Genomic DNA, 55047 nt, shown 5'->3' on the forward strand with positions numbered 1-55047 from the left:
CTGGCGGTGGTCGGCTCGGCCGCCGCCAACGGGTCCGGTGGCGGCGGCGTCACACACAACACGTGGCAGATCTACCCGTCCACTGCCCAGTTCGGGCCCCGCGAGCTGGACCTGGTGATGGCGCAGCACGAGGCCCGGCAGCGCGTCGGTCGCCCCCGATAGGAGGACGCTGTGCCCATCCTCGCCCCATCGCAGCCACCGCCGCCGCCTCCTCGCCCGCCGAGGGTCGAGGAGCGGCTGGCGGTCACCTGGTACGCCCCGGACGGTCGCGAATGGCCGCTGGTCGTACCGCGCGGAGCGATCCGGGCCCTGGCCACCAACGCGCTGTCGTCGGCGGTGCCGATCGAGGTGACGCGCGACGCGAATCCCCGCGGCGGCGTGGACATCCGGCACACGCACGAGCTGGAGCGGTACCTGCTGCTGCCGACGATCGTGCAGGGCGCCAACCACATGGACATGATCACCCGCTGGCGGGACCTGGGCGACGCGATCACCCAAACAACGGAGCTCGGGCCGGGTGTGCTGCGGGTGACCCAACCTGACGGGTCGTGGCGGGACATTGAGGCCGTGTACATGGGCGGGTGGGAGGGCCTGGCCGAGCAGGGCTGGGACTGGGACATCGCGTCGGCGTTGACGCTGCTCGCGCCGAGGCCGTGGTGGCGGGGGCCGAGCATCCCGCCGATTCGCCGCGAGGTCGGCACCCAGCGCCCGTTCCTCAACCCGTTCATGACCGTGTCGTCGAGCCGGGTGCTGGGTGACACGGAGATCGTCAATCCGGGTGAGTCGACGGCCTGGCCGAGTTGGACGATCACCGGGCCGATGGACAGGCTGACCGCCATCAACCACCGCACCGGCCAGCAGTGGATCCTGGACCCGGATTGGGCCGGTGGTGGTCCGCTCGGCGCCGGCGCCGAGGTGACGATCCAGACCGATCCGACGCGGATCCGTGGACCACTGGGCGAGGTGTGGACCGGTGCGGTCACCGGCGAGCTGTGGGGCCTGGCACGCGGCCGCAACCGGATCACCTTCACCGCCGATGCTGCGGCGGGTGCCGCGGCGGTGGAGCTCACCTACCGTCCCCTCTACCAGACGGCCTGATCATGCTGCCTACGCTGTATTTGACGGATCGGGATCTGCGGCCGACCACGGACCCGATCCCGTGGACATCGCTCGATGCGGTGGCCCGCCACCTGGAGCCGGGTCACGGGCAGGCCACCTGCCCGGCGCTGCCGCAGCTGATGGGCGAGCTCGCGTTGCCGGGCCGGCGTGCGGTGCTCATCCATGACGGGCGGACGTTCCTTGCCGGGCCGGTGGAGCGGCCGCATGGCGCGTACCAGTGGTCCATGGACGGGCCCGGCACGGTCACCTTCCACTGGTCCGATGACCTGGCGCTGGCGGTGGGCAGGCGGGTCTACGCCGACCCGGCTCGGACCTGGGCTAACCAGCACCTGGCCAGCAGCACCCACTACGTGGCCACCGGACAGGCGTCCACGGTCATCCGGGCGCTGGTCAACGTCAACGCCGGCCCCGGTGCGATCGCTTCGCGGCGGGTGCCGCATCTGGTGATGGCCGCCGACCCGGCGGTCGGTCCGACCATCCGGGTCGAGTCGCGATTCCAGCCGCTCGGCGACGAGCTGCGCGCCGCGGTGATCGCCGCCGGCGAGACAGTCGGATATCGAACGGTCGCGTCGCCGGCGGCGATCACGTTCGAGGTGTACGCGACCCGGGACCTGTCCGGGCAGGTCCGATTCTCACGCGGGCTCGGCAATCTCCGATCGGTCACCTACGAGACGGAGATCCCCCGAGTCACAGCGGCCCTCGTCGCCGCGCAGGGCGAAGGATTGGCCCGCAGGCTGATCGAGCGGCGCGACGCTGCCGCCGAGGCCGCGGGCTGGCGCATCGAGGACCTCGTCGACAGGCGCGACAGCGATGACGACGACACGCTGCGGCAGGCCGGCGACGAACGGCTGACTGAGGGGGCAGCCGGCGCACGGCTGGCCACGGTCACGGTCGACACCCCCGATCAGCGGTACGGGCAGCACTACCAGCTCGGCGACCGGGCCGGCGTCGAGCCCTTCCCCGGGCTGCTGCTGACGGAAACGGTGCGAGCCGCGCACCTCCAGGCGACACCGAGATCGGGTGCGGTGCTGACCGCGATGATCGGCACCCAATCCCTGGCCCGCGACCCGGGCTGGCTGCGCACGTCCCGCGATCTGGCCCGGCAGCTGGCCCGACTCGAAGCGATCTAAGGAGGCGCGTGGTGGCGGAACTGTGGTATCCGAGCGGCGAGCACAACGACGGCGCGGTCACCGACGCCGAGTACGCGGCGGGCATCGGCTGGTACGGGCCGTCCGGTGTGTCTGGACAGCCGACCGACCCGGCGCCGGTGTACCGGTCGGGCGGGCAGCTGCTGCTACGCGAGGGCACCAAGATCCGGCTCCTCGGCGGCCACTACGAGGTGACCGACGAGGACGCGGTGATCAGTGGCGTCGGCAGCAACGACTCTGGGGCGACGCGCCACGACCATGCCGTGCTGCGGCTGACGTGGTCATCCATGGAGGCCGCTCTCGCGGTCAGGGAGGGTGTGCCCGGGTCGGGGCTGCCGCCGGCGGTACGGCAGCGCGGGACGGGCGTGTTCGAGCTGCCCCTGTCTCAGGTGTCGGTGCCGCCGGGCGGAACGATCGCCACAGCAACGATCACCCCCACCTGCTGGTACGTCGGTGACAGCGGGCAGATCGTATGCACGCGGACGACCAGGCCGCCGCACGAGCGCGGACTGCAAATCTGGGAGGTCGACGGCGCTGTCGGCCGGAGCTGGATCTCGACCGGGACGACGTGGGTACGGGCGGCAGAGGACTCGGGGCGGTCCGCTATGGACGTCTCCACCTTCGGGGCAGGCGGCGTCTCGTGGACGCCTAGCCACAACGCGCTGTACCTGCGCAACGGATGGGTGTTCTTCCAGCTGACGGTCCGCCGCAGCGCGATCATGTCGGCGTCGACGGCGTACAACGTCGGCTCGATCCCCCCAGGGTTTCGGCCGCCTTTCCTCATCCAGAGTGCGGCCATCGAGCGCGACGGTGCGGCGACGGTCGCCGTGGCCACCGACGGCTCGGTGGTCATCAATCCCGGCGTGAACTCGATTCCCGCCAACACGTCCGTCGTGTTCGCGACGATGACCTGGCCTGTCGCATAAGGGAGCGGTCGTGGAGTGGTATTGGTACGGCGGCGGGATCGCCGACTGGGTGTTCAGCACAGCCACCGCCGACGAGGTCGAGTTCCTGGCGCAACTGCGACGCGGCGCCACCGTCAACTTCTGGCGGGAACGCGTGGAGGGTACGCAGGTCACTGAGCTGCGGGATGCGGGCGGAGTGCCGGTCACCTCCCTCCGGTCGTCGGACGGCACCGACGACCGGGCGCCGGGGCAGGTCGACCAGTTCCAGAGCCGCGAGACGCAGCTGTGGGCGTCGGCTGACGGCGGGCCGCGGGTGCTGGTGACGCCGACGGACACCGCGGCGCGGCTGGCCGCGCACATCGCCGATGAGGCCGCGCACGGCGGCGGCCCGGACACTCCGGCAGTTGGCGGTCCCGGCGTGGTGTACGTCGCCGCGTCCGGTGCGTCGCCGACGGAGAAAGCGCGGGCCAACTGGGTCTGCACCGGAGTGGACGACCAGGTGCAGCTCCAGGCGGCCGTCGACTCCGGCGTGGAGGTGCTGCTCTCCCGAGGCCAGTTCATCTGCTCGGCGCCGGTCATCGTGCCGGCGGCCGTGACGATCCGCGGGCTCGGCCGCGAAACGGTCATCCAGGCGGCACCTGGCCTGGATGACTATGTGATCCGGTTCGTGACGGAGTCGCCGGACGGGATCATCGCCGCCCGGATATCCGATCTGACGGTAGACGGCCGGTGTGATCAGCAGACCGCTGGCGGCTGCATCCTCGCCGCCGGCGCGGTCCAGTGCAGTTTCGAACGGCTACGCCTGGTCAACCCCTATGACTGGGGGCTAGTTCTGGGCAACATCACCGTCAACGACACCTACGGGCACCACAACCGGGTCGTCGACTGCGAGATCACGCAGACGCTGCAATCGCCCGGTAAGGGCGGCGCAGTGCTCATCGACGGCTCGGACGAAAACTGGCTCTCCCGGTCGAGCATCGAATACATGGGCGGCCTTACTCCCCCGATCGGCGGCTCCGACCCGTTCGCCGTGCTGATCCTTTCGGGCCTGAACATGATCAGCGAGTGCACGTTTGTGAATGCGCATCCGCTGACGCGAACTGGCGGGCATCTGCGCATCCAGGACTGCAACAACGTCACCGTGCAGGCGTGTGTGTTCGACGGGTCCCCGGGGCATTCGGTGTTCGCGACCGGGTCGGGGCACAGCATCGTCGGAAACACGGTGACGGCGGTCGGCATCGACGGTGAGGTGGATGGCGGCGCGATCGGAATCCACCTCGAGTTCGGTACGCGGGAGAACATCGTCGCGAACAACCGGGTGACCAGCTCGCCGAACGCCGATGAGACCCGGGCGCTGATTCGGCTCACGGGCGACGGGGACGCCGGCTACAACCTCGTGCTGGGCAACAGCCTGCGGGTGGACGCTGACCTGACGCAGGCACCGATCGAGGTGTCCGGCACCGAGCAGGTGATCGAGCACAACGTGATCTACCCACCGGAGGCGTAATGCGTCTGGTGTGGCTGCCCGAGGTGCTGCGCGCCGCCGGCTGACCACTGCCGGGCGCCCCTCTCTTCCACCACTCACCAGCCGACACCTGCAGCGTGGCTCGGCCGACCTCGCATGGGAGCAGCATGGACATCATCAGTCGCGCCAAGGCGGGTCTACCCTCGGTCCCGGCCAGCATCAGCCACCGCAGCATCGATTCATGGACCGGCATCACCGGCCACCACACCGGCGGCAATTTCTCCTCCTGGGCGGCCATCCACCACTGGCAGACCAAGGGGCGCCCGCCTGGTAGCCGGCTGGCCGACATCGGCTACTCGTTCGGGATCGCGGGCGGCCGAGTCACCGAGCTGCGCGGCTGGACCCGCCACCCGGCCGGCGACCACGACAACAGCAGGTTGCAGGTCGTGTTCGGCGGCGACTACAACGACGCCCTGCCGGCGCGCGAGGACCTCGACGCATTCGTGGCGTTTGTGATCGAGGCCCGGCGGCGTACCGGCAAGACCCTGGCGGTCATCCCGCACCGCGGCGTGTGGCCGGCCGGGCACAAGTACGCGACGTCGTGCCCCGGCGACCGGCTGGCCAAATGGATGCGCCAGGAGCTCCCCGACCTGCTCGCCGGCCCGAAGCCGACACCCACCACCCCCAAGGAGGACAGCATGAAGCTCACCGACAAGGTCACGCTCCGCACCGACGGCGAGGTCAAGTACAGCGCGAAGACCACCACCGTCGAGGGCGTCCTGACCTCCACCAACTACTACGTGCTCCAGTCCCGCAATCGGATGCTCGCTGAGCTGGCCGACGCGAAACTGCGGGATGAGGCGATCCTGCGGGCGGTGACCGGCGGCAGCCAGGAGCAGGTGCTCGCGACGATCCGGGAGCAGGGCGAGCGGACCCGCGCCGAGCTGGCCGCTGTCGCCGCTGCCGAGGTGCAGCGCGACGCCGAGCTGGCCGAGCTGGTCCGGCAGGGCAACTCGGGCGAGCTGGACGCCGCCGAGGTCGTCCGGCTGATCGGTGAGCGGCTCGCCGCACCGCAGGCGTAGGCGGCGGTGCTGGATGCGCCTCTCGCGGCTCTCGTAGCCCAGGGCGGCCCAGTCGGCCTGCTGTCCCTGGTCGTGGTGCTGATCCTGCTGGGCCGGCTGCTCCCGCGATCGGCGCACGAGGACCGCGTCGGTGACCTGAAAGAGCGCATTGCCGCGCTGGAGGCGACGCTCAGGACTCGCGACGACGAGCTGCGGGTACGGAGTGCTCAGGTGAGCCGGCTGCTCGGTCAGGGCGACATGTCGGTGCAGGTGCTCCAGTCCCTGGCGAGGGAGGCGGGCGGCGATGCCGTGGTGGAGTAGACGACGGCGGCGGCCGTCACCGGAAACCCTCGCCGCACGCCGCCGGCTGGAGCAGGCACGGGAATCCCTGGCGGCCGCGCACGCGGACACCGAGACGGTGGAGAACGTCGCGAGCCGCGTCGACGAGTTGCGGAGAGAGAACCACTTCGGCCCGACGATCATGCGAGCACTACGGGGGTCGAGATGATGAGACACGCGGCGACGGTGCTGGCCAGCCTGGGAGGGTTGGCCTGCTTGTACTTCGTGGTCGCCTACCAGTGGCTGACGGCCGGAGACTGGCGCCGCAACGCCGTCGGGCGGCACCTGATGGAGTTCACGGCCAACTTGGGCGCGTTGTTCGCGCTGATCGTGGCGGCTCGGCTGTTTCCTGACTATCCGGGCCGGGACGTCATCACTCTGCTGCTGCTGGCATGGCTGGTCGGGCAGGTGATCTGGCGGTGTGTGCTGCTGCACCGCGCTCAAGACCAGGAGCCGGCGGGCCGGCGGTAGCCGCTACGCGCACTGGTGCTGGTGCTGGGTGGTCTTGCCGCAGCCGGCGGTCTGGCAGCGCCACTGTCGGCCCGGTGCGCCGCATCGTGTGCACTGCCCCCAGGCGGGGGTGGTGGTGTCGTGTCCGTCTGGGCATGGCTCGGGGACCTCGGCGATGCCGTCGGGGGTCCACCTGTACCGCTGCATACCGAGACCGTACCCAGGGAGGTACTGCCATGTTCACCAGCAAGTTCTGGAAGGCCACCGCCGAGCGCGCGGTCAAGTCGTCGGCGCAGGCGTTGCTGCTCTACTGGGGCGGAGACGTCGTCTTTTCCGCCTGGCAGGCGGACTGGGTGGCGGCCGGTGGCGTGGCGGCCGGCGCTGCGGTGCTGTCGGTGCTGACGTCGCTCGTGTCCGTTGGTGCCGGCGAGTCGGGTACGCCGAGTCTGGTCGGTGGCGCCAAGTAGGATCGTCGGCGCGGTGCCGGTGGATCGCGACCATCGGGACCGACCAGGCTCCCATTTAGGGGCGACGCGCAGGAGTGGGTAGACCGGCCCCGGCCACGCGGCCGTAGTGCCGGCGGGTTCCAGCAGACCTAGGAGCTGGCCCTGTCGCCCCGCCACGATGAGAAACGCCCCACCCGGCTTCGGGTGGGGCGTTTCGTCGTCTCAGTCGAGCAGCTGGATCCGGTCCGCGAGGCGTTCCATCCGCTCTGCGTCCGTGGTCGGGTCGGTGGCGGTGACCATCTCCGGGGTCATCCCGGACTCGATCAGCGGTGCCGCCTCGGCGGGCAGCATCCCGATGCTGGCCCAGGCGGCGGCCTGCTCGGCGTGCTGCTCCAGCTCGTCCCGGGTGGCCGTCCGGAAGTCGATGCTCTCCATCCACTCCCGGGCGATGCGGGAGGTGGCCAGCTGGGTGGCCTTGGCGAGGTAGACGGTGCTGTAGATCCGGAGTGCGGTCAGCTTGTCCATCGGTCTCAGCCAGCGAGGATCGACTCGACAACGGCGATCAGGCGCAGGGCCGCGGCGCGACGCGTCAGGGTGAGGACTGCCGCGCCGAGGGCCACATGGTCGTGCACGTCGATGGTGGGGGGCTGCTCGGTCTGGTGGCGTAGCACGCCGACGTGGAAGCGGGCCGTCGCGATGATGTGCTCCGCCTCGTCGGCAGTGAGATCGGTTGGCGGGTTCGCGACGTCGTCGGCGGTGAGGTCGAGGCGGCCGGCGAGGTCGGCCCAGACGCGCGTCTCGGCGGCGCGGACAGCGGCTGCGTGGTAGGTCGCCTCGGTGATGCTGCCCTGGCGGGCGAGGCTGCTGGCGGTGTCGACGGTGCGCGAGGACATGTCCATCATCTGCTGGACCTCGCTGAGGGTCAGCTTGATGATTTCGCCGGCCTGCTGGGCCTGGCTGGTGGCGGGTGCGGTCACGGTGTCCTCCATGCGGGTCAGGCGGGCGGCGGGCTTGCCGTTTCGGGTGATGATGATGTCGGGCCCCTGCTGGACGCCGGTGACCATTTCGCCGAGCCTCTTCCGGGCCTCTTCGATTCCAACCTCTTTGCTGCTCACACCCGAAACCTTAAGGTTTTGCCAGCGGCGCGTCAAGGATGAACCTTAAGGTTTCGGGTGGAGGCGCCCCCGCCGGCCTGAGCCGGCGGGGGCGTCGTCGTCTCCGGACCTACCCGACCCGGGCCGCCCGGGCGGCTCGGATCGCCCGCTTCGCCGTGGCCTCCGACACCCGCCAGCCGTCCATCAGCCGCCGCACGATCTCCATGTACGCGACGCCGGCCGCCTCCAGCATGGCCGCCTCCTCCTCGATCGTCAGCTCCTCCTCGTCGACGTCCAGGCCCTCGTCCTCGACGGCGTCGACCGGCGGGCCAGCGACCCGCACCCGGCGTCCGCCGATCACCCGAATGCTTCCCCACCACGGGGTGTCATCGCCGGTGTCATCGGTGTCAGACACCGCCGTGACCTGCGATTTGACACCACCATCGGGGTGGGCATCCCCCTCGGGGGAGGGGCTCTTCCGGCCGGGCAGGTTCTCGATCACCCCGACGATCACAACGAACACCACGATCGCGACGAGCATCCCAATCGGTCCGCCCCAACCCCGGGACGACTCAGCAGCAGCAACGATCAACATCAGACAGCTCCGAACAGCCAGGCCGGCAGCGGAGCCACCAGCGCGGTCACAACATCGAGAAGGGTCCGGGTGACGGTGCCGACCACACCGTCGGGCAGATCGGACATCAGGCCCAGCGGCACCGCGGCCGCCCACAGCGGAGCGTTGAGCCGGTGCAGGCCAGACGTCGGAAAAGACAGGGTCGCGAACCGGCCCAACCGCTTGCCGAACTTCACCGGCAAGATGCAGCCGATCACGTAGATCCACAGCAGGCCCACCAGCGCCCCGATGATCAGGTTGATGCTCGCCCCGGCGATGTACGCGCCGCCGGTGGCGTCGAGTAGCTGCTGGATGATGCTGCGGAGCTGCTCGACGGTCCACTCGTCGAGCGGACTCTCGTCGAAGCCCTCGCGGATCGCGGTGACGGCCATGAAGAACGCCAGCCGGTCGCGCAGGCTGTTGGGGCCGACGGACATGTAGTCGACGACCAGGGCGAGGAGCAGCAGCACCGCGACGCCGGTCGGGGACAGCGCGGCGTCGGCGGCCGCCGCAGCCGCTTCCGTAGCGGCCGGCGCCGGCGACGGGCTCGGGGACGGAGCGAGCAGGTACACGGTCACGCTCCCGACCGGTTGACGAGCAGCTCGCCGGTGTCGGCGCAGCGGACCTCCAGGCGCGGGCTGTCCATCGGCTCATTCGCGGCGCGGGCCGCCCGGGTGAGCTGCTGGAGGTACTGGTCGAGCGTGATGTCGATCCCGGGCGCGTCGAGGTCGAGGGTGACGAGGTGGCGCTCACGGTGCAGCACCTCGTACTGGCCGTCGAAGATGTGGAGCCGGCAGCGGCGTGCCGGGCTCTGGGCGTGGGGCATCATGGTGAGTCCTGCCTTTCGGAGGTGGGATCCCGGGGCGCGGCCGGCTGCCAGGCGTGAGCCGCGCCCCGGGGCTATCTACTTCTGAGCCGGATCCGAGCCCGGGTCCTGAGCCTGAGGCCGGTGGATCCGCATCCAACGGTTCGCGGTGGCTTTGCTGCATCCGGCGCGGGCGCCGAGTACCTCGCCCTTCGGCCGTGGCTTGCCGCCCCGGGTCAGCTCTTCGTACGCCTCTTCGAGTCGCCGCACGTCGGTCCGGCTGAGCAGACCCTCGGGCTCCGGCTCTGGACCCGACTTGGTCTCTGACTCGGGATCAGGATCCGACTCATCGTCGTCCTGACCAGCGTCGGCGTCGGCGGCCGGGTCCTCGTCGCGCTGGGCCTTGCGGGGCCACAGGCCGAGCCCGAGCCAGCTGGTGCGGCCCAGGATCCGCCGCCGGGCGGTGGCCATCTGCTCCCGCGTCTCGGCGCACTGCTGGATCTCGGGGTCGTCCGGGCTCACGGCCTGAGTCGGCTCACCGGTGCGTCCGCGCAGAGCCGCCCACGCGGCCCGGATCCGGCCGTGCGGCGCGGCGGCGCGCTGCGCCTCCCGGTGAGCCCGGTACCCCTCCCACGCCTCCTTCGGATCCCGGACGTTGTGGTCGATGCTCCAGCGGCGAGCCGCCCACGAACGGATCGGGAACGCGCGCCGGCGCGCCGGGCCGAACTGTGCGCCGGGCTCGTCAACGAGGTTCTCGGCGCGCAGCTGCACGTGCTGAGCCCGCCGGGTGTGCAGACCCCAGAGCCACGGGGACAGGCTGGACAGGACGCCGAGGATCACCGCGAGCGCGGTCGGCTCCAAGCCGTCGCCGGCGAAGTGCGAGTAGTTCACCGCGGCCATCACCGCAGCGATCCCGTACGACGCGCGCCGTAGCCGCGCCGCCGTGGTGTACGCCTGCTGGAGCAGGGCGTCGTGGGCGTGCCAGCCCACGTACAGCGCCACCGACTCGGCGGCGGTGGCCACCCCGACGGCGATCGCGATCCGCGCCGGCACGCCCCAGCTGGCCGGGGTCTCGTCGTACACGTAGGCGAGCTGCCCGCCGACGGTGACCGCGTTGACGACGAGCAGCGGGCCGACGGTGCGGGCCTGCTCGGCGATGCGGTGCAGCTGGGCGCGGCGGCGCGCCCGGGCCTTCGTCTTGGCCTTGCGGCGGCGTTCCTCCTCGCGGGCCCGGTCGCGGGCTGCGCGGCGCTGCTCGGCCCGGTCGGCGGCCTCCTGCTCGCGGCGCAGCTGGTCGACCTGGCGCTCGTGCTCGATCTGGGCGGCGAGTTCGATGCGGCGCAGCTCGGCGGCCTCGGCCGGGGTGAGCTTCGGGGTGCGGTTCAGCAGCCTCATCGCACACCTCCCGCGAGGGACTCCGACCGGCACGGGATGCACCCGACCACGGGCTGGCCGACGTGTCCCGGCTTCGCGCAGCGGTCCACGCCGGGCGGGGGCGGCAGGGCCGCGCCGCGCCGCTCGGGGTACGGCGGCCGGGCCTTGGTCTTCGGGATGAAGCGACGCCAGTCCCGCGCGCTTGCGCGCGGCTTCTCCTTCAAACTCTCTTCACCACTTCGGGTGTCACCCTGGCTGTCACCCCCAGCGGCCTGATGTGGCACCCCGGAGCTTCCGTTTGTCACCCCCGGGCCCGTGGACGTCACCCCCTCGACGGCTGCGCTGACGAGCCGGTAGACGCGGGTGGCGATGCCGGAGACGTGCCGCCAGACGATGCGGCCGAGGTTGATCAGCTTGGCGATGGCCCGTTGGACGGTGCGCTCGGAGCAGTCGGCGTACTCGGCGATGGTGGCCACGCTGGGCCAGGCGTCGCCGGCCTTGTTCATGTGGGCGGCGATCGCCACGGCGACGGCGCGTTCGTTCTTCCCGAGGCCTTTGGTCGCGAGCAGGGCGGCTTTCACGTACTGGCTCACAGGGCACCACCGACGGTGGGCCGGGCCTGGGTGGCGGCGGCGAGCGCGGCGCGGAGGCCAGCGACGGTGCCGACGTAGCTGGCGATGAGGCGCCGGGTCGGGGCGGTGCGCGCAGCAGGGCGCGCGTGCGCGATGATGTGCACGGGTCAGGACCTCGCTCCTGATCAAGGGCTCGGCCGGTGGGTAGGATCACCGCGTCCGGGCCCGACTTCGTGAAGGGTGTTGCTCCTAGCTTGGGAGCAACTTGGTAGCTAGCTGGGTTGTCTAGGTCTGCGGCCGGGGCGACCGGGGCGGCCGGTCCGGCGGTTGTGGGCAGTGATGCGCTGACCGACCCAGCCCGGGCTCAGCCCGAGCCTGCTGGCGGTCTGTTCGCGGCCGATCTCGCCGACGGAGGCGACGACCGCTTCGTCGATTCCGGCGGACAGCGCCTCGGTGATCTCGGCCTGGAGGTCGAGCATGGCCCTGGCCCGGCCGGTGTGGCTGGTGAGGTGGGTGACGGCGGTGAGCCGTGCGCCCAGGTCCGCCAGGCTTGTGGGGGTGGTCATCTCGGCTCCTTCCTGCCGACGGCCGAAACGCTACAACACGTGGCGAATGAAATCAACACGAGGTTTGGCGGTTTGGTGTCGACCGCCCAACAACGACGCCCCCCACCCGGGCAACCAGCCGGGTGGGGGGCGTTTCGTCGTCCCGGACTACGCGGGACCCGGGCCACCTTCAAACCGCGCCGCGCACGCCGCCACCACCCGCATCCGCGCCGCCGCCACCACCACGTTCGCGCTCATGCCCGGGTCGTGCATCATCCAGTCCGCCGCGTCCACCAGGCGCTGACCGGCGGCAGCAATGCCCGGGTCGGCGGCGGTCGCCGCCTGGATGCCAGCCCCGCGAATCGTCGGCGGGTCCGCGAAGTCGTTGAGGCGCTGGACGGCCTGGCATGCCGGCCGGTCATCGGCGGCCGGGGCCAGCGCCGGCCTCGGTGCGGGCGGGCCGGCGGGGCCGATCGCGTACGCGCCCACAGCGACCACGGCCACCATGGCCCGCCACCTGACGCTGCGCCGACCCGCCATCACCGCTGCCCCGAGCCCGCAGCCCGCCGGCCGCCGCGGCGACGCCGGCCGCCCACCCGCCACCCCGCCCGCGACTCCCGCACCAACCGATCCACCGTCGCCGCATCCGCCCCGTACAGCTCCGCGAGCTGCCGCATATCGGATTCGCGGATGCCCGCCGACCCCTGCTCGATCCGCCAGATCTTCGACGCGCACCAGCCCAGCTCAGCGGCCACCTGCCGCGCCGTCATCGTCTGCTCGATCCGCATCCGCCGCAGCTCGTGACGGTATGCCCGCAGCTCCTGGCCCCGCACCGCACGCGGAATCCGCTGGGCCCGCTCGACCAGCGCCCGGACCCTGGCATGCAGCTCGTCGTCGGCCTCGCCCGGTGACGCGACGAGCGACACCAGCTCCCGCACGACGTCGTCGACCGACCTCAGCTCGCCGAGCTTCATCCTGTCCTCCTGCTCTCCCTGTCGCCGGCCACGTCCACACCGATCGACTCGGCCAACTGCACCAACAGCGGGTCGGGCCGCTGCGAGCGGCGGATCACCGTCCGCAGCGCCTCCCGGGCGACGGGCCGCATCCGTACCTCCGCCGGCGCGATCGACGCCGCCTCCAGCAGCCAGTGCCCGGCGGCCGTCACGTCGCCGGCGTGTGCGTAGCCGCGTGCTGCGGTGACCAGGTGGTGCGCTCGGCACGCCGGCGGCATCCGCTGGTAGCCGGGCCGCGCCGTCGCGTCGACGTGCGCGGCGACCGCCGCGGCTGCCTCGCCGAGCTCGACGGCAGTGGCGACCCGGGCCGTAGCGACAGCCGCCGGCCCGAACTGCGTCCAAAGGTGATTCCCGTCGACGTGCTTGGCGGCCTCGGCGGCCTCGTCGACCAGCTCGGCCGCCGTCGCTTCGTCGCCGATCTGCGCGGCCGCCAGCGCGGCCTCGATGAGCAGGGCGCCGTATACCGACAGCTGCTCGGCGCAGCTGAAGGACCTGTCCGGGGCCTGGTGCGCGACGACCAGGCACAGCTCGACCGCGCGGCGCCGCTGACCGAGGTCACGAACGACCGCGGCGAGCGGCACGACGGCGCGGGTGGCCAGCAGCGGATCACCGGCGGCCTCGCTGAGCGTCATGGCCCGGTCGGCGGCCACCCACGCCAACTGCGCCTCCCCGATCTTCCGCAGGAGAGCGGCGGTGATCTGGTACGTCTGGCCGAGCAGGCCGGAGATCTGGCCGTCGCTGTGGTCGCGGCGGCGCCGCTCACCCTCGGCGATGAGGCGCGGCAGGGCGGCCAGCAGCTGCTCGTACCGGCCGTACTCCAGGGTGAGCCAGGCGTGCCGGATGTTCTTCGCCAGCTGATCCGGTGACAGGTCGGGTAGCCGGTCGCTGGAGGTGATGACCGTGTCGTAGCGAGCCAGAGCGGCTTCCAGCTCGGTGATCTCAGCCCTCACCGTCACGTCGGTCGGCTCGTCATCGACTGCGACGCTGCCGGTGAGCTGCGCGACGTCGATGTGGAGCACGTCAGCGATCGCGCGGAGGACGGAGACCTTGTCGAGCCGACGCACGCCACGTTCGATCTTGTCTACCCAGCTCTTCGACTTGCCGAGCCGGTCGGCGAACACCTGCTGCGACATGTGCCGCCGGGTCCGCCAGTAGGCGACCCGCCGGCCTGGCGGGCTGTCAGGACTGGTCACGGCGGCGCCGCCGGTCAGGGACGACCCGGGTGGTGTCGTCGAGCGGTGTGCGCTCGGCCTCCGCCTGGGCCAGGATGCGCTGCTTGGCGGCCTCGTGCTCGGCGGCCTGGATGGCCGGCCCGACCTTCGGCGCGTCGTCCCGATCCCGCTTGCTCACCGCACCGTCCACCCGTCGTAGCGCCACCCGCCGGCGCGGTGGTGGGCGTCGGCCAAGTGCCGGTGCCGGGTGAGTGCCTGGCGGCTGGGGGTGGGCTGCGCGGCGCGGCCCGGGGCCGTCGTGGTGGGTTGTCGGCGGATCCAGCGCCGAGCCCATCGAACGAGCATCATCGGTGCCTCCTCGCGTATGTGGCAGCGGCGGCGATGCTGATGGCGCGTGACCGAAAGGCGCATCGCCGCCGCCGGGGTCGCACCAGGACGGGGGACCTGACCGCCGCGACCCTTGCCCCAGAGCATCGGCCTGCTTACGGTCGGTGGGGAGACATGGCGCGGATACATCCGTATACAGATGGGCGTCGAGATGGCCGACGAGTTCGGACAGGTGCTGCAATCACTGAGGACAGCCGCGGGGATCAGCCTCGCGGCGCTCGCCGAGCGCACCCACTACAGCAAGGCTCTGCTATGCCATATCGAGACGGGCCGCCGCCGCGCCACTCCGGAGCTGGCCACCGCCGCAGATGAGGCGCTCGGCACTACCCCGCTGCTGGCCACCGTGCTCGATCTCGATGGAGAGGACCCTCCCATGCGACGACGTGCTCTACTCACCACCGTCACCGCGGCCACGGGCGTCGCCGGCCTCGCCGGCGCCGCTGCGGTGGCCGACCTGATCCGCACCGGCTTGCTGGAGGCGGTCGACGAGCCGGAAGACTGGGATGCGGTGGTGGCCGACTACTCCCGGCAGCTGGCGTCGAATCCGACCCCGGAGGTGGGGTCGGCGTTGCTGGTGCAGCTGGCGCGGGTCCGTCATCGGCTGGTGGCGGTCGGCGCGACGCCGGATCGTCTGCGGGCCGCCGCCCAGCTCGGGCAGCTCTATGGACTGTGGCGCGGAAACCAAGCTGATCTGCCCACCGCGCACGGCTGGTACCGCACGTCGGCCCTGCTGGCTCAGCGCTCTGGCGACGTGGCGGTGGAGGCGTACGTGCGGGCCCGGACCGCCTCGCGGGCCCTGTTCGAGGGGTACACCGTCCGGGAGGTGACCGGCGAGGCCGAGCATGCGCTGGCGCTGACGTCGAAGCCCACCCCGGGCACGCTGGAGGCACACTCGGCGCTGCTGCACATCCACGCGCTCACCGGCGACCTGACCGCCGGCCGGCGATCCCTGGGCCGGATGTGGGACGTCGTCGACCGCCTGCCCGCCGGCGGCGACGCCGCGGCGGTGCGAACCGCAGCGTTCGGCAACTACCTGGAGTGCCGCATCGGACCGGCGGACGCTGCGGACCGGGCGTGGCAGCAGGCCGAGCCGGCGCTCAGGGCGACGCCATCCTGGTGGAGGGAGGCACAGGTCTACTACGCGACGTCCCTGGTGCGGCGCGGTGATGTGACCGACGGCGTGACGCACGCCTTGGAGGCGGTGCGGGCGCTGCCGACGCCGGTGCACACGGTCAGCCTGGCGGTGTCGGATCTGCTGCGGGTGGTACCCGGCGGGTACGCGTCGTCCGAGTTGGACGAGCTGCGCGGGTACGCGTCGAGCACTCCGGGGCCGTGGGTGGCGCTGGGCGTGTGACCTCGCTACCCGAGGACGAAGCGGTCAGCTCCGTAGCACCGGGGGCTGGGTGCAGGATTGGGCTACCAAGCTAGCTCACCTGTCACGTGTGATGTGACACCTAGCCTGCGTGCGTGATCTACCCCGGACAGGACGCGGTCGGCTACGCAGAGCTGGCCGAGATCCTGCGTGCCCAGATCACGTCCGGGCAGCTCGGCCCGGGTGCGCGGCTGCCGTCCGAGGCGACGCTGGCGCAAACTTATGGCGTGGCGAGCAAGACGGCTCGGGCTGCGCTGATGCAGTTACGGCAGGAGGGTCTGGCCATCGCGGTCCGGGGCTACGGAGTGGTGGTGCGCGAGCACGTAGAACCGGAGCTGGTCGAGGTGGACGCGACGGATCAGATGGCGGCGCGGCAGCCGACGCCGGCGGAGCGCGACACGTACCAGGTGCCTGAGGGGGTGCCGTTGCTGGTGGTGATCCATGCGGACGGTTTGCAGGATCTGTATCCGGCGCACCGGTATCGGGTCGTCTATCGGCGGGCGTGAGGTCGGCCGTTCGTCGAAGTTCGACACTGGATCGTCGGACTTCGACACTGGACGGTGAACGCCGTGTTAACTGCTGATCGCGCAAAGTTCACCATGTGCAATTAACGACCCGTTGCCGTTGCGTCACCTACCGCTCCGTAGGTGAAACTGCGTCGATGGAAAGCTCGTGGGGAAAAGACCAGGCCAGGCCGTCTGGCAGCACGGAGCTCGTGTGCTTCACCACCGCGGCCGCCACCGTCAGCATGATCGCCACCATCGGCGCGTTCGAGCACCGCTCGCACGCCATCAACATCTCGGCCGGCGTCTACGCGCTCCTCGCGGCGGTGGCGACCGTCAGCGGAGTCAGCTGGGCCGTGACCTACTTCGTGCACCGCGCCGAGCGGCGAGTGCGCGAGCACCTCAGCGCGCAGATGCAGGGGCTACGCGCCGAGTTGCTCGCCGCGCTTCGTTGCGAGTTGGCGGCAGCGCCGCCCGGTGCCGTCGAGCGTAGGAGCGGGTGCTTGCCGCCGTGTCGCTCGGCCGGCAGCACGTATGTCGCCGCCGGGGTGGCCAAGGTGGACGGTGTCACCGACCCGGGCGTCCGACTCGCCCGCGAGGCCGGCATTGAGGAGGGCTTCGAAATCGGTCTGCGGGCGAAGCTGGCTGACCTCGGGGTGCCGACGTTGCCGACCGCTCGTCGAGGCTCACGACTCACAGCTGACTCATGATCTTTGCCGACGGGCAGCGATGAGGCCGGACGGGACACCCCGTCCGGCCTCTGAGCTGCTGCGATGTGGTGGGCGATACTGGGATCGAACCAGTGACCTCTTCGGTGTGAACGAAGCGCTCTCCCGCTGAGCTAATCGCCCTCAGCGCGGACGACTCTACCCGATCGAGCGTCCGGACCGCGAACCCGGGGTCAGTGCGTCGCGAGGTAGCGCAGGACGCTGGCGATCACGTCGATGCCGAGGCTGTACTTGATCGAGAACAGGGCCACCGCGCCGACGAAGACGATGCCGACCGAGCCGAGCAGGAACCTCACCGCGAGTGATTGTCTCTTCACCCAGTTGGCCCAGCCGTAGACGTGGCGGCGGGTGAAGCCGAGCAGCCGCTTGGCCCAGTGGAACTCCACCGCCCAGATGCCGAGGCCGGCGATCACGATCAGCCAGCCGGGGCCGGGTAGCGGGATGAGCACGATGCCGACGCAGACCACGATGGCGCCCAGCACCCCTATTATGATCTTGAGGGCGACCCGGCCGGTGGGGTTGGCCCGGATCAGTGCGAGGGTGGTGGATATCCGCTGCCGCCAGCGGGCCGGGTCTCGGCGCTCGGACACGGCGACACCACCCCCCTCGCGCTCGCGCTCCGCACTGCCATTCACCTTGACTGCCCCACCGTCGTTCGCCTCGATCGGACCCGTTCGCCTCACCGAGGATTTACCCCGTCCGGCGGGACCATTCCCCCTGGCGTGACCACGTCCGGTTCGACCGGACCGACCGGCACCGGACGGGCCGCGTTCGGCCACGGACCGACCACGCCGGTCCCCCTGCTCCTCTGGCACCCCGTACCCCCGCTGTTCGGCTGTGCGGACCGCCACGTTCGACGAAATTGGCATCGCCAGGAGGTCCACTGAGGATCGCTTACCGAGCATTTCATCCCCAGTGTGACGCGAGCCCGTCACTGCAACGGCCGACTGGACGTTACCGGAGTAAGTCGACGACTGAGCCACCCGATGCCGGGCGGGATCTACGCACTGGGCAGAACCGGAAATCCTACATGAATCTTCACATTCACGCGGCCTTTCCGACCCCCTTCCCACCACTGGGTGAAGTCAGCGTATGGCGGAGCGTAGCCAGGACTAGCGGCTGAGTATGGGAAAAGCGGGACGGCGCGTTCCGCAGCGGTGCCGGGGGGAGAACGTACATGAGTGTCATCCGACCGACGACCGTAGAGGTCGAGACGTCACTAAGGCTCGTCGCACCTGACGCAACCGCCTTGCCGGTGCGCGCCAGTCTGCGATACGACCCTGCTGATCCGTATGCGGTCCATGTCCTGTTCCATGCCGAATCGGCTGGCGGCGAGGCGGTGAGTTGGTCCTTCGCCCGCGAGTTGCTGGTCACCGGGCTCGACGAACCGGCCGGCATTGGTGACGTGCGGGTCTGGCCCTGGGCTACCCCGCGCGGGGACTTCGTCGCCCTGGCGCTGTCGTCGCCCGACGGCAACGCCCTGTTCGAGGTGCCGCGCAGCGTGCTGGTGCGCTTCCTGCGCCGAACCTACGTCGTCGTCCCGCGCGGCCGGGAGGCCGAGCACCTGGACGTCGACACGGCGGTGAACCGGCTGCTCGCCGGCCGCTGACCGCGACGGAACGAGGCCGCGCGAAGCTCCCCGCTCCGCGCGGCCCAGCCCGCCACCGCCACCCAGCGCCCTGCGCTCGACACTCCAGGCGCCGATCTTGCACTTTCGGTCTGCGATACGCGGCTTGCGCCCCAATTGCGGAGACACAAAGTGCAAGATCGCGGGGGAAGGGCGAGCGGGGGAAGGGCGGGCGGGGTGGGGAGGGGTGGGGCCAAGGGGGAGGGTGTTAGCCGTGGGTGGTTAGGCCGCCGTCTACGGGGATCACGGCACCGGTGAGGTAGGCGCCGGCTCGGGAGGCCAGGTAGATCGCGGTACCCGCCATGTCCTCCGGTCGGCCGATCCGGCCCAACGGAATCTGGGACTCGATGGCCGCCCGGGAGCCCGGATCGTCCAGCGCAAAGGCCATCATCTTGCTCTCGAACGGACCGGGCGCGATCGCGTTCACGGTGATCTGCTCACCGGCCAACTGGTGGGCCAGGTTACGGGTCATCATGTGCAGGGCCGCCTTCGTGGCGGAGTAGGCGTAGACCTCCATGGCCGGGACCCGCAGGCCGTCGACGGACCCGATGTTGATCACGCGGGCCGGGTCGTCCGGGCCGGCGGCGGCGCGCAGGGCGGGCAGCAGCTCGGTGGTCAGCCGGAAGGCCGCCTTGACGTTGATCGCCCAGAGCTTGTCGAAAGCGCTCTCCGGGTACGCCTCCAGCGGCGCGCCCCAGGTGACGCCGGCGTTGTTGACCAGCACGTCGAGCCGGTCGATCCGGTCCCGTACGGCTGCGGCCAGGCCCCGCGCCCCCTCGTCGTGGCCCAGGTCGGCGGGGATGGCTTCGCACCGGCCGTGGGCGGAGAGTTCCTCCACCACCGCCGCACAGGTCTCCGCCTTGCGGGACGAGATGATCACGTGTGCGCCGGCGGCGACGAAGCCCCGGGCGATCATCAGCCCGATGCCGCGTGAGCCACCGGTGACCAGCACGGTCTTGCCGTCGACCGAGAACAGATCGTGCATGCCCAAACCCCTCGTGAGCCGGTCGGCGCCCGACCGGAAGCCGGGGTCGCCGGCACGGACCGCTCGGGCGCCGCGGCGACCAGATCACTACCGATCGGTAACCTATCGGCCCGCCCCGACCACGACAACCCCACCGCCGCGTGGCGGCGCGGACACCCAGGTCGGAACAAGCCGCCAAGCGAGCGGACGCGCGGGTCGGGAGAAGCCGCGTGGCGGCGCGGACGCGCGGGTCGGAACAAGCCGCGGTACGAGTGGATCCGCAGGTCGGAACGAGCCGCGGTACGAGCGGACGCGCGGGTCGGAGGAGATGCGTGCGGGCCGGTCGCGGGCTAACGTCGCAGGTGATGGTCCCTTCCGGTCACCTCGCCATGGCCCTGCCCGACGCTGTCTCCGGTTCCGTCGGGATCGACACGATCACGCTGCGCAGCCTCGCCCCGGACGCTGGGTGGCGACGCCAGGTACTACTGGATCGAGAGTTGATCGTGCTGGCCACGGGCGGTCACGGTTACGCCGAGGTGGATTTCCGCCCGCTGCCCTGCCGGCCCGGCACGCTGCTGCGGCTGCGTACCGGGCAGGTGTTGCGCTGCACACCACCCCACCTGGACGCCACGGTGGTCCGCTGGCACCCGGAGGCGCTCTGCGGCCTGGACATCGGCGTCGACGAGGTGCCGCCCTGGGCTCAGCTCGCCGGGGAGGACGAGGACGCCGTCATCAACGAGGTCAGCCAGCTGACCGTGGACGCTCGCCGGCACCGGGACACCCCGACCGGCCGCAGCCTGATCCGCCACCAGCTGACCGTGCTGCTGCTGCGGCTGAGCATGCTGCCGTCGGGCAGACGCCGCGCGTCGCGCCCGGAGGAGGAAACCTTCCACCGGTTCTGTCGCGAGGTGGAACTCAGCTACCAGCACACCCGCCGGGTCGAGGACTACGCCGACCGGCTCGGTTGTTCGGTGCGTACGCTCACCCGGGCCTGCCTGGCGGTGACCGGGCGCAGCGCCAAGCAGGTGCTGGACGAGCGGGTCGCGCTCCAGGCCAGCCGGCTGCTGGCCGCCACCGACGAGCCGATCGCCCGGATCGGCCGGCGGCTCGGGTTCACCGAGCCGACCAACTTCGGCCGCTTCTTCACCCGCGAGGTCGGCGTCAGTCCCGGTGCCTTCCGGGCCACTCGCGAGCATCCCCGGCCGGGTCCGGTCGTCCGGCCCCGGCCGCCCGCCGAGGCCGTCGGGGGCTGACCACCGTCGGCAGGGCGGCTCGGCGGGCAGTTGCGACCGCCGGGACGCGTGACCAGTCGGCCCGGCGACGCCCTGACCGGCACGGGTTGGGCATGATGGCAGGGTGCAGATCTCCGCGCGTGGCGACTACGCGGTGCGGGCGGCGCTGAGCCTCGCCGCCGCGTACCCGGCACTGCTGTCCACCCAGACCATCTCCACCGAGCAGGACATGCCGCGTAAGTTTCTCGAAGCGGTACTGGCCGACCTGCGACGGGCCGGCATCGTCCGGGCCCAGCGGGGCGCCGAGGGCGGCTACACGCTGGCCCAACCGCCCCGGGAGGTGACCATCGGCGCGGTGTTGCGCGCGGTGGAGGGGCCGCTGGCCGGCGTGCGGGGCCTGCGCCCGGAGGAGACCAGGTACGAGGGGGTGGCGCAGCACCTGCCCGGCTTCTGGGTCGCGGTGCGTGCCTCGCTGCGTCGGGTGGTCGACGAGGTGAGCCTGGCCGACGTGGTCGCCGGTCGGCTGCCGGCCCACGTCCGGCGGCTGACCACCCTGCCCGACGCCTGGGAACCCCGCTGATGCCAGCTGCAAGGAAGGGCCCCCTGTTAACGCCTCGTGTATAGGAAGGGCCCCTTCCTAACGCCGTCGGGTTCCTGGCGCCCGTCGCCGCCGTGCACCTCCTCGCCGAGCCGCCGGGTTTGAGCCAGATCACCTGCGCGGCGCGGTCGGTCAGATCGTGCGGATCACCTCGTCGGCGGGCAGTCGCGGCAGCCGTTCGCCCCAGGCCTGCGGCCCCGGCCGCCCGATGTTGATCACCAACAGCGCCTCGTGCCGGCCGTCGGGAAAGAACTCCCGGGTCACGCCGGCGGCGTCGAAGCCGGCCATCGGTCCGGCGGCCAGCCCGGCAGCGCGTACCCCGATCAGCAGGTAGCCGATCTGGAGGGCGGCGTTGAACCGGGCCTGCGCGGCGCGCTGCGCCTCGTCGGCCAGCCAGTCGCGGGCCTGCGGGCGGTGCGGGTACAGCTCCGGCAGCCGTTCGTGATAGTCCAGGTCGGCGGCGGCCACGGCCACCAGGGGTGCGGCGGCGGTCTTCGCCCGGTTGCTGCTCGACAGGTACGGCAGCAACCGCTCGCGGGCCTGCGGCGAGCGGACCAGCAACAGCCGCAGCGGTTGTCCGTTGTAGGCGGTCGGGCCGTACCTGACCAGGTCGTGGATCGCGGTGATCTGTTCGTCGCCGACCGGCTCGTCGGTGAAGGTGTTCGCCGTGCGGGCGGCCCGGAAGAGCAGGTCCTGGACGGCCCGGTCGAGCACGAACAGGTCGTCGCGCAGCGGGACGCCGGTCATGCCGAGTTCACCGTCGGATCGCCGCCTCCGGAGCAGCGTGAGTCGGGCCGGGCGGCGCGGTGGTGCCGCGAGGTCGGCTGGCACATGAATGGTCCTCTCCGCAGGGCGGTCGTCGTATCATAAAACCTACCTGATAAATAGGATTACCGGTTCGGGTGGTCCGCCGGTTGCCGATCCGGCGCGACCGACCGACGCCGTCCACTGCGGAACTGGGCCGGGTTTGACGGATCGACGCCTGGGGCATCTTCGAGCCCGCAGGGACTGCGATGAGGGGAGGCCCACAATGGGTCTGATGTTCCGCAAGCGCAAGAAGTACGGGCCACTCGTTCTGAACTTCACCGAGAACGGCTTCTCGTCCTGGAGCATCAGGATCGGCCGGTGGTCCTGGAACTCGCGGGCCAAGGCGCACCGCGTCGATCTGCCCGGCCCGCTGTCCTGGAAGCAGGACAAGTCTCGGGCGTGAGGTCCCGAGGTCGAGCGGGGCGCCGGAGTTCTCCGGCGCCCCGCTCGGCGTCCTGACCCGTCCGCCCGGTTCGAATGGGCAGGATCGACCGGCTGGGCCGACCGCCCGACCGGACAATTTCGACATGAACCCGAAAACGGACCGTCGGCGAGGGCTTCGTCGGGCCTGGCTCTCCTGCGTACTGCTCCTGCTTACCTACTTCGTCGTACCGGTCGAGGTCGATCCCAACACCGCGCGGATGGGCGTACGCATCGCCCTCACCCTGTTGATGGCGGCGGCCGTCGCCTGGCTGGTGACCGGTCAGGTACGCCGGCAGCTCATCGCCGGCCCAGGTGGGGAAGCCCGTTCGCTGACGCACCTGGCCGTGATCCTGGTCGCCGGGCTGCTCACCTTCGCGCTGGCCGACTACGTAGTCGCGCGGGCCGCGCCCACCCAGTTCGTCGACCTGCGCACCCGTATCGACGCGCTCTACTTCGCGGTGACCACGCTGACCACCGTCGGGTACGGCGACGTGCACGCCCAGGGGCAACTCGCCCGGGTACTGGTCACCGTGCAGATGGTCTTCAGCATCGGGGTGATCGCCACCGGCGTGTCGCTCGTGGTCAAGCAGTTGACCGGCCGGCCGTGAGGCGTGTCGCTGGTGGTCACGCAGTTGATCGGAAGGCCGTGACCAGCACGTCGCCGCCGAGCCGGCCCTGCTCGGGCGTGCGGCTGACCCGCCCCGTGTCGAGCAACGCGGTAAGCGCCCGCACCGCGTCCACGGCCCGGTACGCGGTGGCGGTGACCGCGTACCGGCGCAACTCGGTGACCGTGCGGGGACCGTTGCCGACCAACTCGGCCAGCAGGGCGCGGGCCAACGGTTCCGGGTCCACCTCCGGCGCGGGCGACAACGGCACGCCGTACGGGTCGAGCAGCCGGTGGCCGGCCGCCCACAGCTCCTCCTTCAGCGCCTCTAGGCTGCGGTCGGAGCCGCTGCCGAAGCCGACCCGCCGGCCGGTGTCGGCCAACTCCACCTCGGTCGACAACGGGAAGCCGGCTTCGGCCAGCGCCGGCCGAAGCGGTACGCCCGCACCGGCGAGCAGCAGCGCCTCGGCGGGCCGCCCGGTCGCGGCGGCGGAGAGCGCCACCGGATCGACGGCCTGCTCCACTGACAGATAGCTGAGCAGCGGTGCCCCGGCTGCGCCGGCCGCCCGCAGCGCCACCGGCAGCCGGCTCGGCGGGCCGGGCATCAGGTGCGCGGCGACCTCGGGTGGCAGTCCGGCCTCCAGCGCACCGAGCCGGGTGGGCAGGTCGTCGGCGTCGTGGGTCAGCACCAGCACGGTGAGCCGGCAGCCCCGCACCCGGTCGGCGTACTCGCCGATTACCCGCAGCGCCTCGGCGGCCACGCCCTCGTCGCCAGCACCGCAGACCAGCGCGACGGTTCCCCGTCCCCCGCCACGCTGCCGCCCACCACCGCGCAGCACTCCCGCCAGCCACCCCCGCAACCGCGTCCCGAACACCCCACCCAGACCCACCACCGGTCCCCCACATCGCCTGTTGATCAAGAGCCTCTGGTCAGCGAACAGCACTCAGACTGACACAGACCTCTTGGTCAACTCGGCAGACGGGTGGGTGGCGTGGGCTGTTAGGCGGGGATGGAGATGCCGGTGCCGCCGCGGGTTTGGGCACCGTAGCGGGCGATCTCGGCGGACAGGTCGAGGCGACCGATCCGGCGACGGGCGGCGAGCGCCGCATCGTCGAGTCGGTCGGCCGGCACCAGCCAGACCACCTCGAATTCCAGCCCGTCCGGGTCCTGGCCGTAGAGGCTCTTGGTGGTGCCGTGGTCGGAGGTGCCGACCAGCGCACCCACCTCGGCCAGCCGCTGGGCGGTGGCGGCCAGTTCGTCGAGCGTGTCCACCTCCCAGGCCAGGTGATAGAGGCCGACGGTGGCCCGGCCGGCGGTCGACCTGCCCGCGCCGGCACCGACCTCGAACAGACCCAGGTCGTGGTCGTTTGTGGAGTCGGGCGCCTGGAGGAAGGCGGCGCCGCGGAAGCCTTCCGGGGTCATCGGCACCCGGCGGAAGCCCAGCACGTCGCGGTAGAACGCGACGCTGCGGTCGAGGTCACTGACGTAGAGGACGGCGTGGTTGAGTCGATGAATTCCCATGCCGGCAACGGTAGCTCCTTTTAGTTGAGCGTTCAACCATCTAGCTATGATGGTGGTCATGACCCGCTGGCTGGATCCGGACGAACAGCGCACCTGGCGGGCCTTCCTGGCCGCCTCCCGGGCGCTGATGGACACCCTCGACCGAGAACTGCAACGCGACGCCGGCATGCCGCACGCCTACTACGAGATCCTGGTACGCCTCTCCGAGGCGCCCGAACGCCGACTGCGGATGAGCGATCTGGCCGACGCGACCGGCTCCTCCCGCAGCCGGCTCTCGCACGCGGTGGCCCGGCTGGAGGCGGCCGGCTGGGTCCGCCGGGAGGACTGCCCGACCGACCGACGCGGGCAGCTCGCCCTGCTCACCGAGGAGGGTTTCGCCACCCTGGCCGCCGCCGCACCCGGCCATGTCGAGGGGGTACGCCGGCACCTGTTCGATCCACTCAGCCCGGCCCAGGTGGAGCAGTTACGCCAGATCAGCGAGGCGCTGGCCGATCACCTGAACCGGCCCTGACCAGATCCTGACCGAACCACTCCGGCGCGGGTCTTGTACATATCGTCGTCGAATGAGCACGATGGGGCGTGCCCTCCGGCTTCGGTGAACTGACTGATCAGGCGCACGACCTGGTCTCCGCCGGCGATCTCGCCGGCGCCCAACGGCTGCTCGCCGACGCGCTGACCGGCGCCGATCCGCGCCCCGCCAACGCGACACCAGAGCTCGCCGAGGCGGCCAGCCTGCATGCGCGGGTGCTGATCGCCCTCGGCGAGCCGCACTCGGCGCGGGGCTGGGCCGCCTTCGCGTACGCCGCCGCCAGCCAGCTGCACGGTCGCTCCGACCCGCGTACGGTGGCCGCTGCCGCCACCCTGGCGGCGGTGCTGCACCGGGTGGGCAGCTGGTCCCGGGCGGCGCGGCTCTACCAGGAAGTGATCATCGAGCTGACCGCCTCGGACGGGCCGGAGTCGTTGCGGGTACTCGCCGCGCACGCCGACCTGGCCACCGTGGAGTACGCCCGCGGCCAGTGCCAGGTGGCCCGCGACCGGCTCCAGGACGCCTGGGAACTGCACCGCGAGGTCTACGGCGACGGGCATCCCAGCGGGATCAAGATGCTCGCCCGGCTCGGTTCGATGCAGCGCGACTGCGGGCTGTTCGGCGAGGCGCACGACACTCTGTCCCTGGCACGAGAGCTGTGCCGTCAGTACCTGGCTCCGGACGACCCGCTGGCCACGCAGGTGGCGACGCTGGCCCGGGCGGCGGCGAATCCGGATCATGTCTGCGCCGAGACGCCGCCGGTCGGCGCGCAGGGTCCGACCGTGCCCGCCGCCCGCACCTCACCGCCCGAGGGCCTCTCCGCGTCGCAGTGGCCCGATCCGCCCCGCTCGGAAAGCACCGAATCCGGCCCGGACGCGCCACCCACGAGCACGACCGGCGACCTGACCGGGACGAGCGGAATCGGCGCCGCCGAAACGAGCGGGACCGGCCTGACCGGGACCGGCTCGACCGGGACGAGCGGAATCGGCGCCGCCGAAACGAGCGGGACCGGCCTGACCGGGACCGGCTCGACCGGGGCGGGCGGGAGCCTCGCCGCCGGGACGGGCGGGAGCGATCCGGGCTGGTCGGATCAGGACGGGAACGAGTTCGCCGGGATGCAGCTCCCGTGGCCGGACACCGACCCGGGGTGGCCGGCGGAGTCTGCCCCGGGCCGGGTCGCAGAGCCCGAGCCGGGCCCGGCGGACTCCGGCCCGATCGCCTCCCCCTACCCGACCGTGGAACAGCACCCCACCGTGGAACAGCACCCGACCCTGGAACAGCACCCGACCCTGGAACAGCACCCGACCGCGGAACAGCTCGGGGCCACGGAACAGCATCCGGTCGAGGGGTACCACCCCAGCCAGGGACACCCGTCGACGGGCTACTCACCCGCGGCCTCGCCCGTGCCGACGCCCCGGCAACCGGTGGACGGTCCAGCCGGGCCGCCGGAGGACTGGTGGACCGGACCGGCCGCCGCCGGACCCGAGCCCTTCCCGTACTCGTATCCCACGGTCCAACCCGACTCCGAGCTGTACCCCACCGACCGACCCGAAGCAGATCCGCACCCCAGTGGCCAGGCGGGTGCCGATCCCTATCCCGACGAACCCGACCTCGATCCGTATCCCGCGACGGCGGCCTCGCCGTCGTACCCGGAACAGTCGACGGCCGTGCCGCCGAGCGTGGCCGACCTGACCGGGCCGGCCCCGCAGGCACCCGGCGTGTACCGGCTGCGTCGGGTGGCCGAGCCGGAGCGGTCGGGGTCGCCGTCGCGGCTGCTCCCGGTGCCGGTACGCCGGGCGACGGTGCCGCCCCGGCGGCCGAACCGGCTGGTGTTCATCGTCGCGGCCGGCGTGGTCGTGGTGCTGCTCGGCACCGCCGCGGTCATCGCCGGGGTGTCGCGGGTCGACCGGCCCGGCAACCCCACCCCGACCGCGAGCGACGCGCCGGGCGGGTCCGCCACGGCCACCACCCCTGCCCCGGCACCCGCCTCCCCCGGTACCCCACCCACCGGACTTGCCCTGGAGGACAACCGCGACAGCGTGACGCTGAGTTGGAAGTACCCGCCCGGTAGCGAGGGACCGGTGATCGTCTCGGGTGGCCGGACCGGCCAGTCGCCGACGCCCTTCGCCGACCTGCCCGCCGGTACCGAGAGCTTCATCGTCTACAGCCTCGACCGTAGACTCGACTACTGCTTCACGGTGGCGGTCGCCTGGTCCACCGAGACCGTCGCCCGCTCGGACGAGGTCTGCACGAAGCGCCGCTGAGTGCCGGCCCGGCGGGGCCGGGAATGCTGCCGGATCGGTCGCGCCTGGTATCCGCCGATAACGGCGCGGTATCTTTGTCAGTTCAGGCAACAAAAAAGAACGGCCGAAAATAGCCGTTCTTGTATCGCATTCTAGCCAACTGGGAGACGGATTGTCAAGGCACTCCGGCGGTTCGCCGTCCGACGACGAGATCGGCCGCGAGCAGGAGTACGTCTCGATGCTCTACCGCCGCCTGGACGACCTGCGGGAGCAGGCCTCTGGACGGCTCACCGAACAACTGCGGGCCACCGGCGGCACCCGCCAGGAACGCTCCCAACGCGACAGCTCGGTACACATGTACGCCGAGCAGGTCGAGCAGTTCTCGTCGGTGGAGAACGGCCTCTGTTTCGGCCGGCTGGACACCGACGACGGCGAGCGCCGTTACATCGGCCGGATCGGCATCTTCGACACCGACGGTGACTACGATCCGCTGCTGATGGACTGGCGGGCCCCGGCCGCCCGCGCCTTCTACCTGGCCACCGCCGCCAATCCGCAGGGCATCCGCAGGCGTCGGCACCTGCGTACCCGGCAGCGCAAGGTGACCGGCGTCAACGACGAGGTGCTCGACCTGGCCGCCGTCTCCCCCACCGCGCACGAGGAACTCACCGGTGAGGCGTCCCTGCTGGCCGCGCTGAACGCCGGCCGGACCGGCCGGATGCGCGACATCGTCGAGACCATTCAGGCCGAACAGGACCGGATCATCCGGGCCGACCTGCCCGGGGTGCTTGTGGTGCAGGGCGGGCCGGGCACCGGTAAGACGGCGGTGGCGCTGCACCGGGCGGCGTACCTGCTCTACACCCACCGCCGGGAGCTTTCCAGCCGGGGTGTGCTGCTGGTCGGCCCGAACGCCACCTTCCTGCGCTACATCTCGCAGGTGCTGCCCGCGCTGGCCGAGACCGGCGTGCTGCTGCGTACCCAGGCGGATCTTTTTCCCGGCGTGCAGGCCCGGCGCGCGGAGCCGGCCATCACGGCCGCCGTGAAGGGGCGCGCGGTGATGGTCGACGTCCTCGCCGAGGCGGTACGCGACCGGCAGCGGGTGCCCGACGAGCCGCTGGAGATCGAGCTACCGCAGCGGGAGATCCTGCTCCTCGATCCGGCCACCGTGCACGCCGCCCGGGACCGCGCCCGGCGCAGCGGTCGGCCACACAACCTGGCCCGGGCGGTCTTCGACATCGAGATCGTCCACGCGCTGGCCGCCCAGGTCGCCGAGCGGATCGGCGCCGATCCGCTGGGCGGGGAGAACCTGCTGGAGGAGGCCGACCTCGCGGAGATCCGCCGCGAGTTGCGCGAGGAGCCGGAGGTCCGCGCCGCGCTTGACCAGCTCTGGCCGGTGCTCACCCCGCAGCGGTTGCTCGCCGACCTGTACGCCTCGATCGAGCGGCTCGCCACCGCCGCGCCGATGCTCACCGCCGAGGAGCGGGCCGCGCTGCATCGCGAGCCGGGCGGCTGGACCTCGGCGGACGTACCGCTGCTGGACGAGGCGGCGGAGCTGCTCGGTGAGGACGACCGGTCCGCCGCCGCCCGCCGGGAGCGGATCCGCGCCCTGCAACGCGAGTACGCCGAGGGCGTCCTGGAGATCGCCCGGGGTTCCCAGTCGATCGACGTGGAGGACGAGGCCGACGGCGGTGAGATTCTCGGCGTGACCGACCTGCTCGACGCCGACCGGCTGCTGGAGCGGCAGGAGGAGGCCGATCGGCTGACCACCGCGCAACGGGCGGCGGCCGACCGGGGCTGGGCGTTCGGCCACGTCATCGTCGACGAGGCGCAGGAGTTGTCGCCGATGGCGTGGCGACTGCTGATGCGCCGCTGCCCGAGCCGCTCGATGACGATCGTCGGTGACGTGGCGCAGACCGGTGCGCTGGCCGGTACGCCGTCGTGGGCGGACGCGCTGAAGCCGTACGTGGCGGACCGGTGGCGGTTGACCGAGTTGACCGTCAGCTACCGCACTCCGGCCGAGATCATGGCGGTCGCTGCGGACGTACTGGCCGAGATCGACCCGACGCTGCGACCACCGCGCGCCGTACGCTCCAGCGGGTTCCCGCCCGTCGAGCGGTCCGTGCCGGCGGAGCGACTGGCCGCGGAGCTGATCGAGGTCGCCGCCGCGGAGGCGGCCGAGCTGGCCGACGGGCGGCTCGGCGTGATCGTGCCGGGTGGCCGGGTCGACGACCTCGGCGCGGCCCTGACCTCGGCGTTGCCCGAGGCGGCCGTGGGCGAGCAGCCCGACCTGGAGAGCCGGGTCGTGGTGCTCACCGTCGCCGAGGCGAAGGGCCTCGAATTCGACTCGGTGGTGCTGGTCGACCCGGCGAGTATCGTCGCCGAGTCCCCCCGGGGCTCCAGCGACCTCTACGTGGCCCTGACCCGAGCCACCCAACGCCTAACCACCCTCACCCCCACCCCCTGACCCCCATCAGGGTTGATCATGAAGTTGTTGTCGTCCGCCCTCGGCGTGTCGGGCAATAACTTCATGATCAACCTGGGTTCGGGGTGGACTGGTCGCTGGTGGAGCCGCCCGACCGGGTGCTGAAGCCGCCGGTGGTGGCGTCACCCGTCGTGGTCGGGGCCACCTTGCCCCGGTGCCGCTCCGGCTGGCGGGCCACCCGCCGGGCACTGGCCGGTCCGGCCGTACCACCGGTCGTGGTGATCGCACCCTGCCCCCGGGTGGGGCCACCGTCACGCAGCACGGTGGGATCCACCGGCAGGTGCGCCGGGTCGTCCCGGTCGTCGCGCTGGATGGCACTCTCCACATCGGTCGGTGGCACGGTCACCTCGTCCACCGCGCCCTCGCCGTAGCTGCCGCCGGCGATCCGCTCCTCGGCCCGGCGGGCGGCTTCCTGTCGCAGGTCGTCCTCACGCACGATCCATCACCTCACAGAAGGGTCGGTCCTGGGTGCGTGCCCGGTAACCGCCGGGACTAACCCGTCCCCGGGCAACGACGGAACCGGACAAACAGCGCCATCGACGCGCGAGGGCGGCCGGCCCGCTGCGCGCAGCCCGGGTCAGGAGATCCGTCGGGCGATCGAGGGTTACTGCTCTGGAGGCGCCGGGTAGACCCGGGGTGCCCCCGCCAAGCACGCGAACCGTGCCGTGGCCGACACGCGGTAGCGGGGCGAGGGTCGCAGGACTCATCACATCCTGAGGAGGACAGATGAGCACGCAGGCTGCATCCACCAGGCCGATGAACCGTCCGGGTCCGGACGTACAGCATCGGCAGGCAATGCAGGAGACGCCGACCCAGCCGATGCCGATGATGCACGACGGGCATCGGGAGCCGATGCCGGCACCGGGTACGGAGACCAAGCAGGCGTTCCTGACCACGGAGTTCTGGATCTACGCGGCCGCCGTCACCGTCGTGGTGATCGCCGCCTTCTGGCGGGGTACGACCGCGAATGGTCTGAACATCAACAACCCGGGTCAGGCGTGGCTGTACATCACCCTGCTGACCCTCGGTTACCTGGGTAGCCGTGGTCTGGCCAAGGCTGGCAGCCAGCGGCGTTCCGGCCAGGAGCGCCGGCAGCGCGGACGCTGACCTCCGCGCGTAACACGGTGGCCTTCCGGGTTCGTCCCGGAGGGCCACCGTGCCGTTTCGCTGCGCCGACCGGTGCGCTACTTGGCCAGGAAGTCCTTCAGAGCGGCGTTGACCTCGTCGGCGTGGGTCCAGAGCAGGCCGTGCGGTGCGCCCTCGATCTCGACGTAGTCGGCCTCGGGAAGCGCCTGGTGGAACCGGCGGCCCGTGGCGTCGATCGGCAGGATGTTGTCCTTCGTGCCGTGCAGGATCAGGGTCGGCTTGCCGGCGGCGCGGACCGCCTCGACGTCACCGCGGAAGTCCTCGATCCAGGCAGGAACCACGGCGTACGCGGCGACCGGAGCGCTGCCGATCGCGACGTTCCAGCTGCCCGTGACCACTTCCTGGCTGATGCGCGTGCCGAGGTTCTCGTCCAGGTTGTAGAACTCCTCGTAGAAATCCCTGAACCAGGCGTACCTGTCGCTCTTTGCCGCGGTGGCGATCTCGTCGAAGACCTCCTGCGGCACGCCCTCGGGGTTGTCGTCGCGCTGCACGAGGAAGGGTTCGAGCGACGCGAGGAACGCGAGCTTCGCGACCCGCTCATGCCCGTGACGGGCCACGTAGCGGGCCAGCTCGCCGGTGCCCATGGAGAAGCCCACGAGCACGACGTCACGCAGGTCGAGAGTCTCCAGCACCGTGTTCAGATCCGCGGCGAACGTGTCGTAGTCATAGCCGCCGTGGACCTTCGAGGACTGGCCGAAGCCTCGGCGGTCGTACGTGATCACGCGGTAGCCCTGGTCCAGCAGCTCGCGCGTCTGCTTCTCCCAGCTGTGACCGTTCAGCGGGTACCCGTGGATCAGCACGACCGGCTGACCGGCGCCCTGATCCTCGTAGTACAGCTCGATCGGGGTGCTGTTCTCGTTCCCGACGGTGATGTAGCCCATTGTCCTGGCCCTTCGATCTTCGTCGGCGGACAAGACGCCGTCGACTGGGTAGGTCGACACGTGTGGTTGGCACACGGTCAACGACTTCATGACGTGCTGAGATCGAGATCGCACTCTCCGAGATCGTCGATGACGGTGAGCCGACCGCCATCGCCGGGATCCGGGTCCGGAATCATCATCTCCGGATCGACGAGGTAGACCTCGTGACCGTCCAAGGTGAGCCGACGCGCGACCTCCAGCAGCATGCGCCGGGCCACATCGTCGATGGAGTGCACCAGGGAGACGTCGAGGACCACTCGGGGCTCCGCAGGCGGATCCTCCACGATGTCGCGGACGATCCGCTCGGCCCCCGCGAAACGGATTCCGCCCTGGAGCCGGATGACCCGGGTCGCCTCCGTTGCGCCGCCTCGTGTTCGATTGGACCGTACGACCGCGCGCGCCGCGGGCGGCACCTCCATCACATGCAGCCCCATGTCGGAGGAGAACCGCTCGAACAGCGACACCCCGCGCACACTGTTCCCGTGCCGGTCCAGTCGAGGCGAGAAGGTGGCGATGCCGAGCTGACCGGGGAGCGCACCGATCAGTCCCCCGGCCACCCCGCTCTTCGCCGGAATGCCGACCTGCGTGGCCCAGTCGCCGGCGGCGTCGTACATCCCGCAGGTGGCCATCACGCTCAGCACCTGGCGCACCACCGCCCCGTCCACCACCTGCTCGTTCGTGAGCGGATTGACCCCGCGGTTGGCAAGCGTCGCCGCCATCATCGCCAGATCCCGAGTGGTCACGAGCACCGAGCACTGGCGGATGTAGCCATCGACAACGGCCCTCGGGTCCTCGGTGAGGATGTCGTGGCTGCGCAGCATGTGCGCGATGGCGAGGTTGCGGTGCGCGCTCTCCATCTCGGATGCGCACACCGTCTCGTCGACCGTCAGTTGGCGGCCCGCGAACGCCGAGAGCCCCCGGACGACGCGGTCGACCCGCTCGACGGGCGTCAGATTCTCCGGACCGGCGAGCGAGTGAGTCGTGATCGCGCCGGCGTTGATCATCGGATTGCGGGGACGCCCCGTACCGTTCTCGAGGGAGATCTCGTTGAACGCCTCCCCGGACGGCTCGACCCCGACCTTGGCGAGTACCCGATCGAAGCCGCGGTCGGCGAGCGCCAGCGCGTACACGAAGGGCTTCGAGATCGACTGGATCGTGAACGCGACATCGACGTCGCCGGCCCCGTGGACCTTGCCGTCGACCGTGGCGAAGACCGCTGCGAGACGCTCGGGATCAGCTGCCGCGAGCTCGGGGATGTACCCCGCCAGCTCGCCGGAGGTGTCCGCTGCGACCGCTCCGAGTACGTCAGTCAGATAGTCGGGAACGATCGACCGCATCCGCCCTCCTCAGGTCATGTGGACCATATCCGTCATTGGTTGATGCGTCAACCAACGACACGCGGCGGGTCACCTCACCGAGATGACCCGCCGCAGAACGGCCCGAATGACGTCGGGCCTAGAACTCCTCGAAGCCCCCGAAGTCGCCACCGCCGAAGTCACCGCCGCCGAAGTCACCGGCCGCCTCGGCGATCTCCTCCTCGCCGCCGTCGAGGGCGTTGCCGATCATGTGACCGGCGAGCATGCCACCCGCGGCACCGAGCGCCGCACCGGCCACTACGCCACCCATGCCGACGCCACCCCGGCGCTGCGGTTGGCCGTACTTGCCGGGCGGGCCGTAGCCCTGCGGAGCACCGTAGCCCGGTGCGCCGTAGCCGGGAGCGCCGTAGCCCTGCTGAGCGCCGTACCCGTGGGGGGCGCCGTAGCCCGGGGCACCGAACGCCTGGGCCCGCAGGGTGCTGAAGCGGTCGATCGTCTCGCGCAGCCAGCCGTCGACCACCTGCGTCCAGTCGTGCTTGTCGGCCTCGGCGTGCCCGACCTGGTAGCGACCGAAGACGTCCTGACCGGGTACGAGGAAACCGCCTCGCTTGTCGCACTCCAGCACCACGTCGATGCCGTGCGGGTTGGTCACGAAGGTCAGCTCGACCTCGTTGATCACCTGCGCGTACTGTGGCGCCGCGAAGAACTCGATCTCCTGGTAGAACGGCAGCGTCTGCTGCACGCCGTGGATCATGCCCCGCTCGAGGTCCGCCTTCTTGAACCGGAAGCCGAGCTGGCCGAACGCCGCCAGGATCCGCTCCTGCACCGGCAGCGGGTGCACGTTGATCTCGTCCAGGTCGCCCTTGTCGACCGCGCGGGCGATCGCCAGCTCGGTACGCAGCCCCATCGTCATGCCGTGCAGGCGCTGCCCGTAGACCGCGGTGACCGGGGCCTCCCAGGGCACCGGCAGCTGGAACGGAATCGACAGCGCCTGCTTCGGGGCGAGCTGGAGGGGGCCGCTCACCACCTGCCGGTGGAACTCCATCACGCCGGCCTGCTCGCCGACCTCGACCCGGGTGACCAACCCGATGACGATCTGCTCGATGTCCGCCTGGGCTTCCCCGCCGATCAGGTTCACCTGGCCGTTGAGGATCTCTCCGGGCCGGGTGTTCGGGTTGGCCAGGACGGTGTCCACACTGGGACCGCCCACGCCGAGCGCGCTCAACATCTTCTTGAAGACCACTGGTACTCCCGCGGGGTCTGGTGCCCGTACTCTCTTTAGGAGCGGACGCTGACGGCGGCACGCTATCGAGCGGGCCTGTGAGGTCGCTGAAAACCCGCCAGCCGTCAGAAGCGGAAGCACCTGACCACGGTCCGGCCAAGCCGCGACCTGACCGCCACGTTCAGCAGGCAGGTATCCCGACCACCGCGACGTCCATGCCGAGCCGGTTCAGATGCCGGGCGGCCCGGTAGAGCATCGCCTGGGAGAAGGTGAACAACGAGTCCGGCGTCAACTCGCCTTTGGTGAGTTGGATCGCGAAGACGAAGCCGGGACGTCGGGCCAGGGCGGCCCGCCGGTCGGCGGGCAGGCTTTCGAGTAGCTGCTGCCAAGCCTGATCTCCGTCGAGGATGGCTTCCGCCGCCACCACAGCCTGGCTGAACAGGTGGCTGAGGGGTGCCGAGCGGTCGGCCCGCTTGACGCATACGAGTTGGTTGTCCGGGCTGACCCAGTCGCAGATCTCGATGCCGCGTGCCAGCACCCGCTCGATGGTCATCTCCTCGACTCTTCGAGCCTCGCCGGGAAATTCGACGATCAGGTTCTCGACGTCCTGGCCGAGCAGTTCTACCGGCAGGCAGATGCCGAGCCGAGGGCTGTCGGGTACGCGCAGTTCGGCCTCCAGGGCGCTCCAGGCCGAACGCGCCGTCCTCGGCCCGAGAGGTGAACACCTTGGGGACGTACTCGGCGACCTCAACGATTCGTATCCAGAAGTCAAGAGCCGTGTAGACGACTACCTGGCTGCCGTCGCGCCCGGTGTCGCGGGAATCGACCGACATGCTGTCGGTCGGTACGTGACCATCGAGATGCGGCAGCACAGCAACGACGGCGCGGCTACCGCGTTTGGGCCAAACGCGATGTCAGACGGCACTATCCGGGCCGCTGGTGTGTTGGCGGCTCTCTTCCAGGCCCCAACCAGGTACGGACAGGTCAATCTGGTCGGCATCGAGGAGCCAGAGACGGCCCTGCACCCAGCAGCCGCTGGCGCTCTCTATGACGCGCTCACGGAGGCCTGCGAGCATGTGCAGGTGCTCGCCACGACCCAGAGTGACGATCTCCTCGATCGTGACGACGTTGATCTGGATACCATTCTGGCCGTCGCCAACGAGAATGGTTCAACCGTCATCGGTCCGCTCGACGCCGCGAGTCGCCAAATCGTGCGCGACGGTCTGTTCACTGTCGGCGGCTTGATGCGAGCCAACCAATTGGCACCGGAGCCGGCCATGCCGGATGACGTCGGGCCGGTGACAGAATGAGCGGGTACGAGGCGGTCACCATCGCACCGGCGGTTGAGGGCCACGGTGAGGTGAATGCCCTGCCGATCCTGCTGAGAAGGATCGCGGCGGAGTTGTCGGTGTGGAACCTCCAGGTCGCTACGCCGTTTCGGGTTCCACAAACACAGTTGATCGGCGGCGGGCTTGAGACGGCCGTGGACAAGCCGAAGGTAGACCAGGCACCCCTCGCCGCGAGGTTCGATCTATACGCTGCCCGGGCCAACTCGCCATCGTTCGACAAGCTCTGGCGCGAGGTACAGAAGCTCCTCGCCTGATTCGAGCGGTGGCACCGAGCAAGCAGCGCAGGTGGCTCCCCCGGGTCGGCCGCCACGGGGTGTGCGACTGCAAGATTTTCTCGGCGCGGATGTCGAGGGCGGCGTTGCCGGCTTCTACCTACGGGTGAGAGCACCGATGATGGGTGCGCAGCCGTGAGGGAGACCATCGTGAAGTACATGCTGCTTATGCAGTTCAGCGCCGCCGGCACTGGCTTCCCGCCGATCCAGGACTGGACGCCGGAGGAGATCAGCGCGCACATCGCCTTCATGGGCGAGGTCAACGCGAAGCTGGTCGCCGACGGCGAGTGGGTCGACGGTCAGGGGCTCGCCGGGCCGGCGCAGGCGAAAATCGTACGGGCCGGTGCCGGCGGCGCTGCGGTGGTGACCGAGGGGCCGTTCGCCGAGACGAAGGAGTTCCTCGCCGGTTACTGGATCGTCGACGTGGAGTCCGCCGAGCGGGCGGTGGCGATCGCGGCCTGGATCTCCACCGCGCCGGGGCCGGCCGGCGCGTCGTTGAACATGCCGATCGAGGTTCACCCGGTGATGTCCGCACCGCCGCAGGACGTGTGACCGGAGCGCCGCTGACCGAGGACCTGCTGCGCGGTCTCGCGCCGCAGGTCCTCGGCGTGCTCGCACGCCGGTTCGGTGACTTCGCCACCGCCGAGGACGCGGTGCAGGAGGCGCTGCTGGCCGCCGCGACCCGGTGGCCGGAGGAGGGCGTACCGGACAATCCGCGAGGTTGGCTGATCCAGGTCGCGTACCGGCGGATGATCGAGATCGTCCGCGCCGAGCAGGCCCGCCGGGCCCGCGAGGATCTGGTCGCCCGGCGGGAGCCGGCGGACCGGCGCAGCGTACCGGCGATCGACGAGCAGCTGACCGCGGAGCGGGACGAGACCCTGCTGCTGCTCCTGCTCTGCTGTCACCCGGCGCTCTCGCCCACCTCGGCGATCGCGCTCACCCTGCGGGCGGTCGGCGGGCTGACCACCGCCGAGATCGCGCGAGCGTTCCTGGTCCCGGAGCCGACGATGGCGCAGCGGATCAGCCGCGCCAAGCAGAGCATCCGAGCTTCCGGTACGCCGTTCCGGATGCCCGCGCCGGCCGAGCTACCAGCACGGCTCGCCGCCGTCCGGCACGCGCTCTACCTGATCTTCACCGAGGGGTACGTGGCCAGCGCGGGAGACCGGCTGCGCCGAGTCGACCTGGCGCGCGAGGCGATCCGGCTGGCCCGGGCGTTGCACACCCGACTGCCGGAGGACAGCGAGTCCGCCGGCCTGTTGGCGCTGATGCTGCTCACCGAGGCCCGCAGCGCGGCGCGCACCGGCGCCTCGGGCGAGCTGATTCCGCTGGCCGAGCAGGACCGGGGACGCTGGGACGCGACCGCGATCGCCGAGGGCGTCGCGCTGGTCACCCGGGCGCTGCCGCGCGGGCCGGTCGGCCCGTACCAGGTGCAGGCCGCCATCGCGGCGCTGCACGACGAGGCGCCGACCGCCGAGGAGACCGACTGGCCGCAGATCCTCGCGCTCTACGAGGTGCTGGAGAGCCTCTCCGCCAGCCCGGTGGTGACGCTGAACCGCGCGGTCGCGCTTGCGATGACCCGCGGACCGGCGGCCGGCCTGGCCGCCCTGGCGGCGCTGGACGGCGATGCCCGGCTGGCTGACCATCACCGGCTGCCCGCGGTCCGCGCCCACCTGCACGAGCTGGCCGGTGACCGCGCAGCTGCGGTGGCGCAGTACCGCCTCGCCGCCGGCCTGACCGCGAGCCTTCCCGAACAGCGTTACCTGCTGATGCGCGCCGCCCGCCTGGCCTGAGCCGGGACCGGTGGTGGCCGGGTCCGTGCGGACCCGGCCACCCGTGCTGCCAGGTTCAGCTTGCGGTGCAGGTCACGGCGGGCACCGGGTTGGTGCCGTTCCAGCTGCCGAGGAAGCCGAAGCTGGTGCTGGCACCGGCGCCGAGCCGGCCGTTGTAGTCGACGTTGCGGGCGGTCACCGTCGAGCCGCTGCTGGTGACCGTGGCGTTCCAGGACTGCGTCACGCTCTGCCCGTTGGCGTACGTCCAGCGCACCGTCCAGCCGGAGATGGCGGTACCGACGGCGCTCACCCGGACGTCGGCCTGGAAGCCGCCCTGCCACTGGCTGGTCACCGAGTACGTCGCCGTGCAGCCGGCACCCGGCGGCGGCGTGGTGGTCGGCGGCGCAGTGGTCGGCGGCGGCGGGGTCGTGGTCGGCGGCGGGGTGGTGGTCGGCGGGGTGGTGGTCGGCGGGACCGAGTCGTAGATGGTGGCCTGCCGGGCGGTCTGCCGGATGCCGTTGGTGCCGTTGAAGAGCCGCTGGCCCCAACTGGTCAGCTGGTTCGGGTTGAAGTTGGTGGCCATGTCGAGGTACTCGACGCCGCCGCTGTTGCCGCTCCACGACCAGCCCAGCCAGCCGATGCCGTTGGCCTGCGTGTACGACAGGATGGCGTCCTCGTCGGGGTCGCCGTCGGAGTGGTAGTGGCCGAACTCGCCGACCACGATCGGCAGGCCACGGCTGCGGAAGCGGCCCAGGTAGTCGCTGATCTCGGCGGCGGTGTCGAAGACGCCGTACATGTGGACCGAGAAGACCGTGTTGCGGGCCGGGTCGGCGTTGAACACCGTCGGCGCGTTGTCCCGCATGGTGAAGGACCAGTCCTGACCCCAGTTCGGCGCGTCCACCATGATGGTGTGCTGGATGCCGCCGGTGCGCAGCCGGCGGATCGCGTTGGACGTGTCGGTGGTCCAGGACGAGTAGTTCTGGTTGCCGTACGGCTCGTTGCCGATGTTGACGATCACGTACGATTCCTGGCCGTTGAGCGCGCTGGCGATGCTGAGCCAGTAGTCGACCGCGCGGTCCAGGGTGATGGCCCCGCTCTGCTCGCCGTAGCCGGTGGTGTCGTGCACCTCAAGGACGCAGATCAGGCGGTTCGCCTTGCACAGCTGGATCACGTTTGTCACGTCGGCGGCGCTGTTGCGGGTCCACCGGTCGCCGCTGGAGAGCACGACCCGGACGGTGTTCGCGCCGAGCGCCTTGATGTTGGCGAAGGAACTGGTCTGGTTCGCGTACCAGGTGTGCGCGTGGTTGACGCCGCGCATGACGAACTCTCTGCCGTTCGCCTCGTAGAGCTTGCCGTTGCTGACTGTGAAGCCGGTGGCGGCCTGTGCCGACGGTCCAAAGGCAAACACGGCGGCGACGGTCGCCAGCAGGACGGCGCTGGCGCCCGCGAATAGTTTTTTCATCACGCTTCCTCGCAGGAGGTTTCTCCCCCGTGCCCAGGGGGAGTTGCGGTGGTGGCTGGTGTGGCGGCTGAGCCCGACAGCCGCTTGCCCGGGGCCCGGCGAGGCAGGCATCAGCGTAGGCCGATGGAATGCCGAAGGCAACCGGTTCAGTAATCTGGCCGACCGCCGCCCGACCCGTGACGGCCCATGAGAACGCGAGCCGCCACGGGGGCGGACATCCCCACCACAGGATGTGCACCACGCCGGCATCTGAACCGGTTCAGGCCAACGGTAGGCAGGGGCCGGGAGGGCGTCAAGGCACCGACCAGGGTTGATCTAACCGGGGCGGGGTATCCGGAACGGGTCACCCGGTCCGGAAGGAGACACCATGGTCAGCATCGGCTACACCCTGCTGTGCGAGCAGGCCGGCCCGAAGCAGCTCGTCGACTACGCCGTACGGGCCGAGGCGGCCGGTTTCGACCAGCTCGTGATGTCCGACCACTACTACCCCTGGCTGGAGTCGCAGGGTCATTCACCGTACGCCTGGTCGGTGCTGGGCGCGGTCGCACACGCCACCTCCCGCGCGGCGCTGATGTCCTTCGTGACCTGCCCGATCCGCCGCTACCACCCGGCGGTGGTGGCGCAGAAGGCGGCCACCATCGGCGTCCTCTCCGACGGCCGGTTCACCCTCGGCCTCGGCGCCGGGGAGAACCTGAACGAACACGTGGTCGGCGCCTGGCCGCACGTGCAGCAGCGGCACGAGATGTTCGAGGAGGCGTTGCAGATCATCCGGCCGCTGCTCAACGGGGAGACGCTCACCTTCTCCGGCAACCACTACGACGTGCCGGACGCGTACCTGTGGGACCGGCCGGAACGGCCCGTACCGATGGCGGTGGCCGCCTCCGGCCGGCAGTCCGCCACCCTCGCCGCCGAGTACGCCGACGCCATGATCGCCACCGACCCGGAGTCGCGCCTGGTGGAGATGTACGAGGAGGCCGGCGGTGCCGGACGCCCCCGGTACGGGCAGGTGGCCATCTGCTACGGCCCGGACGAGGCGGAATGCCGCAAGATCGTTCACGACCAGTTCCGCTGGTTCGGGCTGGGCTGGAAGGTCAACACCGACCTGCCCGACACGGACGCGTTCGAGGCGGCCACCCAGAGCGTGCGCGAGGAGGACGTGGCGGGCGCGATCTCCTGCGGCCCCGACGTGGACAAGCACGTGGCGGCGTTCAAGCAGTTCGTCGATGCCGGCTTCACTCACGTGGCGCTGATCCAGATCGGCGGCGACAGCCAACCGATGTTCCTGGACTGGGCGCAGGAGGAGTTGCTGCCCCGGCTGCGCGAACTGTGACCGGCCACCGCCCATCCGGTGTCCACCCGCACCCACGCCCGTCCGACGACCAGGTGAGAACATGCGCATCGGCAACACGGAAATCCGGCCGGCCGGCGGCGGCCTCGGCTGCCTCCTGATGATCCTCTTCTCGATCGTCGCCTCGATCGTGCTGACCGTCCTGCTCAACCTGGTCCTCTGACCACCAACGGCGATATGCGCCGCCGGCCCGCTCTCGGACCAGCCGGGCGTCGAGCCGGGCGGCGGCGGGTCAGCGGCGCAGGCCGAGGGCGGTCAGTGCCTCGCGGGTGGCCTGGCGGGCCGGGTCCAGGACGCTGTGCCGCAGCCAGCGGGCCGCCGGGGTGACGGTCGCCCGCCAGGCCGTACCGACCGCCCGGCCCACCGGCGTCACCGCGACGCGCCACAGCCATCGGCCCGCCAACCAGACCGGACGCAGGGTGAGCGCCCAGCACCACCACAGGATCCGGCCGGCCACCCGCCAGGCCCAGCCGAGCGCGACGGCCAAGCCCCGCGCCAGGGCATGCAGCCACCGGCCCAGCGCGGCCAGGACCAGCCGGGCGGGCGGGGTGAGCACCCGGGCCAGCCAGACCAGTGGCAGCCACACCAGGTGGTACAGCGGCACCAGGACGAGGATCCGCGCCAGCCAGGCCAGCCCCAGACCGCACCAGCGCAGCAGTCGCGCCAGCCCCAGGCCACACCAACGCAGCGGGGGCCGCAGGGCGGTGCGCCAGAGCCAGAGCAGTCCGTCGCCCAGCCAGGTCAACGGCAGCCAGATCAGCGTCCGCCACAACCAGGCCGCAGCGCGGGCCGTCCAGAGCAGCGGGAGCCAGACCAGGTGCCGCAGCAGCCAGCCGAGCGGTCGCAGCAGCCAACGGTCCACGAACCGGGCCGTCGGCACGAGCACCCACCGGTACAGCACCCGGCCGGTGGCCGCCAGCACCTCCCAGGCCAGCCGGACCGGCAGCACCACCACCAGGGCGACGCCCCGCACGACAACCGCCACCGGCGACCATCCGCCCGACGCCGCCCCCGCCGGTCGTCTGCCGGGCCGCGGCTCGCCGGGGCGTCCCGACGGCGAAGACTCGATCACGAGCCGACAGGCTAATCCCACCCGACAACTTACCCACCGGACATAGATTCTGCTGATTCCGGTAATGCCTCCGCCGATAACACGTCTGCAATATCGGCGGGTGTCTGAGCGGCCTCCGTTCCGCGGTACGGATCGGGTCCGCGGCTCAACGACGAGGTTGCTGCTCCGGCGCCGCCGCTTTGCTGCCCATCATCTGGAGGTTGCGCACCATGGTGCCCCGAAGTATCCCCCCACCCACCCGTCGTAGCAGGTCACAGCTCCTGCTTGCCGCAGCGATCACCCTGACCGGCGCCACCGCGTTGACCGTTCCCACGGTCTCCGCCGCCGAGCAGATGCCGACCACGAGAGCTGCGGCGAGCAGTGCCTGTGACGATCGGCTCGTCGGTTGGGCCACCGTGGCCGGCAGCGGGCTGAACACGACCACGGGTGGCGGCAATGCCACCCCGCAGACCGTCACCACCCTGGCCGATCTGCAGCGGTACGGCGGCGACTCCACCCCGCGCGTGCTGCGGATCGCCGGCACGATCACCACCGGCTCGTACGCCGTCGACATCGCCAGCAACAAGACCCTGATCGGGGCGGACAGCAACGCCACCATCCACGGCGGCATCAACATCCGCTCGGGCAACCGCAACATCATCGTCCGGAACCTGAACCTCAAGGGGTTCTGGCCCAACCCCGGCCCGGACGACACCATCAGCGCCCGGGGCGCGCACCACCTCTGGTTCGACCACCTCAACGTCTGGGACGCCGGTGACGGCCTGCTGGATCTCACCCAGGGCTCGGATTTCATCACCGTGTCCTGGTCGAAGTTCTGGTACACCAACCGTTCCCACCCGCACCGACTGGCCAGCCTGAACGGCTCGGACGCCAACAACGACGCAGTCGACGCGGGGAAGCTGAACGTCACCTACCACCACAATTGGTTCGCCGAACTGGTCGACCAGCGCATGCCCCGGGTCCTGTTCGGTAAGGGGCACATCTACAACAACTACTACACCACTAGCGGCAACGGTTACGCCGTCGGCGCCGGGGCGCTCGCCTCGGTCCTGGTGGAGAACAACTACTTCAAGAACACCAACAATCCCCACCAGTTCATGTACGTGCGCCCGTCGTACATCACCGCCCGGGGCAACGTGTACGACAACACCACCGGCAGGCGGGACACCGGAGCCGGTGGCAGCGGTGGCGGCGTCACCCCCTTCACCAACCCGCCGTACGCCTACACCCCGCTACCGGCCAGCAGCGTGCCCGCCAGTGTGACCGCCTGCGCCGGACCGACCCTCTCGGGCAACCCGAACCCGCCGACCACGCCACCCCCGACCACCCCGCCGCCGACCACCCCGCCGCCGACCACGTCCCCACCACCCACGACGCCACCCGCGAGCGCTGCCTGCCAGGCCACGTACCGGACCGTCAACTCCTGGAGCGGCGGCTACCAGGGCGAGGTCACCGTCCGTGCCGGAAACTCGCCGATCAACGGATGGACCGTGAAGTGGTCCCTCGGCAGTGGCCAGAGCATCAGCCAGCTCTGGAGCGGCACCCTGAGCACCAGCGGCTCGACGGTTACCGTCCGCAACGTGGACTACAACGGTGCCCTGGCCGCCGGCGGGACGACGACCTTCGGTTTCCTCGGCTCGGGCACCCCAGGTACGCCGTCGCTGACCTGCGCCAGTCCGTAACCCCGAGGCACCTCGCCGAGTCGTGAGTGTCGAACCTGAGCAGGAGGTTCCCCCTCGTCCGGATCGCCGGGTCGAAACCGGAACCTCCTGGTCAGCTCGGCGCAGCGGGTGGGGTGAGGGTAAGGGTGGTCTGCAGCGGATAGTGGTCGGAGGCGTGGTCCGTGCGGGAAGTGCGGAGGACCTGGGTTTCCGCCTGATGGTCGGCCAGGGCGGGGGTTGCCAGCAGGTAGTCCAGGCGCATCTCGGAGAACTCGGTGCCGCCGTGCCGGGTGGGTGCGGTGGGTCCGGCGCTGACGCCGAGATCCACCAGGCCGGTGGCGAGCAGCCGGGACACCGCCCGGGAATCCACCGTCCGACGGTCGCGGCGCAGATGTCGACGACGGTACGCGACCGGCAGCCGGGCGATCCGTTCGGCGTGCTCGGCGTACGGATCGAGGGTGTTCAGGTCGCCGGCGAGCAGCGCCAAGCCGTCGCGGGTCGGGCGCAACGCGGCGGCCAGCCAGCCGGCCTCGATGAGCCGGCGGCTGCCCGAGTACGGGTCAAGGTGGGTGCCGAGCACGGTGAGCGGGCCGGCGCCGGTCTCCAGCACCACCCGCTGGGCGGCGTGGTGGAACGGTCGGCGCACCGGCGCGGCGGAGCGCACCCGCCACGGCGGGCGGACCAGCACCGCCACCGGCTGCCCGAACCAGGATCGGGCCAGGTAGGGCCGCATACCCACCCGGTCGGCGAAGGCCGGCACGTCGAGGTCCCGCAACTCCTGTAGGGCCAGCACGTCCGGCCGTTGCTCGGCGATCACCCGGGCGATGCGGTCGCGGCGGTCCGGGCCACCGGTGTCCCGGCCGCCGGTGCGGATGTTCCAGGTCATCACCCGCAGCACGGCGGCTCACCGGACCAGGTCATCACCCGCAGCACGGCGGCTCACCGGGCCCGGGCAGCCTCGGCCAGCTCGTCGTCGAGGCGGTCGACGTCCTCGGACTCGATGGCCGGCTGGTTGCCCTGGCTCAGGTCCTCGTTGGGGCGTACGACCCAGTACAACAGCCCGATCCAGAGGCTGGTGAGCAGGATGGCGCCCATGAAGTCGGTCGGGTGGTGCATCCCCCGGTACATCCGCGACACGGCGACCCCGACCGGCATCACCACCGCGAGCGCCACGAAGACCCACCGCCACCACCGGTCGGTACGCGGGAAGACGATCACGGCGATGGCGACCCAGAGGCAGAGCGTGGCGGCGATGTGACCGGAGGGGAACGACGAGGTAGGCATCGGACCGTCCAGGTTCTCCACCGGCGGGCGCGGCCGGTCCACCGCCGCGGCACTGGCCAGGAAGAGGGTCAACTCGCCGAACATCACCAACGCCATGAACAGCACCGGCCGCCAGCGTCGCCAGACCGCCAGCACCAGCGGGCAGAAGATCATCGAGACGAGCAGGATGGCGTGGGTATCGCCGACCTTGCTCCACCACCAGCTCAGCTCGTCGAGCGCCGGGGTGCCCCGCTCGGCGAACCAGACCGGCACCACCTCGTCCCAGGTGGCGAGGAAGGTGTCCTGGGCGTAATAGCTGACGAACATGCCGAAGCCGTAGAGCGCTCCGAAGACCAGCACCCAGCCGACCACGATCTCGGCCACCGCGGCCCGGGGATGCGGCAGCAGTTGCCGCTCGTCCGGCGCGGGTGCCACCTCGTGCGCCGCCTCCGGCTCCAGCCCCTCCGTCAGCGGCGTCGCGGGCCGGCCCCGCTCCACCCGCCACAGCCGGAAGGCGTACGCGGTGACGCCGAGCCAGGCCGCGCCGAGCAGCCAGGCACCGATCACGTCGGAGAGGAAGTGCACGCCGAGCGCTACCCGGGTGAACCCGATCAGGAAGACAACGACACCGACCACTGCCATCGCCGGCCGGCGCCAGCGGGGCGCCATCGCCGGGAGGAACACCAGCAGGATCGCGCCGTAGGCGACCATCGACCCGAGCGCGTGACCGCTGGGAAAGCTCTGCCCGGCGTACGTGCCGATGGGCACGTCCACCTCGGGGCGCAGCCGGTCGACCAGGGTCTTCAGCGTCGGATCGAGGATCAACGCACCCGCGCCGGTGACGATCAGGAAGACCGCGAGCCGCCCCTGCCTGCGGATCAGCAGACCGACCACGGCGACGGTGACCAGCCAGATGATGACCGGCCGGCCGCCCAGGTCGGTGAGCGCGTTGAGCACCGTGACCAGCGGACCGATCGGGGACACCTGATCGTTGAGCCACTGCGCCACGCCGTGGTCCACGTCGTACAGGGGGGTCCACCGTACGCGTACCAGCACCAGCACCAACCCGAAACCGACCCCGGCACCGAGTACGAGCGCCAGGCCGGCGAGCGTACGTTCGGTGAAATGCCCGAGAGGTCGGCGCAGTACGTCCCTGACCGCGCCCACGGCAGCCTCCTTCGCTTCTGGCGTGCCGCTGTACCCGGTCGATGTATCGCCTACACCCCGATGGTCGTCAGAGGGCGGTCATCTCGCCGGTGTCGTGCAGGCCGTCGCGCTGGGCGTCGGGCTTCCACAGGTCCGGCTGGGCCGGCTCCTGCACCCCGATGCGTACCGCCTCCAGTTGGGCGGCGAAGGCGAGGCCGCCGAAGAGCGCCATGCCGGTGAGGTTGGCCCAGAGCAGCAGGGCCATGATTCCGGTCAACGCACCGTAGGTCTGCCCGAAGCCGTCGCTGAACCGCACGTACGCGGCGAGCAGCAGGCTGGCCAGCCACCACAGGGCGGTGGCGATGCCGGCTCCGAAGAACAGCCAGGACAGGCCGGGCTGGCGGCGTCGGGGGGCGTGGCGGAACAGCACCGCGACGGCGAGCACGGTCAAGCCCAGGCTGAGCGGCCAACGGATCAGGTCCCAGCCCACGCTGGCCACCTCGCCCCAGGCGTAGTGGCGTTCGACGGAGTCGCCCATCGGGCCGCCGCCGACCAGGATGAGGAACCCGGCCAGCGCCGGCAGGCCGGCGGTGACGGCGAGGATGGCCGCCCGCAGGTACTTCCAGAGCGCCGGGCGGTCCCGCTCCACGCCGTAGATCCGGTTGGCGCCGCGTTCGATCTGCGCCATCGTGCTGGTAAGCGCCACCAGCCCGGTGATCAGGCCGAGGGTGAGGGCCACCTCGCCGATGGTCTCGACCCGCTCGGAGCGTTCGGCGTCGCCGAGCAGTTCGGCGACGACCTCCTCGCTCGCGCCGGGGGTCAGCGCGAGCACGGTGTCGGCGACCACCTCACCGCCCTCCGCCACACCCAGTTCGGAGATCAGCCCGGTAAGTGCGATCAGGAACGGCACCACGGCCAGGCAGAGCTGGAAGGCGAAGGCCCGGGCGTGGCTGAACCCGTCGCCGTAGCGGAACCGGGTGAAGGCGTCGCGCAGCAGGTGCCAGCCGCCCTCGCGGCGCAGCGTCTGCCAGGCGTGGTCGGCGCAGAGCTGCTCGTCGGGCATCAGCCGGGTCTCCGGCACCAGCTTGGTGCTGCTCACCGGATAGCCTTTGCGTTCGCGACTGCGGGGCTCGCAAGCTCACTCCTCGCGCTCACCGGACAGCCCTTACGTTCGCGACTGCGGGGCTCGCAAGCTCACTCCTCGCGCTCACCGGACAGCCCCCTCGTTTCACGGAGCTCGCAGGCTCACTCTCCGCGCTCGCCGTGGCCCTGCTCGACCAGACGCTCGCCTCGCTCGGCCGCGGCAGACGCGTCCTCGGTGAGGTCGGGTGCCTGCTCCGGCCGCGGTACGCACAGCCACAGCGCCCGACGGCGGATCTGCGCCCGCAGCATCCGCCCGGGCTCGATAAGATCGCCGTCCAGCTCACGCGGCTGGGTCCGGTTGCTGGTTATCTCCACCCGGCGGGCGCGGTACACCTCCAGGCGCGGCACCCGGTCACGCCGGCGGATCACCGCCCAGCCGAGGGAGAGCCAGTGCCGCAGCGTGTGCGGGGTGAGCACGGCGACGTCGAGGTAACCATCGTCGGGCTCGGCCTCGGTGAGCAGGACCACACCGCCCTGGAGCCGGCCGACGTTGGCGACAAGCACCGAGCGGGCCCGGCGGCGCAGTGGCTGCTGGTCGTCCAGCCGGATCGACACCCGCATCGGCCGGTCCCGCAGATGTCGCGCGGCACCCACGACGTACGCCGGCCAGCCGATCCGCCGCTTGGTCGTCTCGCTGGTGGCGGCGAGCATCTGGGCGTCGAAGCCCATGCCGGCCATCACCGCGAAGTGCTGCCCGTCCACCTCGCCGACGTCGAGCAGCCGCCGTCCGCGTTCGACCGCCACCGCCAGCCCGGCGGCCAGCTCGTTCGACAGGCCCAGATTGGCCGCGAGCAGGTTGCCGGTGCCCTGGGGCAGGACGGCAAGTGCCACCTCGGTGCCGACCAGTGCGTCGACGCAGGCCATCACGGTGCCGTCGCCACCGCAGGCGAAGACCACGTCGACGCCAGCGGCGAGGGCCTGCTCGGTCTGGCCGCGACCGGGATCGTCGACGGTGGTCTCGAACCACAGCGGCTCGGGCCAGCCCGCCGCGGCGAGCGTGTCGTCGACGGTGCGCCGCAATTCGTCGAGATCGGCGACCTTGACCGGGTTGACCACCACCGCGCTGCGCAGCGGCTGCGCCTGCCGTCCAGCTTCCACGGCGCAAGTCTGCGGCATGGTGCGCGGTTCGGCGACTCAGGCCGCTTCCCGCAGGACGAGGGTCACTCGGCGACGCACGTCGTCCAGGTCGACGCCGGCCTCGCTGAGCACCAGCGCGCCGAGCCCACCGCCCTCACGCAGCAGCCCGAGCAGGATGTGCTCGGTGCCGATGTGCCGGTGACGCAGCCGCACCGCCTCGCGCAGCGACAGCTCCAGCACCTTCTTGGCCCGGCCCGAGAAGGGGCCACCGGTGTGGCGGCGCCGCCCCCAGCGGCGTCGGGGCGCCGGCACGGCCTCACGCAGCGCGTCAGGACCGAAGGACTCCTCGATCCGGGCCACGATGGCGGCCAGGTCGATGCCGATCTCACGGAGTGCGGCGGCGTCGGCCTCGGCGAGGCCCACCCCACCGGTTTCGATGTGCCGACGGATGCGCGTCCGCAGGTCGTCGGCGGTGACGCCGGCGTCGTGGAGCACCCGCACCGCCAGGCTGTCGTCGTCGGCCAGGATGCCGAGCAACAGATGCTCGGTGCCGACCGGTCGCTGGCCCTCGGCCCGGGCCTCGTCGCGGGCCCGGACCACGACGGTGCGGGCCCGGTCGGTGAACCGCTCGAACATCACGCCTCCCAGGAGGATCCGACCGCCGGTCGCCCGGCGTGCTTCTTGTGGACCGCCTGCCGGCTGACCTCGAGGGCGTCGGCGATCTCCTGCCAGGACCAGCCCTGCCGTCGGGCGTTGTCCACCTGGACCACCTCAAGCCGTTCGAGCAGCCGGCGCAGTGCGCGGACCGCGCGCAGGCCGACCCGGGGGTCGGTGCTGCCGGCTTCGGCCGCGAGTTCCGTTGCCTGACTCATGCCTGTCAACTTACATTGACACAACCCTGGCGTCAACTCTGGTTGACACAGAAGTGGTTGATTAACTCCGTTTCGGCGGAACGGCGGATATCTGGCGGGGCCGGTAACCGCCATAGCAGCGAAACGGGGCGCACGCCGCACCGTCCGGGCTAGCCTCGGACGCAGGCCGGGCGGGACAGCTGCGGGAGTGATGCCGGGATGACCTCAGCCAGCGACAAGCCGGTGCTCGTCGGCGTCGGTCCGGAGGACGCCGCGACCGTGGCCCGGATCGCCGCCCGGGTGGCCGCCGCGCACGGTCGCGGACTGCACCTGCTGCACGCCTTCAACTGGGCGGCGATGCAGGCACCGGCGGTCTCCGGATCGCGCACCGACGCCGAGGAGTTGATCGCCCACGCCACCGCCGCGGCGCGGGAGAGCGAACCGGTCCTCGAGGTCAGCACCGAGATCACCGAGGGCTCGGCGGTGGCGAACCTGGTCCGCCGGTCCGAGGCGGCCTTCCTGGTGGCCATCGGCGACGGCGGCATGGCCCACTGCCAGCGCTGCATCCCGGCCGACAGCCCGGCCGTGCAGGTCGCCGCCCGCGCCGAGTGTCCGGTGCTGGTCGTCCGGCAGCAACCGCCGCCGCGCGGTCCGGTGCTGGTCGGGGTGGACGGCTCGGCCTCCTCGGAGATCGCACTGACGTGGGCGCTGGCCTGCGCCGCCGGGCACGATGCCCGGCTGCTCGCGGTCCGGGTGGTCGATCCGGAGGCAGACGTCGAGCAGGCCGGCGACCAGCTCCGCGACCTGGTGTCCCGGTGCGGCGCCGGCCATCCGGGCGTGGCCGTCGAGTGTCACGCCGTGCATGGCGACCCGGGTGGGGTGCTTGTCGACCAGTCGCGCTCGGCACAGCTGGCGGTGGTCGCGGCCCGGGGCGACGAGCCGTGGCGCGGCATGCTCGGCGCGGTCAGCCAGGCACTGCTCTACCACGCGCCGGCACCGGTGATCGTGGTACGCGGTGTGTCCGGCCCACCCGACGAGTCATGACGCCCGCGCGGGCGGGACCTATGGCCCTGATCCATGGCCGCCGATCCGGCGATGCTGAACACGAACCGCGCTGCGGATGCAGGATCCACCGACCCGCGAGAGGCTGACCAGGTATGGACACCGTCGTAGATGCGCAGAGCACCCTGACCGATGACGAACTGCGCCGGTTGGACGCCTACTGGCGGGCGGCGAATTACCTCACCGTCGGGCAGATCTACCTGCTGGACAATCCGCTGTTGCGCGAACCGCTGACGGCCGAGCACGTCAAGCCCCGCCTGCTCGGGCACTGGGGCACCTCCCCCGGCCTGAACCTGCTCTACGCCCACCTGAACCGGGTCATCGTCGCCCGCGACCTTTCCGCGATCTTCATCACCGGTCCCGGCCACGGCGGCCCGGCCATCGTGGCGAACACCTGGCTGGAGGGCACCTGGAGCGAGCGCTACCACGGCATCGGCCGCGACGAGACGGGCATGGCCCGGCTGTTCCGCCAGTTCTCCTTCCCCGGCGGCATCCCGAGCCACGTCGCCGCGGAGGTGCCGGGCTCGATCCACGAGGGCGGCGAGCTGGGGTACGCGCTCAGCCACGCCTACGGCGCGGCCTTCGACAACCCGGACCTGCTGGTCGCCTGCGTCATCGGCGACGGCGAGGCGGAGACCGGGCCGCTGGCCGGCAGCTGGCTCTCCAACGTCTTCCTCAACCCGGCCCGCGATGGTGCCGTGCTGCCCATCCTGCACCTCAACGGCTACAAGATCGCGAACCCGACGGTGCTGGACCGCATCCCCGAGTCCGACCTGCTCGACCTCATGCGCGGCTACGGCTACCAGCCGTACGTGGTGGCCGGCGACGAACCGGCCGCCGTGCACGAGCTGCTGGCGACCACCCTCGACCGATGTCTGGACGAGATCGCCGCGATCCAGCGCCGGGCCCGTTCCGGCGGCACAGTCGAGCGTCCCCGCTGGCCGATGATCATTCTGCGTACCCCGAAGGGGTGGACCGGCCCCCGCGAGGTCGACGGCAAGCAGGTCGAGGGTACGTACCACGCCCACCAGGTGCCGCTCTCGGCGGTGCGCAGCAACCCGGCGCACCTGGCCGAGCTGGAGCGCTGGCTGCGCAGCTACCGGCCGGAGGAGCTCTTCGACGCCACCGGCGCGCCGGTGGCCGAGCTGGCCGCGCTGCCGCCGCGTGGCGATCGGCGGATGAGCGCCAACCCGGTCACCAACGGCGGGCAGGTGCTGCGCGACCTGTCCCTGCCCGACTTCCGCGACTACGCCGTCGAGGTGCCGAGTCCCGGCGCGACGGCCACCGGCGCCACCGGCGAACTCGGCAAGTGGGTACGCGACGTGATCGCCGCCAACCCGCAGACCTTCCGGCTCTTCGGCCCGGACGAGGTCGCCTCGAACCGGCTCCAGGCTGCCTTCGAGGTCACCGACCGGGCCTGGCTGGGCGACACCGTGCCCGGCGACGACCACCTCTCCCCCGACGGACGGGTGATGGAGGTGCTCTCCGAGCACCTGTGCCAGGGCTGGCTGGAGGGTTACCTGCTGACCGGCCGGCACGGCATCTTCACCAGCTACGAGGCGTTCATCCACATCGTGGACTCGATGGTCAACCAGCACGCCAAGTGGTTGAAGGTGACCCGGGGCATCCCCTGGCGGATGCCGGTGGCGTCGCTGAACTACCTGCTCTCCAGCCACGTCTGGCGGCAGGACCACAACGGCTTCTCGCACCAGGACCCGGGCTTCATCGACCACGTGATGAACAAGAAGGCCGAGGTCGTCCGGGTCTACCTGCCGCCGGACGCGAACACGCTGCTCTCCACAATGGACCACTGCCTGCGCAGCCGGCACTACATAAACGTGGTGGTGGCCGGCAAGCAGGTCGCGCCGAACTGGTTGACCATGGACGAGGCCGTCCAGCACTGCCGGCGCGGGCTGGGCATCTGGGACTGGGCCAGCACCGACGACGAGAGCGAACCCGACGTCGTGCTCGCCTGTGCCGGCGACGTACCCACGCTGGAGACCCTGGCGGCGGCGGACCTGCTGCGCCGGAACCTGCCCGAGCTGAAGGTCCGGGTGATCAACGTGGTCGACCTGATGCGGCTGCAGCCGCCGACCGAGCACCCGCACGGCCTGCCGGACAACGAGTTCGACACCCTGTTCACCCGGGACAAGCCGGTCATCTTCGCGTACCACGGCTACCCGTGGCTGATCCACCGGCTCACCTACCGCCGCACCAACCACGACAACCTGCACGTACGCGGGTACAAGGAGGAGGGGACCACCACCACGCCCTTCGACATGGTGATGCTCAACGACCTGGACCGCTTCCACCTCGTGATCGACGTGATCGACCGGGTCCCCGGGCTGGCCGCCCGCGCGGCCCACCTGCGGCAGGAGATGACCGACGCCCGGCAGTCCTGCCGCGACTACACCCGCCGCTTCGGCGAGGACGATCCCCGGGTGGCCGAGTGGCGCTGGATCCGTGAAACCGACCAGACCAACCCGTAGCGAGGTGGGACGCATGAACGAGCGTCAGCGAGTGAATCATCAATCCGGTGTCGTGGTGCCTCATGACGGCACGCAGCGCAGCGGAGTGCCGTCATGAGCGAGCGTCAGCGAGTGAATCATCAAATCAGTGTCGTGGTGCCTCATGGCGGCACGCAGCGCAGCGGAGTGCCGTCATGAGCGACATCGTGGTGGGCTACGACGGCTCACCGGACGCGGCGGCGGCCCTGGACTGGGCGCTGGAGCAGGCCCGCCGGGACGGCCGACCGGTCCGACTCGCGTACGTCTTCGAATGGCTCACCGTGGCCGGCTGGATCGGGCCCGGGGTGACGCCCGGCATGTGGCCGGACGATCGGGCCCGGCAGCAGGTCGAGGAGCTGGTCCGCAAGGCCGCGGCCGACGCCGCCGCCGCGCACCCCGACCTGACGGTACGCGGCGAGGTGCTCGACGGCCCGCCCGCCCTGGTGCTTGAGGAGTGCTCGACCGCCGCCGGGCTGCTGGTGCTGGGCAGCCGCGGGCACGGCGGCTTCGCCGGCCTGCTCGCCGGCTCGACAGCGGTCAGCGTCACCGCGCACGCGCACTGCCCGGTGGTGGTGGTCCGCCGCGACACGGCCGGCGCGGCCCGGGCCGGGCACGTGGCGGTCGGCGTGGACGGCTCGGAGCCCTCGCTGCTCGCCCTCGGCTTCGCCGTCGAGCAGGCCGCCCTGCGTCGCGTCCCGCTGCACGTGGTGCGGGCCTGGCAACCCTCGCGGGAACAGTGGCAGCTCAGCGGCGAGGAGGCCCGGGACGCGGCGCTTGCCGACCAGCGCGCCGAGCTGGACGAGCCGCTGCGGCGCTGGCAGGAGAGTTTCCCCGACGTCGAGGTGACGGTCGAGACAGCCGTCGCCGCCCCCACCGGGCTGCTGATCGACGCCAGCCGCAACGCGCAGCTGATGGTGGTCGGCACCCGGGGCCGCGGCGGCCTGCGCGGCATGCTGCTCGGCTCGGTCAGCCAGCAGCTCATCCAGCACGCGCACTGCCCGGTAGCGGTGATCCGGGAACGCTGACCCGCCGGTGGCCGCCGCGTAGCGCGCGCAGCGCGTTGAGGATCACCAGCACGTCGATCCCCTCCTGGAGGAACGCCCCGGCCACCGGCGGCAGCCGCCCGGCCGCCGCGAAGCCCATCGCGAGCACCGCCAACCCCATCCCGACGGTGGCGCTCTGCACGGCGATCCGGCGGGCGTACCGGGCCACCTCGACCGCGTCGGCGAGCGGATCGAGCCGGTCGACGGTCAGCACGGCGTCCGCGACGTCGGCCGAGGCGGTCGCCCCGGTGGCGCCCATCGCCACCCCCACCTGCGCCTCGGCCAGCGCCGGGGCGTCGTTCACCCCGTCGCCGACCATGACGGTGACCGCCCGCTGCGCCTCGGCCCGTACCCGGGCCACCTTCTCCTGCGGGGTGCACCGGGCCAGCACGTCGTCCACGCCGACCGCGTCGGCGACCCGCCGGGCGGTACCCGGCCGGTCCCCGGTGACCATCACGATCCGGGTCAGCCCGGCGGCCCGCAGCCGGGCCACCGCCCGGGGCGCGTCGGGGCGGACCGGGTCCTCGAACCGGACGGCACCGATCGGAACACCCTCGTCGGCCACCCAGACCACGGAGTGCCCCGCCGCCTCGGCCCGGGACCGGGTCTGCTCGGCCCAGGCGGGTAGGCCGCCGGGGTGTTCGGTCCAGCCGGGCAGGTCACCGACGAGCTGACCGACCCGGATCTGTTGCCCGTCGACCCGGCCGCGTACGCCCCGGCCCGGCTCCTCGGTCACCTCCGTCGGGGTGGTCAGCCGCAGTCCCCGGTCGTTGGCCTCGGACACCAGCGCCGCCGCCAGCACGTGCGGGGAGAGCTGCTCCACCGAGGCGGCCAGCCGCAGCACCTCGTCGGGTACGCCGCCGGGCGCCACGACGGTCTCGGCGACCCGGGGCCGGCCGGCGGTGAGCGTGCCGGTCTTGTCGACAAGCAGGGTACGGGCGCGGCCCAGCACCTCCAGCGAACCGCCGTCGCGTACCAGCACGCCCCGGCGGGCCACCCGGGACAGCCCGGAGACGATGGCGATCGGGGTGGCCAGCAGCAGCGGGCACGGGGTCGCCACCACCAGCACCGCCACCGCCCGGATGAAGTCCCCGGAGAGCGCCCAGCCCAGCCCCGCCAGGGCGAGGGTGAACGGGACGAACGCCGCGGCGTACCGGTCGGCCAGCCGTACGGTCGGCGCCTTGTGGGCGGTCGCCTCCTGGGCCAGCCGGACGATCCCCGCGTACGTGCTGCGCTCGGCGCTCTCGGTGGCCCGCAGCCCGAATCCGGCCCCGGCGTTGAT

At 71.2% G+C, this 55047-nt stretch carries 63 protein-coding genes, 1 tRNA gene and 1 pseudogene (1 of these 65 only partly in view); 30 read left to right on the plus strand and 35 right to left on the minus strand.

The window, feature by feature from the left end; translation table 11 throughout:
- Window positions 1-171: 171 nt before the first annotated feature.
- From AC507J_RS27400 to AC507J_RS27435, 8 genes are all read left to right on the plus strand, one after another.
- Window positions 172-1098, plus strand: coding sequence for a hypothetical protein (locus AC507J_RS27400; RefSeq protein WP_496292521.1), 927 nt, complete (start codon window positions 172-174; stop codon window positions 1096-1098).
- 20 nt (window positions 1099-1118) lie between these two features.
- Window positions 1119-2249 (plus strand): Gp37-like protein, encoded by a 1131-nt coding sequence (locus AC507J_RS27405; protein WP_496292523.1) that lies wholly within the window; start codon window positions 1119-1121, stop codon window positions 2247-2249.
- An 11-nt stretch (window positions 2250-2260) separates the two neighbouring features.
- A complete protein-coding gene (locus AC507J_RS27410; RefSeq protein ID WP_496292525.1) occupies window positions 2261-3193 on the plus strand; it encodes a hypothetical protein in 933 nt (310 codons plus the stop codon).
- A gap of 292 nt (window positions 3194-3485) precedes the next feature.
- A complete protein-coding gene (locus AC507J_RS27415) occupies window positions 3486-4679 on the plus strand; it encodes a right-handed parallel beta-helix repeat-containing protein (RefSeq protein ID WP_496292527.1) in 1194 nt (397 codons plus the stop codon).
- A gap of 125 nt (window positions 4680-4804) precedes the next feature.
- On the plus strand, window positions 4805-5719 hold the full coding sequence (locus tag AC507J_RS27420; protein ID WP_496292529.1) for a peptidoglycan recognition protein family protein: 915 nt from the start codon (window positions 4805-4807) through the stop codon (window positions 5717-5719).
- A 6-nt stretch (window positions 5720-5725) separates the two neighbouring features.
- Window positions 5726-6019, plus strand: coding sequence for a hypothetical protein (locus AC507J_RS27425; protein ID WP_496292531.1), 294 nt, complete (start codon window positions 5726-5728; stop codon window positions 6017-6019).
- Window positions 6003-6206 (plus strand): DUF7620 family protein, encoded by a 204-nt coding sequence (locus tag AC507J_RS27430; RefSeq protein WP_496292533.1) that lies wholly within the window; start codon window positions 6003-6005, stop codon window positions 6204-6206. Before AC507J_RS27425 ends, AC507J_RS27430 begins: the two co-directional genes overlap by 17 nt.
- Complete coding sequence (locus tag AC507J_RS27435) at window positions 6203-6508, plus strand: putative phage holin (RefSeq protein WP_496292535.1); 306 nt, start codon at window positions 6203-6205, stop codon at window positions 6506-6508. Before AC507J_RS27430 ends, AC507J_RS27435 begins: the two co-directional genes overlap by 4 nt.
- A 3-nt stretch (window positions 6509-6511) precedes the next feature.
- Here AC507J_RS27435 and AC507J_RS27440 read toward each other — a convergent pair whose 3' ends face one another.
- A complete protein-coding gene (locus AC507J_RS27440) occupies window positions 6512-6694 on the minus strand; it encodes a hypothetical protein (RefSeq protein WP_496292537.1) in 183 nt (60 codons plus the stop codon).
- Between the two features lie 29 nt (window positions 6695-6723).
- Here AC507J_RS27440 and AC507J_RS27445 point away from each other — a divergent pair, with 29 nt between their 5' ends.
- Window positions 6724-6954, plus strand: a complete 231-nt coding sequence (locus tag AC507J_RS27445; RefSeq protein ID WP_496292539.1) for a holin — start codon at window positions 6724-6726, stop codon at window positions 6952-6954.
- A gap of 201 nt (window positions 6955-7155) precedes the next feature.
- Here AC507J_RS27445 and AC507J_RS27450 read toward each other — a convergent pair whose 3' ends face one another.
- From AC507J_RS27450 to AC507J_RS27515, 14 genes are all read right to left on the minus strand, one after another.
- Window positions 7156-7458 carry a hypothetical protein gene (locus AC507J_RS27450; RefSeq protein ID WP_496292541.1) on the minus strand — a complete coding sequence of 101 codons (303 nt, stop codon included), beginning with the start codon at window positions 7456-7458 and terminating at the stop codon, window positions 7156-7158.
- Window positions 7459-7463: 5 nt separating this feature from the next.
- Window positions 7464-8048 (minus strand): type II toxin-antitoxin system Phd/YefM family antitoxin, encoded by a 585-nt coding sequence (locus tag AC507J_RS27455; protein ID WP_496292543.1) that lies wholly within the window; start codon window positions 8046-8048, stop codon window positions 7464-7466.
- 109 nt (window positions 8049-8157) lie between these two features.
- Window positions 8158-8568: a hypothetical protein gene (locus AC507J_RS27460; protein ID WP_496292545.1), complete on the minus strand. Its 411-nt coding sequence runs from the start codon at window positions 8566-8568 to the stop codon at window positions 8158-8160.
- 53 nt (window positions 8569-8621) lie between these two features.
- Window positions 8622-9218, minus strand: a complete 597-nt coding sequence (locus tag AC507J_RS27465) for a hypothetical protein (protein ID WP_496292547.1) — start codon at window positions 9216-9218, stop codon at window positions 8622-8624.
- Window positions 9215-9469 (minus strand): hypothetical protein, encoded by a 255-nt coding sequence (locus tag AC507J_RS27470; RefSeq protein WP_496292549.1) that lies wholly within the window; start codon window positions 9467-9469, stop codon window positions 9215-9217. Before AC507J_RS27470 ends, AC507J_RS27465 begins: the two co-directional genes overlap by 4 nt.
- A 75-nt stretch (window positions 9470-9544) precedes the next feature.
- Window positions 9545-10840, minus strand: coding sequence for a hypothetical protein (locus AC507J_RS27475; protein ID WP_496292551.1), 1296 nt, complete (start codon window positions 10838-10840; stop codon window positions 9545-9547).
- Complete coding sequence (locus AC507J_RS27480) at window positions 10837-11412, minus strand: helix-turn-helix domain-containing protein (protein ID WP_496292553.1); 576 nt, start codon at window positions 11410-11412, stop codon at window positions 10837-10839. Before AC507J_RS27480 ends, AC507J_RS27475 begins: the two co-directional genes overlap by 4 nt.
- Entirely contained in the window at window positions 11409-11555 is a 147-nt protein-coding gene (locus AC507J_RS27485) for a hypothetical protein (RefSeq protein WP_496292555.1), read from the minus strand. The genes AC507J_RS27480 and AC507J_RS27485 overlap by 4 nt, the downstream gene beginning before the upstream one ends.
- A gap of 108 nt (window positions 11556-11663) precedes the next feature.
- Entirely contained in the window at window positions 11664-11957 is a 294-nt protein-coding gene (locus AC507J_RS27490; RefSeq protein WP_496292557.1) for a hypothetical protein, read from the minus strand.
- Between the two features lie 147 nt (window positions 11958-12104).
- Complete coding sequence (locus tag AC507J_RS27495; RefSeq protein ID WP_496292559.1) at window positions 12105-12443, minus strand: hypothetical protein; 339 nt, start codon at window positions 12441-12443, stop codon at window positions 12105-12107.
- A gap of 32 nt (window positions 12444-12475) precedes the next feature.
- Complete coding sequence (locus tag AC507J_RS27500; RefSeq protein WP_496292561.1) at window positions 12476-12910, minus strand: helix-turn-helix domain-containing protein; 435 nt, start codon at window positions 12908-12910, stop codon at window positions 12476-12478.
- Window positions 12907-14142 carry a helix-turn-helix domain-containing protein gene (locus AC507J_RS27505; protein WP_496292563.1) on the minus strand — a complete coding sequence of 412 codons (1236 nt, stop codon included), beginning with the start codon at window positions 14140-14142 and terminating at the stop codon, window positions 12907-12909. The genes AC507J_RS27500 and AC507J_RS27505 overlap by 4 nt, the downstream gene beginning before the upstream one ends.
- A complete protein-coding gene (locus AC507J_RS27510) occupies window positions 14129-14299 on the minus strand; it encodes a hypothetical protein (protein ID WP_496292565.1) in 171 nt (56 codons plus the stop codon). The genes AC507J_RS27505 and AC507J_RS27510 overlap by 14 nt, the downstream gene beginning before the upstream one ends.
- Window positions 14296-14469, minus strand: a complete 174-nt coding sequence (locus tag AC507J_RS27515; RefSeq protein ID WP_496292567.1) for a hypothetical protein — start codon at window positions 14467-14469, stop codon at window positions 14296-14298. Before AC507J_RS27515 ends, AC507J_RS27510 begins: the two co-directional genes overlap by 4 nt.
- A 178-nt stretch (window positions 14470-14647) precedes the next feature.
- Between AC507J_RS27515 and AC507J_RS27520 the strand changes: the two genes are divergently transcribed.
- The 3 genes from AC507J_RS27520 to AC507J_RS27530 all read left to right on the plus strand — a co-directional run bounded on the left by AC507J_RS27520 (window position 14648) and on the right by AC507J_RS27530 (window position 17093).
- Window positions 14648-15862, plus strand: coding sequence for a helix-turn-helix domain-containing protein (locus tag AC507J_RS27520; protein ID WP_496292569.1), 1215 nt, complete (start codon window positions 14648-14650; stop codon window positions 15860-15862).
- Between the two features lie 113 nt (window positions 15863-15975).
- On the plus strand, window positions 15976-16386 hold the full coding sequence (locus AC507J_RS27525) for a winged helix-turn-helix domain-containing protein (protein WP_496292571.1): 411 nt from the start codon (window positions 15976-15978) through the stop codon (window positions 16384-16386).
- Between the two features lie 209 nt (window positions 16387-16595).
- On the plus strand, window positions 16596-17093 hold the full coding sequence (locus AC507J_RS27530) for a hypothetical protein (protein WP_496292573.1): 498 nt from the start codon (window positions 16596-16598) through the stop codon (window positions 17091-17093).
- A 66-nt stretch (window positions 17094-17159) separates the two neighbouring features.
- On the opposite strand, the gene AC507J_RS27535 is transcribed toward AC507J_RS27530, so the two are convergent.
- A tRNA-Val gene (locus AC507J_RS27535) sits at window positions 17160-17234 on the minus strand.
- Between the two features lie 50 nt (window positions 17235-17284).
- Window positions 17285-17701 (minus strand): TIGR02611 family protein, encoded by a 417-nt coding sequence (locus tag AC507J_RS27540; protein ID WP_496292575.1) that lies wholly within the window; start codon window positions 17699-17701, stop codon window positions 17285-17287.
- A 587-nt stretch (window positions 17702-18288) separates the two neighbouring features.
- Here AC507J_RS27540 and AC507J_RS27545 point away from each other — a divergent pair.
- On the plus strand, window positions 18289-18720 hold the full coding sequence (locus AC507J_RS27545) for an SsgA family sporulation/cell division regulator (protein ID WP_007457244.1): 432 nt from the start codon (window positions 18289-18291) through the stop codon (window positions 18718-18720).
- 226 nt (window positions 18721-18946) lie between these two features.
- On the opposite strand, the gene AC507J_RS27550 is transcribed toward AC507J_RS27545, so the two are convergent.
- The gene (locus AC507J_RS27550; RefSeq protein ID WP_496292581.1) at window positions 18947-19723 is read right to left on the minus strand and encodes a glucose 1-dehydrogenase; all 777 of its coding nucleotides are present in this window, start codon (window positions 19721-19723) and stop codon (window positions 18947-18949) included.
- 344 nt (window positions 19724-20067) lie between these two features.
- Between AC507J_RS27550 and AC507J_RS27555 the strand changes: the two genes are divergently transcribed.
- Complete coding sequence (locus AC507J_RS27555; protein WP_496292583.1) at window positions 20068-20955, plus strand: helix-turn-helix domain-containing protein; 888 nt, start codon at window positions 20068-20070, stop codon at window positions 20953-20955.
- 103 nt (window positions 20956-21058) lie between these two features.
- Window positions 21059-21514, plus strand: a complete 456-nt coding sequence (locus tag AC507J_RS27560) for an RrF2 family transcriptional regulator (protein WP_496292585.1) — start codon at window positions 21059-21061, stop codon at window positions 21512-21514.
- A gap of 150 nt (window positions 21515-21664) precedes the next feature.
- On the opposite strand, the gene AC507J_RS27565 is transcribed toward AC507J_RS27560, so the two are convergent.
- Window positions 21665-22279, minus strand: coding sequence for a malonic semialdehyde reductase (locus AC507J_RS27565; protein ID WP_496292587.1), 615 nt, complete (start codon window positions 22277-22279; stop codon window positions 21665-21667).
- Between the two features lie 283 nt (window positions 22280-22562).
- Here AC507J_RS27565 and AC507J_RS27570 point away from each other — a divergent pair, with 283 nt between their 5' ends.
- The gene (locus AC507J_RS27570) at window positions 22563-22742 is read left to right on the plus strand and encodes a DUF4236 domain-containing protein (protein WP_222953587.1); all 180 of its coding nucleotides are present in this window, start codon (window positions 22563-22565) and stop codon (window positions 22740-22742) included.
- A 124-nt stretch (window positions 22743-22866) separates the two neighbouring features.
- The gene (locus AC507J_RS27575) at window positions 22867-23370 is read left to right on the plus strand and encodes a potassium channel family protein (RefSeq protein ID WP_496292589.1); all 504 of its coding nucleotides are present in this window, start codon (window positions 22867-22869) and stop codon (window positions 23368-23370) included.
- A gap of 16 nt (window positions 23371-23386) precedes the next feature.
- Here the strand turns inward: AC507J_RS27575 and AC507J_RS27580 are convergent, their stop codons facing one another.
- Window positions 23387-24259 (minus strand): hypothetical protein, encoded by an 873-nt coding sequence (locus AC507J_RS27580; RefSeq protein WP_496292591.1) that lies wholly within the window; start codon window positions 24257-24259, stop codon window positions 23387-23389.
- 107 nt (window positions 24260-24366) lie between these two features.
- On the minus strand, window positions 24367-24888 hold the full coding sequence (locus AC507J_RS27585) for a VOC family protein (RefSeq protein WP_496292593.1): 522 nt from the start codon (window positions 24886-24888) through the stop codon (window positions 24367-24369).
- Window positions 24889-24937: 49 nt separating this feature from the next.
- Here AC507J_RS27585 and AC507J_RS27590 point away from each other — a divergent pair, with 49 nt between their 5' ends.
- The 3 genes and pseudogenes from AC507J_RS27590 to AC507J_RS27600 all read left to right on the plus strand — a co-directional run bounded on the left by AC507J_RS27590 (window position 24938) and on the right by AC507J_RS27600 (window position 30118).
- Window positions 24938-25399, plus strand: coding sequence for a MarR family winged helix-turn-helix transcriptional regulator (locus AC507J_RS27590; protein ID WP_496292649.1), 462 nt, complete (start codon window positions 24938-24940; stop codon window positions 25397-25399).
- Between the two features lie 68 nt (window positions 25400-25467).
- Window positions 25468-26223, plus strand: a pseudogene (locus AC507J_RS27595) (tetratricopeptide repeat protein); the annotation flags it as partial.
- A gap of 1606 nt (window positions 26224-27829) precedes the next feature.
- Window positions 27830-30118 (plus strand): HelD family protein, encoded by a 2289-nt coding sequence (locus tag AC507J_RS27600; RefSeq protein ID WP_496292595.1) that lies wholly within the window; start codon window positions 27830-27832, stop codon window positions 30116-30118.
- A 67-nt stretch (window positions 30119-30185) separates the two neighbouring features.
- Here the strand turns inward: AC507J_RS27600 and AC507J_RS27605 are convergent, their stop codons facing one another.
- Complete coding sequence (locus tag AC507J_RS27605) at window positions 30186-30572, minus strand: hypothetical protein (protein WP_496292597.1); 387 nt, start codon at window positions 30570-30572, stop codon at window positions 30186-30188.
- 290 nt (window positions 30573-30862) lie between these two features.
- On the opposite strand from AC507J_RS27605, the gene AC507J_RS27610 reads away from it, so the two are divergent.
- On the plus strand, window positions 30863-31243 hold the full coding sequence (locus AC507J_RS27610) for a hypothetical protein (RefSeq protein ID WP_496292599.1): 381 nt from the start codon (window positions 30863-30865) through the stop codon (window positions 31241-31243).
- A gap of 77 nt (window positions 31244-31320) precedes the next feature.
- On the opposite strand, the gene AC507J_RS27615 is transcribed toward AC507J_RS27610, so the two are convergent.
- The 4 genes from AC507J_RS27615 to AC507J_RS27630 form a co-directional block, all read right to left on the minus strand.
- On the minus strand, window positions 31321-32163 hold the full coding sequence (locus AC507J_RS27615) for an alpha/beta fold hydrolase (protein WP_496292601.1): 843 nt from the start codon (window positions 32161-32163) through the stop codon (window positions 31321-31323).
- 86 nt (window positions 32164-32249) lie between these two features.
- The gene (locus AC507J_RS27620) at window positions 32250-33539 is read right to left on the minus strand and encodes a glutaminase (RefSeq protein WP_496292603.1); all 1290 of its coding nucleotides are present in this window, start codon (window positions 33537-33539) and stop codon (window positions 32250-32252) included.
- Between the two features lie 118 nt (window positions 33540-33657).
- A complete protein-coding gene (locus AC507J_RS27625) occupies window positions 33658-34761 on the minus strand; it encodes a sporulation protein (protein WP_496292605.1) in 1104 nt (367 codons plus the stop codon).
- Between the two features lie 160 nt (window positions 34762-34921).
- A complete protein-coding gene (locus AC507J_RS27630) occupies window positions 34922-35491 on the minus strand; it encodes a DUF6119 family protein (RefSeq protein WP_496292607.1) in 570 nt (189 codons plus the stop codon).
- A 97-nt stretch (window positions 35492-35588) separates the two neighbouring features.
- Here AC507J_RS27630 and AC507J_RS27635 point away from each other — a divergent pair, with 97 nt between their 5' ends.
- From AC507J_RS27635 to AC507J_RS27650, 4 genes are all read left to right on the plus strand, one after another.
- The gene (locus AC507J_RS27635; RefSeq protein ID WP_496292609.1) at window positions 35589-36050 is read left to right on the plus strand and encodes an AAA family ATPase; all 462 of its coding nucleotides are present in this window, start codon (window positions 35589-35591) and stop codon (window positions 36048-36050) included.
- The gene (locus AC507J_RS27640) at window positions 36047-36343 is read left to right on the plus strand and encodes a hypothetical protein (RefSeq protein WP_496292611.1); all 297 of its coding nucleotides are present in this window, start codon (window positions 36047-36049) and stop codon (window positions 36341-36343) included. The genes AC507J_RS27635 and AC507J_RS27640 overlap by 4 nt, the downstream gene beginning before the upstream one ends.
- A 153-nt stretch (window positions 36344-36496) precedes the next feature.
- Entirely contained in the window at window positions 36497-36913 is a 417-nt protein-coding gene (locus AC507J_RS27645) for a YciI family protein (protein ID WP_496292613.1), read from the plus strand.
- The gene (locus tag AC507J_RS27650; RefSeq protein ID WP_496292615.1) at window positions 36910-38151 is read left to right on the plus strand and encodes an RNA polymerase sigma factor; all 1242 of its coding nucleotides are present in this window, start codon (window positions 36910-36912) and stop codon (window positions 38149-38151) included. Before AC507J_RS27645 ends, AC507J_RS27650 begins: the two co-directional genes overlap by 4 nt.
- A 55-nt stretch (window positions 38152-38206) precedes the next feature.
- Here the strand turns inward: AC507J_RS27650 and AC507J_RS27655 are convergent, their stop codons facing one another.
- Entirely contained in the window at window positions 38207-39592 is a 1386-nt protein-coding gene (locus tag AC507J_RS27655; RefSeq protein WP_496292617.1) for a cellulase family glycosylhydrolase, read from the minus strand.
- A gap of 367 nt (window positions 39593-39959) precedes the next feature.
- On the opposite strand from AC507J_RS27655, the gene AC507J_RS27660 reads away from it, so the two are divergent.
- A complete protein-coding gene (locus tag AC507J_RS27660) occupies window positions 39960-40922 on the plus strand; it encodes a TIGR03557 family F420-dependent LLM class oxidoreductase (RefSeq protein WP_496292619.1) in 963 nt (320 codons plus the stop codon).
- A gap of 250 nt (window positions 40923-41172) precedes the next feature.
- Here AC507J_RS27660 and AC507J_RS27665 read toward each other — a convergent pair whose 3' ends face one another.
- Window positions 41173-41925: a hypothetical protein gene (locus AC507J_RS27665; protein ID WP_496292621.1), complete on the minus strand. Its 753-nt coding sequence runs from the start codon at window positions 41923-41925 to the stop codon at window positions 41173-41175.
- Window positions 41926-42221: 296 nt separating this feature from the next.
- Here AC507J_RS27665 and AC507J_RS27670 point away from each other — a divergent pair, with 296 nt between their 5' ends.
- Window positions 42222-43694, plus strand: coding sequence for a pectate lyase family protein (locus AC507J_RS27670; protein ID WP_496292623.1), 1473 nt, complete (start codon window positions 42222-42224; stop codon window positions 43692-43694).
- Window positions 43695-43785: 91 nt separating this feature from the next.
- On the opposite strand, the gene AC507J_RS27675 is transcribed toward AC507J_RS27670, so the two are convergent.
- The 6 genes from AC507J_RS27675 to AC507J_RS27700 form a co-directional block, all read right to left on the minus strand.
- A complete protein-coding gene (locus AC507J_RS27675) occupies window positions 43786-44571 on the minus strand; it encodes an endonuclease/exonuclease/phosphatase family protein (RefSeq protein WP_496292625.1) in 786 nt (261 codons plus the stop codon).
- 41 nt (window positions 44572-44612) lie between these two features.
- On the minus strand, window positions 44613-46103 hold the full coding sequence (locus AC507J_RS27680; protein WP_496292627.1) for a phosphatase PAP2 family protein: 1491 nt from the start codon (window positions 46101-46103) through the stop codon (window positions 44613-44615).
- Between the two features lie 67 nt (window positions 46104-46170).
- Window positions 46171-47181, minus strand: a complete 1011-nt coding sequence (locus tag AC507J_RS27685; protein WP_496292629.1) for a YihY/virulence factor BrkB family protein — start codon at window positions 47179-47181, stop codon at window positions 46171-46173.
- 146 nt (window positions 47182-47327) lie between these two features.
- Window positions 47328-48341 carry a diacylglycerol/lipid kinase family protein gene (locus tag AC507J_RS27690; RefSeq protein WP_496292631.1) on the minus strand — a complete coding sequence of 338 codons (1014 nt, stop codon included), beginning with the start codon at window positions 48339-48341 and terminating at the stop codon, window positions 47328-47330.
- Between the two features lie 18 nt (window positions 48342-48359).
- Window positions 48360-48938 carry a Clp protease N-terminal domain-containing protein gene (locus AC507J_RS27695; protein ID WP_496292633.1) on the minus strand — a complete coding sequence of 193 codons (579 nt, stop codon included), beginning with the start codon at window positions 48936-48938 and terminating at the stop codon, window positions 48360-48362.
- Window positions 48938-49174, minus strand: a complete 237-nt coding sequence (locus AC507J_RS27700) for a helix-turn-helix domain-containing protein (protein ID WP_496292635.1) — start codon at window positions 49172-49174, stop codon at window positions 48938-48940. The genes AC507J_RS27695 and AC507J_RS27700 overlap by 1 nt, the downstream gene beginning before the upstream one ends.
- A 198-nt stretch (window positions 49175-49372) precedes the next feature.
- On the opposite strand from AC507J_RS27700, the gene AC507J_RS27705 reads away from it, so the two are divergent.
- The 3 genes from AC507J_RS27705 (at window position 49373) to AC507J_RS27715 (ending at window position 53747) form a co-directional block, all read left to right on the plus strand.
- Window positions 49373-50197 (plus strand): universal stress protein, encoded by an 825-nt coding sequence (locus AC507J_RS27705; RefSeq protein ID WP_496292637.1) that lies wholly within the window; start codon window positions 49373-49375, stop codon window positions 50195-50197.
- Window positions 50198-50310: 113 nt separating this feature from the next.
- Window positions 50311-52704, plus strand: a complete 2394-nt coding sequence (locus tag AC507J_RS27710) for a phosphoketolase family protein (protein ID WP_496292639.1) — start codon at window positions 50311-50313, stop codon at window positions 52702-52704.
- Window positions 52705-52877: 173 nt separating this feature from the next.
- Window positions 52878-53747: a universal stress protein gene (locus AC507J_RS27715; protein WP_496292641.1), complete on the plus strand. Its 870-nt coding sequence runs from the start codon at window positions 52878-52880 to the stop codon at window positions 53745-53747.
- Here AC507J_RS27715 and AC507J_RS27720 read toward each other — a convergent pair.
- Window positions 53701-55047: the 3' portion of a heavy metal translocating P-type ATPase gene (locus AC507J_RS27720; RefSeq protein WP_496292643.1), read on the minus strand. It continues 702 nt past the right edge of the window; only the last 1347 of its 2049 coding nucleotides appear in the window; its start codon lies beyond the right edge, outside the window — the gene reads right to left on this strand; the stop codon is at window positions 53701-53703. The two genes, AC507J_RS27715 and AC507J_RS27720, sit on opposite strands and share 47 nt — an antisense overlap.

The sequence above is a fragment of the Micromonospora sp. PRAS1 genome, from assembly GCF_059553435.1.

Coding starts and splice junctions, on each gene's coding strand:
- AC507J_RS27670 (WP_496292623.1), top strand. CDS start 42,222: ATGGTGCCCCGAAGTATCCCCCCACCCACCCGTCGTAGCAGGTCACAG.
- AC507J_RS27690 (WP_496292631.1), bottom strand. CDS start 48,341: ATGCCGCAGACTTGCGCCGTGGAAGCTGGACGGCAGGCGCAGCCGCTG.
- AC507J_RS27615 (WP_496292601.1), bottom strand. CDS start 32,163: ATGGGCTACATCACCGTCGGGAACGAGAACAGCACCCCGATCGAGCTG.
- AC507J_RS27570 (WP_222953587.1), top strand. CDS start 22,563: ATGGGTCTGATGTTCCGCAAGCGCAAGAAGTACGGGCCACTCGTTCTG.
- AC507J_RS27660 (WP_496292619.1), top strand. CDS start 39,960: ATGGTCAGCATCGGCTACACCCTGCTGTGCGAGCAGGCCGGCCCGAAG.
- AC507J_RS27475 (WP_496292551.1), bottom strand. CDS start 10,840: ATGAGGCTGCTGAACCGCACCCCGAAGCTCACCCCGGCCGAGGCCGCC.
- AC507J_RS27450 (WP_496292541.1), bottom strand. CDS start 7,458: ATGGACAAGCTGACCGCACTCCGGATCTACAGCACCGTCTACCTCGCC.
- AC507J_RS27495 (WP_496292559.1), bottom strand. CDS start 12,443: ATGGTGGCCGTGGTCGCTGTGGGCGCGTACGCGATCGGCCCCGCCGGC.
- AC507J_RS27550 (WP_496292581.1), bottom strand. CDS start 19,723: ATGCACGATCTGTTCTCGGTCGACGGCAAGACCGTGCTGGTCACCGGT.
- AC507J_RS27655 (WP_496292617.1), bottom strand. CDS start 39,592: ATGAAAAAACTATTCGCGGGCGCCAGCGCCGTCCTGCTGGCGACCGTC.
- AC507J_RS27700 (WP_496292635.1), bottom strand. CDS start 49,174: ATGAGTCAGGCAACGGAACTCGCGGCCGAAGCCGGCAGCACCGACCCC.
- AC507J_RS27590 (WP_496292649.1), top strand. CDS start 24,938: ATGGTGGTCATGACCCGCTGGCTGGATCCGGACGAACAGCGCACCTGG.
- AC507J_RS27705 (WP_496292637.1), top strand. CDS start 49,373: ATGACCTCAGCCAGCGACAAGCCGGTGCTCGTCGGCGTCGGTCCGGAG.
- AC507J_RS27445 (WP_496292539.1), top strand. CDS start 6,724: ATGTTCACCAGCAAGTTCTGGAAGGCCACCGCCGAGCGCGCGGTCAAG.
- AC507J_RS27435 (WP_496292535.1), top strand. CDS start 6,203: ATGATGAGACACGCGGCGACGGTGCTGGCCAGCCTGGGAGGGTTGGCC.
- AC507J_RS27610 (WP_496292599.1), top strand. CDS start 30,863: ATGAGCACGCAGGCTGCATCCACCAGGCCGATGAACCGTCCGGGTCCG.
- AC507J_RS27520 (WP_496292569.1), top strand. CDS start 14,648: ATGGGCGTCGAGATGGCCGACGAGTTCGGACAGGTGCTGCAATCACTG.
- AC507J_RS27620 (WP_496292603.1), bottom strand. CDS start 33,539: ATGCGGTCGATCGTTCCCGACTATCTGACTGACGTACTCGGAGCGGTC.
- AC507J_RS27430 (WP_496292533.1), top strand. CDS start 6,003: ATGCCGTGGTGGAGTAGACGACGGCGGCGGCCGTCACCGGAAACCCTC.
- AC507J_RS27715 (WP_496292641.1), top strand. CDS start 52,878: ATGAGCGACATCGTGGTGGGCTACGACGGCTCACCGGACGCGGCGGCG.
- AC507J_RS27575 (WP_496292589.1), top strand. CDS start 22,867: ATGAACCCGAAAACGGACCGTCGGCGAGGGCTTCGTCGGGCCTGGCTC.
- AC507J_RS27565 (WP_496292587.1), bottom strand. CDS start 22,279: ATGACCGGCGTCCCGCTGCGCGACGACCTGTTCGTGCTCGACCGGGCC.
- AC507J_RS27585 (WP_496292593.1), bottom strand. CDS start 24,888: ATGGGAATTCATCGACTCAACCACGCCGTCCTCTACGTCAGTGACCTC.
- AC507J_RS27710 (WP_496292639.1), top strand. CDS start 50,311: ATGGACACCGTCGTAGATGCGCAGAGCACCCTGACCGATGACGAACTG.
- AC507J_RS27500 (WP_496292561.1), bottom strand. CDS start 12,910: ATGAAGCTCGGCGAGCTGAGGTCGGTCGACGACGTCGTGCGGGAGCTG.
- AC507J_RS27460 (WP_496292545.1), bottom strand. CDS start 8,568: ATGCTCGTCGCGATCGTGGTGTTCGTTGTGATCGTCGGGGTGATCGAG.
- AC507J_RS27470 (WP_496292549.1), bottom strand. CDS start 9,469: ATGATGCCCCACGCCCAGAGCCCGGCACGCCGCTGCCGGCTCCACATC.
- AC507J_RS27490 (WP_496292557.1), bottom strand. CDS start 11,957: ATGACCACCCCCACAAGCCTGGCGGACCTGGGCGCACGGCTCACCGCC.
- AC507J_RS27440 (WP_496292537.1), bottom strand. CDS start 6,694: ATGCAGCGGTACAGGTGGACCCCCGACGGCATCGCCGAGGTCCCCGAG.
- AC507J_RS27515 (WP_496292567.1), bottom strand. CDS start 14,469: ATGATGCTCGTTCGATGGGCTCGGCGCTGGATCCGCCGACAACCCACC.
- AC507J_RS27695 (WP_496292633.1), bottom strand. CDS start 48,938: ATGTTCGAGCGGTTCACCGACCGGGCCCGCACCGTCGTGGTCCGGGCC.
- AC507J_RS27640 (WP_496292611.1), top strand. CDS start 36,047: ATGAGCGGGTACGAGGCGGTCACCATCGCACCGGCGGTTGAGGGCCAC.
- AC507J_RS27420 (WP_496292529.1), top strand. CDS start 4,805: ATGGACATCATCAGTCGCGCCAAGGCGGGTCTACCCTCGGTCCCGGCC.
- AC507J_RS27555 (WP_496292583.1), top strand. CDS start 20,068: ATGGTCCCTTCCGGTCACCTCGCCATGGCCCTGCCCGACGCTGTCTCC.
- AC507J_RS27545 (WP_007457244.1), top strand. CDS start 18,289: ATGAGTGTCATCCGACCGACGACCGTAGAGGTCGAGACGTCACTAAGG.